At 71.3% G+C, this 57096-nt stretch carries 55 protein-coding genes and 3 pseudogenes (1 of these 58 only partly in view); 32 read left to right on the top strand and 26 right to left on the bottom strand.

Features of this window, described 5'->3' with window-relative positions:
* The 7 genes from RB614_RS37075 to RB614_RS44490 all read left to right on the top strand — a co-directional run.
* Positions 1 to 489 carry the 3' portion of a hydantoinase B/oxoprolinase family protein gene (locus tag RB614_RS37075; RefSeq protein WP_308717375.1) on the top strand. The gene continues 1218 nt to the left of window position 1, outside the view, so only the last 489 of its 1707 coding nucleotides appear in the window; the start codon falls outside the window, past its left edge; its stop codon occupies positions 487 to 489.
* A gap of 18 nt (positions 490 to 507) precedes the next feature.
* Positions 508 to 1473, top strand: coding sequence for an ABC transporter permease (locus RB614_RS37070; RefSeq protein ID WP_308717374.1), 966 nt, complete (start codon positions 508 to 510; stop codon positions 1471 to 1473).
* A gap of 13 nt (positions 1474 to 1486) precedes the next feature.
* Positions 1487 to 2440 carry an ABC transporter permease gene (locus RB614_RS37065; RefSeq protein WP_308717373.1) on the top strand — a complete coding sequence of 318 codons (954 nt, stop codon included), beginning with the start codon at positions 1487 to 1489 and terminating at the stop codon, positions 2438 to 2440.
* Positions 2441 to 2462: 22 nt separating this feature from the next.
* A complete protein-coding gene (locus RB614_RS37060; RefSeq protein WP_308717372.1) occupies positions 2463 to 3464 on the top strand; it encodes an ABC transporter ATP-binding protein in 1002 nt (333 codons plus the stop codon).
* Entirely contained in the window at positions 3461 to 4438 is a 978-nt protein-coding gene (locus RB614_RS37055) for an oligopeptide/dipeptide ABC transporter ATP-binding protein (protein ID WP_308717371.1), read from the top strand. Before RB614_RS37060 ends, RB614_RS37055 begins: the two co-directional genes overlap by 4 nt.
* Positions 4439 to 5259: 821 nt before the next feature.
* On the top strand, positions 5260 to 7476 hold the full coding sequence (locus RB614_RS37050; RefSeq protein WP_308717370.1) for a choice-of-anchor L domain-containing protein: 2217 nt from the start codon (positions 5260 to 5262) through the stop codon (positions 7474 to 7476).
* 61 nt (positions 7477 to 7537) lie between these two features.
* Positions 7538 to 7879, top strand: a complete 342-nt coding sequence (locus RB614_RS44490) for a hypothetical protein (RefSeq protein ID WP_428983186.1) — start codon at positions 7538 to 7540, stop codon at positions 7877 to 7879.
* 132 nt (positions 7880 to 8011) lie between these two features.
* On the opposite strand, the gene RB614_RS44485 is transcribed toward RB614_RS44490, so the two are convergent.
* The 9 genes and pseudogenes from RB614_RS44485 to RB614_RS37000 form a co-directional block, all read right to left on the bottom strand.
* Positions 8012 to 8458: a bile acid:sodium symporter gene (locus RB614_RS44485; RefSeq protein WP_428983184.1), complete on the bottom strand. Its 447-nt coding sequence runs from the start codon at positions 8456 to 8458 to the stop codon at positions 8012 to 8014.
* Positions 8380 to 8757 (bottom strand): annotated as a pseudogene (locus RB614_RS44480) (bile acid:sodium symporter); the annotation flags it as partial. The pseudogene RB614_RS44480 and the gene RB614_RS44485, both read right to left, overlap by 79 nt.
* A gap of 1 nt (position 8758) precedes the next feature.
* A complete protein-coding gene (locus tag RB614_RS37030) occupies positions 8759 to 9151 on the bottom strand; it encodes a RidA family protein (RefSeq protein WP_308717369.1) in 393 nt (130 codons plus the stop codon).
* A 15-nt stretch (positions 9152 to 9166) separates the two neighbouring features.
* Positions 9167 to 10285 (bottom strand): ABC transporter ATP-binding protein, encoded by a 1119-nt coding sequence (locus tag RB614_RS37025; protein ID WP_308717368.1) that lies wholly within the window; start codon positions 10283 to 10285, stop codon positions 9167 to 9169.
* Positions 10282 to 11292, bottom strand: a complete 1011-nt coding sequence (locus tag RB614_RS37020; protein ID WP_308717367.1) for an ABC transporter ATP-binding protein — start codon at positions 11290 to 11292, stop codon at positions 10282 to 10284. The genes RB614_RS37025 and RB614_RS37020 overlap by 4 nt, the downstream gene beginning before the upstream one ends.
* Positions 11289 to 12170 (bottom strand): ABC transporter permease, encoded by an 882-nt coding sequence (locus RB614_RS37015; RefSeq protein WP_308717366.1) that lies wholly within the window; start codon positions 12168 to 12170, stop codon positions 11289 to 11291. The genes RB614_RS37020 and RB614_RS37015 overlap by 4 nt, the downstream gene beginning before the upstream one ends.
* Positions 12171 to 12180: 10 nt before the next feature.
* Positions 12181 to 13188 carry an ABC transporter permease gene (locus RB614_RS37010; RefSeq protein WP_308717365.1) on the bottom strand — a complete coding sequence of 336 codons (1008 nt, stop codon included), beginning with the start codon at positions 13186 to 13188 and terminating at the stop codon, positions 12181 to 12183.
* Between the two features lie 19 nt (positions 13189 to 13207).
* Positions 13208 to 14614 carry an ABC transporter substrate-binding protein gene (locus tag RB614_RS37005; protein WP_308717364.1) on the bottom strand — a complete coding sequence of 469 codons (1407 nt, stop codon included), beginning with the start codon at positions 14612 to 14614 and terminating at the stop codon, positions 13208 to 13210.
* Positions 14615 to 14883: 269 nt separating this feature from the next.
* Positions 14884 to 15339: a GlcG/HbpS family heme-binding protein gene (locus tag RB614_RS37000; RefSeq protein ID WP_308717363.1), complete on the bottom strand. Its 456-nt coding sequence runs from the start codon at positions 15337 to 15339 to the stop codon at positions 14884 to 14886.
* A 277-nt stretch (positions 15340 to 15616) separates the two neighbouring features.
* On the opposite strand from RB614_RS37000, the gene RB614_RS36995 reads away from it, so the two are divergent.
* From RB614_RS36995 to RB614_RS36955, 9 genes are read left to right on the top strand one after another with little or no spacing between them, the layout of a single operon-like run.
* On the top strand, positions 15617 to 16870 hold the full coding sequence (locus RB614_RS36995) for an amidohydrolase family protein (protein ID WP_308717362.1): 1254 nt from the start codon (positions 15617 to 15619) through the stop codon (positions 16868 to 16870).
* The gene (locus RB614_RS36990) at positions 16867 to 18444 is read left to right on the top strand and encodes a gamma-glutamyltransferase family protein (protein WP_308717361.1); all 1578 of its coding nucleotides are present in this window, start codon (positions 16867 to 16869) and stop codon (positions 18442 to 18444) included. Before RB614_RS36995 ends, RB614_RS36990 begins: the two co-directional genes overlap by 4 nt.
* A 16-nt stretch (positions 18445 to 18460) precedes the next feature.
* Positions 18461 to 19687 carry a M24 family metallopeptidase gene (locus RB614_RS36985; RefSeq protein ID WP_308717360.1) on the top strand — a complete coding sequence of 409 codons (1227 nt, stop codon included), beginning with the start codon at positions 18461 to 18463 and terminating at the stop codon, positions 19685 to 19687.
* 23 nt (positions 19688 to 19710) lie between these two features.
* Positions 19711 to 21534, top strand: coding sequence for an FAD-binding protein (locus RB614_RS36980; protein ID WP_308717359.1), 1824 nt, complete (start codon positions 19711 to 19713; stop codon positions 21532 to 21534).
* The gene (locus RB614_RS36975; RefSeq protein WP_308717358.1) at positions 21521 to 23038 is read left to right on the top strand and encodes a UbiD family decarboxylase; all 1518 of its coding nucleotides are present in this window, start codon (positions 21521 to 21523) and stop codon (positions 23036 to 23038) included. Before RB614_RS36980 ends, RB614_RS36975 begins: the two co-directional genes overlap by 14 nt.
* Entirely contained in the window at positions 23035 to 23730 is a 696-nt protein-coding gene (locus RB614_RS36970) for a DUF2848 family protein (protein ID WP_308717357.1), read from the top strand. Before RB614_RS36975 ends, RB614_RS36970 begins: the two co-directional genes overlap by 4 nt.
* 2 nt (positions 23731 to 23732) lie before the next feature.
* Positions 23733 to 25181 (top strand): 4-hydroxyphenylacetate 3-hydroxylase family protein, encoded by a 1449-nt coding sequence (locus tag RB614_RS36965; RefSeq protein WP_308717356.1) that lies wholly within the window; start codon positions 23733 to 23735, stop codon positions 25179 to 25181.
* 20 nt (positions 25182 to 25201) lie between these two features.
* Positions 25202 to 25543, top strand: coding sequence for a cupin domain-containing protein (locus RB614_RS36960; protein WP_308717355.1), 342 nt, complete (start codon positions 25202 to 25204; stop codon positions 25541 to 25543).
* Entirely contained in the window at positions 25540 to 26055 is a 516-nt protein-coding gene (locus RB614_RS36955; protein WP_308717354.1) for a flavin reductase family protein, read from the top strand. The genes RB614_RS36960 and RB614_RS36955 overlap by 4 nt, the downstream gene beginning before the upstream one ends.
* Positions 26056 to 26066: 11 nt before the next feature.
* Here RB614_RS36955 and RB614_RS36950 read toward each other — a convergent pair whose 3' ends face one another.
* Positions 26067 to 26852: a FadR/GntR family transcriptional regulator gene (locus RB614_RS36950; protein WP_308717353.1), complete on the bottom strand. Its 786-nt coding sequence runs from the start codon at positions 26850 to 26852 to the stop codon at positions 26067 to 26069.
* Between the two features lie 422 nt (positions 26853 to 27274).
* Between RB614_RS36950 and RB614_RS36945 the strand changes: the two genes are divergently transcribed.
* The gene (locus RB614_RS36945; protein WP_308717352.1) at positions 27275 to 28774 is read left to right on the top strand and encodes a glycosyl hydrolase; all 1500 of its coding nucleotides are present in this window, start codon (positions 27275 to 27277) and stop codon (positions 28772 to 28774) included.
* An 8-nt stretch (positions 28775 to 28782) separates the two neighbouring features.
* On the opposite strand, the gene RB614_RS36940 is transcribed toward RB614_RS36945, so the two are convergent.
* The 8 genes from RB614_RS36940 to RB614_RS36905 all read right to left on the bottom strand — a co-directional run bounded on the left by RB614_RS36940 (position 28783) and on the right by RB614_RS36905 (position 37177).
* Positions 28783 to 29745, bottom strand: a complete 963-nt coding sequence (locus RB614_RS36940; RefSeq protein ID WP_308717350.1) for a mannonate dehydratase — start codon at positions 29743 to 29745, stop codon at positions 28783 to 28785.
* Positions 29745 to 30446, bottom strand: a complete 702-nt coding sequence (locus RB614_RS36935; protein ID WP_308717349.1) for an RraA family protein — start codon at positions 30444 to 30446, stop codon at positions 29745 to 29747. Before RB614_RS36935 ends, RB614_RS36940 begins: the two co-directional genes overlap by 1 nt.
* Positions 30439 to 31446: an ABC transporter ATP-binding protein gene (locus RB614_RS36930; RefSeq protein WP_308717348.1), complete on the bottom strand. Its 1008-nt coding sequence runs from the start codon at positions 31444 to 31446 to the stop codon at positions 30439 to 30441. The genes RB614_RS36935 and RB614_RS36930 overlap by 8 nt, the downstream gene beginning before the upstream one ends.
* Positions 31443 to 32453: an ABC transporter ATP-binding protein gene (locus RB614_RS36925; protein WP_308717347.1), complete on the bottom strand. Its 1011-nt coding sequence runs from the start codon at positions 32451 to 32453 to the stop codon at positions 31443 to 31445. The genes RB614_RS36930 and RB614_RS36925 overlap by 4 nt, the downstream gene beginning before the upstream one ends.
* Positions 32454 to 32530: 77 nt before the next feature.
* Positions 32531 to 34108: an ABC transporter substrate-binding protein gene (locus tag RB614_RS36920; RefSeq protein ID WP_308717346.1), complete on the bottom strand. Its 1578-nt coding sequence runs from the start codon at positions 34106 to 34108 to the stop codon at positions 32531 to 32533.
* 8 nt (positions 34109 to 34116) lie between these two features.
* A complete protein-coding gene (locus tag RB614_RS36915) occupies positions 34117 to 35082 on the bottom strand; it encodes an ABC transporter permease (RefSeq protein ID WP_428983183.1) in 966 nt (321 codons plus the stop codon).
* 121 nt (positions 35083 to 35203) lie between these two features.
* Complete coding sequence (locus RB614_RS36910) at positions 35204 to 36145, bottom strand: ABC transporter permease (RefSeq protein WP_308717345.1); 942 nt, start codon at positions 36143 to 36145, stop codon at positions 35204 to 35206.
* 246 nt (positions 36146 to 36391) lie between these two features.
* Positions 36392 to 37177, bottom strand: a complete 786-nt coding sequence (locus tag RB614_RS36905; protein WP_308717344.1) for an IclR family transcriptional regulator — start codon at positions 37175 to 37177, stop codon at positions 36392 to 36394.
* Between the two features lie 124 nt (positions 37178 to 37301).
* On the opposite strand from RB614_RS36905, the gene RB614_RS36900 reads away from it, so the two are divergent.
* Together RB614_RS36900 and RB614_RS36895 are read left to right on the top strand one after the other, a co-directional pair.
* Complete coding sequence (locus tag RB614_RS36900) at positions 37302 to 38024, top strand: SDR family NAD(P)-dependent oxidoreductase (protein ID WP_308717343.1); 723 nt, start codon at positions 37302 to 37304, stop codon at positions 38022 to 38024.
* A 200-nt stretch (positions 38025 to 38224) separates the two neighbouring features.
* Positions 38225 to 38485 carry a hypothetical protein gene (locus tag RB614_RS36895; protein WP_308717342.1) on the top strand — a complete coding sequence of 87 codons (261 nt, stop codon included), beginning with the start codon at positions 38225 to 38227 and terminating at the stop codon, positions 38483 to 38485.
* Between the two features lie 41 nt (positions 38486 to 38526).
* Here RB614_RS36895 and RB614_RS36890 read toward each other — a convergent pair whose 3' ends face one another.
* Positions 38527 to 38907, bottom strand: a complete 381-nt coding sequence (locus tag RB614_RS36890) for an aldo/keto reductase (RefSeq protein WP_308717341.1) — start codon at positions 38905 to 38907, stop codon at positions 38527 to 38529.
* A gap of 294 nt (positions 38908 to 39201) precedes the next feature.
* On the opposite strand from RB614_RS36890, the gene RB614_RS36885 reads away from it, so the two are divergent.
* Positions 39202 to 40428: an ABC transporter substrate-binding protein gene (locus RB614_RS36885; protein ID WP_308717340.1), complete on the top strand. Its 1227-nt coding sequence runs from the start codon at positions 39202 to 39204 to the stop codon at positions 40426 to 40428.
* Between the two features lie 270 nt (positions 40429 to 40698).
* Positions 40699 to 41529: pseudogene (acnA, locus tag RB614_RS36880) on the top strand (aconitate hydratase); the annotation flags it as partial.
* A 446-nt stretch (positions 41530 to 41975) separates the two neighbouring features.
* Here the strand turns inward: acnA and RB614_RS36875 are convergent.
* Positions 41976 to 42473 (bottom strand): cupin domain-containing protein, encoded by a 498-nt coding sequence (locus RB614_RS36875; RefSeq protein ID WP_308717339.1) that lies wholly within the window; start codon positions 42471 to 42473, stop codon positions 41976 to 41978.
* Positions 42473 to 43324 (bottom strand): LysR substrate-binding domain-containing protein, encoded by an 852-nt coding sequence (locus RB614_RS36870; protein ID WP_308717338.1) that lies wholly within the window; start codon positions 43322 to 43324, stop codon positions 42473 to 42475. Before RB614_RS36870 ends, RB614_RS36875 begins: the two co-directional genes overlap by 1 nt.
* A 254-nt stretch (positions 43325 to 43578) precedes the next feature.
* Between RB614_RS36870 and RB614_RS36865 the strand changes: the two genes are divergently transcribed.
* The 11 genes from RB614_RS36865 to RB614_RS44475 are packed head-to-tail and all read left to right on the top strand — an operon-like array spanning position 43579 to position 54297.
* Positions 43579 to 44925, top strand: a complete 1347-nt coding sequence (locus RB614_RS36865; protein WP_308717337.1) for an LLM class flavin-dependent oxidoreductase — start codon at positions 43579 to 43581, stop codon at positions 44923 to 44925.
* Positions 44922 to 46427, top strand: a complete 1506-nt coding sequence (locus RB614_RS36860) for an ABC transporter substrate-binding protein (protein WP_308717336.1) — start codon at positions 44922 to 44924, stop codon at positions 46425 to 46427. Before RB614_RS36865 ends, RB614_RS36860 begins: the two co-directional genes overlap by 4 nt.
* A complete protein-coding gene (locus tag RB614_RS36855) occupies positions 46424 to 47380 on the top strand; it encodes an ABC transporter permease (protein WP_308717335.1) in 957 nt (318 codons plus the stop codon). The genes RB614_RS36860 and RB614_RS36855 overlap by 4 nt, the downstream gene beginning before the upstream one ends.
* A 1-nt stretch (position 47381) precedes the next feature.
* On the top strand, positions 47382 to 48245 hold the full coding sequence (locus RB614_RS36850; RefSeq protein ID WP_308717334.1) for an ABC transporter permease: 864 nt from the start codon (positions 47382 to 47384) through the stop codon (positions 48243 to 48245).
* Positions 48223 to 49044: an ABC transporter ATP-binding protein gene (locus tag RB614_RS36845; protein WP_308717333.1), complete on the top strand. Its 822-nt coding sequence runs from the start codon at positions 48223 to 48225 to the stop codon at positions 49042 to 49044. The genes RB614_RS36850 and RB614_RS36845 overlap by 23 nt, the downstream gene beginning before the upstream one ends.
* Positions 49034 to 49852: an ABC transporter ATP-binding protein gene (locus RB614_RS36840; RefSeq protein WP_308717332.1), complete on the top strand. Its 819-nt coding sequence runs from the start codon at positions 49034 to 49036 to the stop codon at positions 49850 to 49852. The genes RB614_RS36845 and RB614_RS36840 overlap by 11 nt, the downstream gene beginning before the upstream one ends.
* A complete protein-coding gene (locus RB614_RS36835; RefSeq protein ID WP_308717331.1) occupies positions 49849 to 51183 on the top strand; it encodes an NtaA/DmoA family FMN-dependent monooxygenase in 1335 nt (444 codons plus the stop codon). The genes RB614_RS36840 and RB614_RS36835 overlap by 4 nt, the downstream gene beginning before the upstream one ends.
* The gene (locus RB614_RS36830) at positions 51180 to 52889 is read left to right on the top strand and encodes an FAD-dependent oxidoreductase (protein WP_308717330.1); all 1710 of its coding nucleotides are present in this window, start codon (positions 51180 to 51182) and stop codon (positions 52887 to 52889) included. Before RB614_RS36835 ends, RB614_RS36830 begins: the two co-directional genes overlap by 4 nt.
* Positions 52870 to 53607: an alpha/beta fold hydrolase gene (locus RB614_RS36825; RefSeq protein WP_308717329.1), complete on the top strand. Its 738-nt coding sequence runs from the start codon at positions 52870 to 52872 to the stop codon at positions 53605 to 53607. Before RB614_RS36830 ends, RB614_RS36825 begins: the two co-directional genes overlap by 20 nt.
* Complete coding sequence (locus RB614_RS36820; RefSeq protein ID WP_308717328.1) at positions 53604 to 54122, top strand: flavin reductase family protein; 519 nt, start codon at positions 53604 to 53606, stop codon at positions 54120 to 54122. The genes RB614_RS36825 and RB614_RS36820 overlap by 4 nt, the downstream gene beginning before the upstream one ends.
* A 31-nt stretch (positions 54123 to 54153) precedes the next feature.
* Complete coding sequence (locus tag RB614_RS44475; RefSeq protein WP_428983185.1) at positions 54154 to 54297, top strand: hypothetical protein; 144 nt, start codon at positions 54154 to 54156, stop codon at positions 54295 to 54297.
* On the opposite strand, the pseudogene RB614_RS44470 reads toward RB614_RS44475, so the two are convergent.
* From RB614_RS44470 to RB614_RS36795, 5 genes and pseudogenes are all read right to left on the bottom strand, one after another.
* Positions 54268 to 54396, bottom strand: a pseudogene (locus RB614_RS44470) (NADPH-dependent FMN reductase); the annotation flags it as partial. The gene RB614_RS44475 and the pseudogene RB614_RS44470 sit on opposite strands and share 30 nt — an antisense overlap.
* A gap of 99 nt (positions 54397 to 54495) precedes the next feature.
* Positions 54496 to 55320, bottom strand: a complete 825-nt coding sequence (locus tag RB614_RS36810; protein ID WP_308717327.1) for a hypothetical protein — start codon at positions 55318 to 55320, stop codon at positions 54496 to 54498.
* A complete protein-coding gene (locus RB614_RS36805; protein ID WP_308717326.1) occupies positions 55317 to 55616 on the bottom strand; it encodes a hypothetical protein in 300 nt (99 codons plus the stop codon). The genes RB614_RS36810 and RB614_RS36805 overlap by 4 nt, the downstream gene beginning before the upstream one ends.
* A 9-nt stretch (positions 55617 to 55625) precedes the next feature.
* Entirely contained in the window at positions 55626 to 56423 is a 798-nt protein-coding gene (locus RB614_RS36800; RefSeq protein WP_308717325.1) for a hypothetical protein, read from the bottom strand.
* A 26-nt stretch (positions 56424 to 56449) separates the two neighbouring features.
* Positions 56450 to 57096 (bottom strand): NACHT domain-containing protein (locus RB614_RS36795; RefSeq protein WP_308717324.1); only part of this gene is annotated, 647 nt, incomplete at its 5' end.

The following is a 57096-nucleotide window of genomic DNA, read 5'->3' as shown; positions in this document are numbered from 1 at the left end:
GGGCTGGTCAACGCGCCGCCGCCGCACGGCACGGCGAAGTACCCGTCCGTCGAGATGATGGAACGGCGGTTCCCCGTACGGTTCGAGCGGATCGAGCTGACCCCCGACTCGGCCGGCGACGGGCAGTTCCGCGGGGGCCTGGGTAACACCTACCAGATCACATCCCTCGACCCGTCCGTGTCGATCAGCCTGATCGGTGATCGGGCCCGGTTCGCGCCCTTCGGCGTGTACGGCGGCACCGCGGCCCGGACGTTGACGGTGCATCTGGACGTGGCCGGACGGCGGGAGCGGGTCGACGGTGGGAAGGTGCGACACGTGCGGCTCGGTCCGGGCGACGCGGTGACGCTGTGTTCGCCCGGCGGGGGCGGCTGGGGCGACCCCCGGCGGCGCCACCCGGCGGCCATCGCGGCCGACCTGGGCGACGGATACATCACCTCGGCCCGGACCCGGGCCGTGTACGACCGGCGCGATCCATCGGACGAGGGGTAGCCGTCGATGGCGGGATACGTGGTCCGACGGGTGATCGGCTCGTTCGTCGTGCTCCTGGCGGTGGCCACCCTGGTGTTCGTACTGGTGGACTTCGCTCCCGGCGATCCGGCCCGCATTTACGCTGGCGCGGACGCAACCGAGGAGGATGTCGCCGCCATCCGCACCCTGATGGGGCTGGACGGGTCGTTGCCGGAGCGGTACTTGACCTACCTGTCCAACGCCATCACCGGCGACCTCGGTCAGTCCATCTTCACCGGCCGCGACGTGCTGACCGAGGTGGTGGAGCGCGCCCCGGCGACCCTCGAACTGGCGATCGTGGCCCTGATCGTGGCGACACCGATCGGTATCGCGCTCGGCCGGCTGGCCGGCGCCCGGTACGGGTCGAAGCTGGACACGGCGGTCCGGGTCGGCACGCTGGTCAGCTTCTCCATCCCCGGCTTCTGGCTCGCCCTGCTGTTGTTGTTCCTGTTCGGGCTCTACCTGCCGGGGATCGTGCCGACCGGCGGCTGGGTGCCGCTGACCGAGGACCCGTGGGGCAACGTCCAGCACATGATCCTGCCGGTGCTCGTCCTCGCCCTGCCGTATGTGGCGATGATCGCGCGGACCCTGCGGGTGTCGATGTTGGACGCGCTCGGGCGCGACTACGTGATGTTCGCGCGGGCCATGTCGCTGTCGCCGCGGGAGGTCAATGGGCAGGTGGCGCTCCCGAACGCGATCATCCCGACGGCGACCGTCATCGGATTGGCGCTGGCCTACCTGATCGGCGGCACGGTGATCGTGGAGGTCGTGTTCACCATCCCCGGGATCGGCCAGCTGATGATCGACTCGTTCGAGAAGCAGGACTTCCCGCTGGCGATCGGCTGCACCCTGTTCATCGCGCTGTTCTGCGTCGTGCTGAACCTCGTCGTCGACCTGCTGTACGCGGTGATCAACCCGAGGGTTCGGGAGCTCTACCGCCAGCGGGTCTCGGTCCGGGATCTCTAGGAAGGACGCGGCCATGGCATCGACGTCGACGTCGCCCGCCCCGGCGATGGTCCCGCCGCCGGTCGAGACGACCGCGGCGGTACCCCGACCGCGGCTGGCCGGGCTGCGCTCTTTCGGCCAGGCGGTCGTCGCGACCTGGTCGTCGCGGATCGGCCTGCTCCTCATCGTCGTCTATCTGGCCGTGGTCGTCGTCGGCCTCTTCGTCGGCGGCGACCCGCTGGCTCAGGGCGACGATATTCTCGCGCCACCCGGCGCGGAGCACCTGTTCGGCACCGACCAGCTCGGCCGCGACATCTTCGCCCGGACGGCGGCCGGCGCCCGGCTGTCGCTGGCGGTCGCCCTGGCCAGTGTCGTGCTGGGCCTGGCGGTGGCCATGCCGCTCGGGATGGTGGCCGGCTACTTCGCCCGCACCTGGATCGACGAACTGATCATGCGGTGCCTCGACGTCATCATGGCGCTGCCGCTGTTCATCCTTGGCGTCGTCTTCCTCGGCCTCAGCCGGGGCAGTGGCGGCACCATCCTCGGCGTTCCGACACCGGTCGAGGTCCAGGTGGTCATCGTCATCGCGATCACGACGCTGCCGAAGTTCGCCCGGGTGGCCCGGGCGGCGACGATGGTCGAACGGGAGGAGGACTACGCCGACTCGCTGCGGGTCATCGGGGTATCCCGGTTCCGGATCATCTTCGGCGAGATCTCCATCAACGTGCTGCCGCCCGTGCTCGTGCAGGCGTTCCTCTGGATGGCGGTGGCGATCTTCGCGGAGGCGGCGCTGAGCTTCCTCGGTCTGGGAGTCCAGGCCCCCGACCCCACGCTCGGCAACCTCTTGCACGATGCCCGCAACTATGTGCTCCACGGGGCCTGGTGGTACTCGGTGCTGCCGGGAGCGGTGCTGATGATCGTGATCGTCGGCCTCAACCTCGTCGGCGACGCATTGACCGACCGGCTGTCCCCCCAGCTTCGCGACTGAGCCAGGAACGGAGAAAGCGCGCATGGAACCGTTGCTGGAGGTCGACTCCCTGCGGACGACCTACCGCCGGCAGGGCCGCACCCGCACCGCGGTGCGGGACGCGTCGTTCGTCGTCCACGCCGGTGAGGTGGTGGGCATCGTCGGCGAGTCGGGCAGCGGCAAGAGCACGGCGCTGATGTCGGTGCTCGGTCTGCTCCCGCCGAACGCCGAGGTGGTCTCGGGCCGACTGCTCTTCGACGGGGTCGACCTGCGGACGGCCGGCGAGGCGGTGCTGCGCTCCGTCCGCGGCCGCGAGATCGGTCTGGTGCCGCAGCGGCCGATGACCTCGCTCAGCCCGGTGACGCGGGTCCGCCGGCAGATCCGGCGGCTGTTGAGGCACCACCGGTCCGAGGATCCGGCGCGGTCCGACGCGACGATCGCCGACCTGCTGCACCGGGTCGGCCTCGGCGGCGTCACCGGTCGACTGGACAACTATCCGCACCAGTTCTCCGGCGGCCAGCTCCAGCGGCTGCTGATCGCGATCGCCGCCGTCGGCGCCCGCCCGCGGCTGCTGTTCGCCGACGAGCCGACGACCACGCTCGACCCGACCGTGGCCGCGCAGATCCTGCGGCTGCTGCGCGACCTGCGCGACGAGCTGGGACTGGCCATCGTGTTCGTCAGCCACGACCTGCGGTCGGTCGCGCAGCTCTGCGACCGGGTCTACGTGATGTACGCCGGCGACATCGTCGAGGAGGGCGACGTCCGATCCATCTTCGACGAGCCGCGGCACCCCTACACCCGCGCGCTCCTCGACTCGATCCCCGGCCGGCACACCCCGCTCGAGCCGATGCCGGTGCTGGCCGGGAGCGTGTCCAGCCTGCCGGAGGACCGCCGCGGCTGCTCGTTCGCCCCACGTTGCGCGATCGCCGTCGAGGTCTGCCACGAGAACACACCCGAGCTGCTGCCGGCCGCCGGCGGCCAGGTGGCCTGCCATCGCTATCCGGCCGGCGGCGGCACGCCCAGCGACCTCGGGGAGGACCGATGAGCCAGCGGCTGCGGGTCGAGGGCCTGTCCAAGACGTTCCACGGTCGCGGCTCCTGGCGGACCGGGCGGACGGCGGCCGTGCACGCGGTCGACGACGTCTCGCTGACCATCGAGCCGGGCCAGACCCTGGCCCTGGTGGGGGAGAGCGGCTGCGGCAAGTCGACGCTGGTGCGGACGATCGCGGGCATCTACCAGGCATCCGCCGGGCACATCTTCGTCGGCGACACCGACATCAGCCAGCGGCGCGCGCTGCGCCGGCACCGGCGGGCCGTCCAGCTCGTGCCGCAGAACCCGCTCTCCTCGCTGAACCGAAGCCGGTCCATCCGCCACGCGCTGACCCAACCCCTGCGAGTGCACCGCATCGGCGCCGACACGGCGGAGCAGGAACGGCGGGCCGCTACCCTGTTGGAGCGGGTCGGGCTGTCGGCCGACTACCTGCCGCGTCTTCCGGTCGGGATGAGCGTCGGCGAACTGCAGCGGGTGGTGGTCGCGCGGGCGCTCGCCATCGAGCCGTCCGTGCTGCTGCTCGACGAGCCGACGTCGAGCGTCGACCTCACGACCAAGGCGCGCATCATGAACCTGCTGCTCGACGTTCAGCGCTCGTTCGACCTCACCTGCATGATCATCACGCACGAGATCGACATCGCCCGGCACCTCAGCCACCGGATGGCGGTCATGTACCTCGGCCGCATCGTCGAGTATGGCCCGACGGAAGAGGTGTTCAACCGCCCCCGGCACCCCTACACCCGGATGCTCGTGGCCTCGGCCAGCGCGTCCGGACCACTGGTCAACGCCGACGCGGCTCCGGTTCCGGTCGGCGAGGTGCCCAGAGCCGCCAGCCAGGTCGACGGCTGCGCGTTCCGGCCGCGCTGCCCGCACACGGCCGACGTCTGTGGCAGCGTCCCGCTGCTACGACCGGCCGGAACCAGCCAGGCAGCCTGCCACCGCCTCGACGAGATTGGCGCGGACTCCTGACCACTAAAAAATCCGCTCTGCTCCCCGTAGGCGGCCCCAGGCACATGACCAGCTCAACCCAGCTCTACCTCCACGCCGACATGACCATCAAAGAACGAGCTCTCGCACGCACCACACCACCATCCATCAAACCGGGCCGCTACCGCCCCACCTACACTGCTCGCCTTCCTGGAAAGCCTGTGATTGTCCCGCCAACGGTGGCGCTTTGGATCCCCTGAACCAGGGCGCCACCATCAACTCCACAGACCACCCAGAACAGCATCGGGATAACCACAGGATCGGGATAAGTCGACCCCAAGCACGGTGACCTGCCCGACGTCCGGCTCGGGCAGCCGGCGCAGCAGTCCCAACAGGGTGTCCCGGCCGACCCGCATCCCCCAGGTGCGGCAGCAGAACAGCAAGACCGGCAAGATCGCACCGCGATCAGCTATCACAGTCCACAAAGGACAAGGCGCCGCCGCGACAGCCCATCACAAGATCATCGCCAAGAGCCAGTTCTCATGTCCGCTGGCAAAGGCCGTGTGTCGCGAAAGCGGCCAGCACGGTTCGGGAAGAGGCCGACGGAAAGGGGGCCTCACCAACGGCACCTCGCCGACAGGGGATCGAACACACGCCGTTTCGGTTCAGCATTCGCCTGTCCGACAACGGAATCCTCGCCTCGATGAGTCCACAGGGGACAGTACGACAGCGTGTTGGTGGAGAACTTCTGGTCCACGTTCAAGACCGAGCGGGTCTACCGGAGATCGTGGCGTACCCGCGACGAGGGCGAGAACGTTGCCTGCTGTCGTAACCACTGCGCGCGATGCATCGTTTGGCCGTGCATGGGCGTTCGTCTCGCAGCAGGCACGTGGGGGCGCCGCCGGGTGCGGGTGCTCGCCGCGGCCGGGGCGGCGGTGGGCATCGTGATCGCGACCGCGATGCCGGCAGCGGCTGCGGTGATTACCACGGCGGACCCGGTGGTGCTGACCGAGGCCATCGTGTCGCCGGGCGTGACACCGACCGGGGCCGCCTTCGTCACGGTCCCGCCGATCGGTATGCCGCACGCCATCGGTGATTCACCCCTGGCCGGGTTTCCGACCGACGGCGACACCTATGCCATCCTCACCACCGGTGACGCGAACCTGGCCGGACAGCCTCCGCAGGGCAACTTCGCCAGCGTGGACGATCAGGGCCCCAACGTGCGCGGTGATACGGACTTCGACGTCACCGTCCTGCGCATCGACTTCGTCGTGCCGACCGTGCTCAACTGCGTCCACTTCGACTTCAAGTTCCTCTCGGACGAGTTTCCGGAGTACGTCGGCTCGCCGTACAACGACGCCTTCATAGCTGAGTTGGACAGCTCGACCTGGACCACGTCCGGCAGCACCATCAGCGCGCCGAACAACTTCGCGTTCGACCCCACCGGGGCGCCGGTCACGATCAACACGACGGGCGCGACCACGATGCAGCCACAGTTCGCCGCGGACACCGCGTACGACGGGGCCACGCCACTGCTCACCGCCGGCACGCTGGTCAGTCCCGGCCCCCATTCGCTGTTCCTGTCAATCTTCGACCAGGGAGACACCGTCTACGACTCGGCCGCGTTCGTGGACAACCTCGCGCTGACCTTCGCTGCCACGCCCGAAGACTGTCCCGAAGGATCGGTAGTGCGGTCGTTCAACCTTGGGCTGACCCCGCCGTTCGCGGTTAACCCGCCCGGCGACGCGCACACGGTCACCGCGACGCTCGCCGACGCCGACACCGGTGCTCCCGTCGACGGCGGCAACGTCATCTTCACCGTGGCGGGCGCGAATCCCACGACCGGCACGGTGACCACCGGTGCCGGCGGCGAAGCGACCTTCACCTACACCGGCGGCAACGTCGGGCAGGACTCGATCACGGCCTGCTTCGATGTCAACGGAAATGGGGGCTGCGACCCGCCGGACGAACCCGTCTCGACGGTGCTCAAGACCTGGGAGACGGCGCCGCCCGAGCTCACCCTCACGCCGCCGGACGCGACCAACGTGGTGGGTCAGACGCACACCGTGATCGCGAGTGTTGTCGACGGCGCCGGGGACCCGATCGAGGACGGCTCGATCGTGTTCACCGTCGCGGGGGCGAACGCGGACATCCAACCCACGGCTGTCGACACCGACGCCGCGGGCGAGGCCGCCTTCACGTACACCGGCAACGGTGTCGGGGCCGACGAGATCATCGCCTGCTTCGACGCGAACGGCAACACCCTGTGCGACGCCGGCGAGGTGCGCGACACGGCGACCAAGACCTGGGTCATGGCCGGCCCCGGGCTGACCATCACCCCGCTCGACGACACCAACCCCGTCGGTGTCAACCATACGGAGATCGCCACCCTCACCGGAAACGGTGGGCCGACACGGGTCCAGAACGGCGAGATCGTGTTCGTCGTGACGGGTGCCAACCCGAGGGACGGTGAGGCACTCACCGCGGACAGCGGCGAGGCGGAGCTCGCCTACACGGGCACCGAGCCGGGCACCGACACGATCACCGCATGCTTCGACGCGACCGGAAACGGCCAGTGCGATCCGGGCGAGCAGACCGTCACCGCCACCAAAACCTGGGTGGCCACCACGCTGGAGCTGACCCCACCGACCGCGACGAACATGGTCGGGGACGACCACACCGTGACCGCGACGCTGACCACCGAGGCGGGCGATCCGGTGTCCCAGGCCAACGTCATCTTCGCCGCCGGCGGCGCCAACACGGCCGGCGGCGAGAGCACGGTCGCGGGCCGGGCGAGGACCGACGAGTCCGGGACGGCCACCTTCACCTACCGGGGCAGGAACGCCGGCACCGACACCATCACCGTCTGCCAGGACGAAAACGGGGACCGGCTGTGCGGACCCGGTGAGGCGACGGCCACCGCCACGAAGATCTGGACCGTCCTGCCAGTGTCCGGTGCGGTCCTGACACCAATGCTCGGCACGGCCGCCGGCCTCGTCGTGATCGGATCGGCCGCGGTGGTCACGATCGTCCTGATCAACCGGCGTCACCGCTACCGGTTCGTCGAACCGGACGAATGAGCCTCCCGCCCGGCAGTACCAGTAGTACGGGTCCAGGTCGTCGAGGCTGGAACGGGCCCGCATGGCGGCCACGACGGTCGCCAACCTCCGCCGCCGCGGAGCGTGGCGGTGCACGCTGTCCGTCACCACACCGTACCCGCGCGGTGGCCGCGAGGTCGGCGAGCGCGTCGTTACGATCCCGGTCGCCCGGGTCGCTGTGGTCGACCAACTCCACCGCGACGCTGTCGGCGCCGAACAGCGCGATCAGGCGGTCGAGTTCGGCGTGGTAGGCGGGCCGCCTCCTGCAGGTCGTAGACCGGCGGCCTTTCTCATCGCCGACCAGGTGGGCGCGGCCGAGCACGGCGGCGAGCCGCTGTTAGCCGTCGGCCTCATCGTCCACCATCCGCTTCGACGATCCGGTTGAGCGGGTCCAGGCGACGTAGCCATGTCGACGCTCGTTCCTGCCCGGTGCGTGCCACGAACTCGTCCTCTTTGGACGGCGGACGGGACGCACCATCGTGGCCGACGCTTTCTCGCCGGGTTCTCGAGCCGGCCGCTATGCGGGTGACGGCTGTGCTTCTGGTCTGGGGTCGTCACCGGGTCTTGCTTGGTGTTTGCTCGCCCAGTGGCGGGCGAGGATGGTGCCGGTGACGAGTTGGAGTTGGTGGAAGATGATGAGCGGCAGGACGAGGAGGCTGGCGATGGTGCCGGAGAACAGGACGGTGGCCATGGGCAGGCCGGCGGCCGCGCTCTTGGTCGAGCCGCTCGCCGAGCCTTGGCTGTAGCAGTTGGCCGGCGAGGAACGGCAGCAGGAGCCGTACCGCGATGTCGGCGAATGCCGTGGCGGTTGAGGCGGGCGTCGCCGACACCGTTCATCGTCGCGCTGACCAGCAGCGGGGTCAGCACGATGCCGGCGACGCTGGAGAACGAGGCGCTGAAGATGGCGGCCGGTACGTTGCCGCCGGCGATCGAGGTGAGCGCGATCGCGCTCTGCACGGTGGATGGCGCGGCGCAGAGGACCAGCAGGCCGTGCTGGAGCTGGGGATCGAGCACCGTCGAGGGCAGTAGCGCAAGCAGCAACCCGAACGCTGGAAAGAGCGCGATGGTGGTCAGCAGTACGGCGAGGTGCAGCCGCCAGTGCGAGGCGCCGGCCCGGGCTTCGCGTGGTGAGATCCGGGCGCCGTAGAGGTAGAACAGTAGGGCGACGGCGGCTGTGGTGGCCCATCCGCCGATGGTGGCGGCGGCGACCTGGGGGCCGGCCGATGGCGGTTGGCAAGCGAGATCCGCTGAGCGGCGGTCCATGTCAGGTCGTTACGGCGACCGCCTCGATCTCGACCAGCATCTCTGGTCCTTTCAGCCGGCTGACCTGGACCAGGCTGCGGGCGGGCAGGGGGTCGCTGAACCAGTGGCGGTAGACCTCGTTCAACGCCGCCGTGTCCTGGTCGTCGCGCAGGTAGATGGTGAGCTTGACGGCCTGCGTGAGGGTGGAACCGGCCGCCCGGAGGATGCCGTCGAGGTTGCGTAGCGCCCACTCGGTCTGTTCGGCGAGGTCGCCCATGGTGCCGGTGTCCCGGTCGCGGCCGGCCTGGCCGGCGGTGAAGATCAGTGGCCCGATCCGGATTGCCTGGTTGAAGGGTCCGGTGGGGGTGGGGGCGTCGGTGGTCTGGACCGCCTCGCGGCGGTATCGCTCGGTCATCGCGGCTTCCTCCGGTTACCTGGCCTGCACCTGCGGCGCGGCGGCCTGGACCCGCTCCCAGTGGTGGCAGGCGACCCGGTGGCCGCCGGCGTGGTCGCCCTCGATCCGGACGAGCGTCGGCTCGACCGCTTTGCAGGTGGTGTCGGCGAACGGGCAGCGGGTGTGGTAGCGGCAGCCGCTTGGCACGGCGGCCAGGCTCGGTACCTCTCCGGGGGCGAGCCGGCGTACCGCCTCCAACCGGGCTCGCGCGTCCGGTCTCGGGGGCAGCACGGAGGCGATCAGGGCCTTGGTGTACGGGTGGACCGGCCGTCTGAAGAGGTTGTGCGCGGGTGCCTGCTCGACGATCTTGCCGAGGTACATCACCGCCACCCGGTGGCTGAGATGCCGGACCACGGCCAGGTTGTGTGCGATGAACAGGTACGCGGTGCCGTACGTCCGCTGCATGTCCTGGAGCAGGTTGATCACCTGGGCCTGCACCGAGACGTCCAGCGCGGACACCGGTTCGTCGAGGACGACGAGGCGGGGCTGGGTGACCAGGGCCCGGGCCAGCGCCACCCGTTGCTGCTGGCCGCCGGAGAGCTGGGCCGGCCGGCGGTGGGCCAGTGCCGGGTCGATCCCCACCTCGGCGAGGCGTTGCAGGGCGATCCTCCGGCGTTCTCGTCGGTTGTTCAGGCCGTGCAGGCGCAGCGCCTCGGTGACGATGGCGCCGAGGCGCATCCGGGGGTCCAGCGAGCTGCGGGGGTCCTGGAAGACCACCTGGAGGTCCCGGCGGATGTCGCGCATCTGCGCGGGTGACCGGCCGACTAGTTCGGTGCCGTCGAAGCAGATGCTGCCGCCGGCTGTGGGGATCAGCCGCAGGACGGCGTTGGCCAGGCTCGACTTGCCGCATCCGCTCTCGCCGACCAGGCCGAGCGTCTCACCGGCGCGTACCTCCAGGTCGATGCCGTCGACGGCGGTCAACTCGGCGCCGGTGCTGGCGCTATGCCGGACCACGAGGTCGCGTACCCGTAGGACCGGATCGGGACGGTCCTGGCGCTTGCGGGTGGGAGCCGGGCGGCGGCCGGCGGGCCGGGCGGCGCGGTTGTCGAGGCCGGCCGGCTCCTGGTCGGTCGGTTGGTGCGTGGTCCGGGTCATTCTGCCGTCCTGTCCTCGGTGAACGCGGCCAGCTCCGCCGAGCTGCGCCAGCAGGCGTGGGTGTGTGCCGCGTCCGCCGACAGCGGCGGTACCTCCCGCTCGCAGCGGTCGTCGGCGAGTTCGCATCGGGGGGCGAACCGGCAGCCGGGCTGCGGCCGGATGACCGTGGGTGCCCGTCCGGGAATGGGGTGCAGCCGGTGGTGGTGGTTGAGCTCGAAGCGCGGGGCCAGCCGGAGCAGGCCGGCGGTGTACGGGTGTCCGGGATGTGCCAGCACGTCGGCGACGGGGCCGCGTTCGACGATGCGGCCGGCGTACATCACCTGAACCCGGTCGCAGGTCGCGGCGATCACCCCGAAATCATGGGTGATCATGATCATGGCCATGCTGAGCTCCCGGCAGAGCGACCGCAGCAGGGCCAGGATCTGGCTCTGCACGGTCGGGTCGAGTGCGGTGGTGGCTTCGTCGGCGATCAGCAGCTTGGGCCGGCAGGAGATGGCCAGGGCGACCAGGACCCGCTGCCGCATGCCGCCGCTGAACTGGTCCGGGTAGCTGTCCAGCGCGCCGGCGGAGTTGGGGATGCCGACGAGGTCGAGCAGCTCCGCCGCGCGCCGCCGGGCCGCCGATCGGTTCATGTCGGTGTGCACCAGCATCGTTTCCACCAGGTGGTGTCCGACGGTCAGCGACGGGTTCAGCGCGGTCAGCGGGTCCTGGAAGACGTACCCGATCTCGGCGCCGCGGACGGCCCGGAGTTCCTGCTCCGACATGGTGAGCAGGTCCCGCCCCTCCAGCTTGGCCGAGCCGGTGGTGCGGACCCGGGTCAGCGGTGGATGCACCCCGATCAGCGAGGTGGCGGTGACCGACTTGCCGCTGCCGCTCTCGCCGACCACGCCGAGCGTCTCGCCGTGGTCGAGGCTGAACGACACATCGTCGGTGCCGTACACCTCACCGCGGGACGTGGAGAAGCAGACGGTGAGGTTGTCCACCTCGAGTAGCCGTGGGGAGGTCACGTCTGGGATCTCCGTTCCATCTCGCGGGAGAGCATGCTCACCGACAGGACCGCCGCGGCGAGGGCCAGCCCGGGCATGACGGTCAACCACCACGCCACGGCCAGGTACGGCCGTCCCTCGGCGATCAGCACTCCCCAGGTGAGGTCCGGTTCCTGCACCCCGGCGCCGAGAAAGCTGAGGCCCGCCTCGGCAAGCACGATCTGCCCCACGTCGATGACGAACAGGACAGCCAGCCGGGGCGTCAGGTTGGGCAGCAGATGGTTGAACACGACCTGGCGCCTGTTGGCGCCGAGCGCGATGGCGCCGACCACGAAGGGCTCCGTGCGCAGGCGGAGGGTCTCCGCGCGGATCACCCGGGCGACCGTGGGCCAGATGAACGTGGGTAGCAGGGCGATCAGGTTCGCCACCGACGGGCCGGCGACCGCCATGAGCAGGATGGCGAACAGGAACATCGGCATGGCGGTCTGCGCCTCGGTGAGCCGCATCGCGACGCGGTCGATCCACCCGCCGAAGTAGCCCGCGCAGATCCCGACGACCGCTCCGACCGCGAGGCCGATGAGGGTGGCGCAGGTGCCGATGAGCAGGGTGAGCCGGGACGCGACGACGATCTGCGAGAACAGGTCGCGGCCCAGGGCGTCGGTGCCCAGCAGGTGCAGCCCGGCCTCGGTGCGGGCCAGCGGGGGGAGCAGCCGGACCGCGGGCAGTTGGGCGTAGGGGTCCATCGGGGCGAGAAGGTTGCCGGCAACCGCCCACAGCGCGATGACGCCGAGCACGGCCACCCAGAGGACCCAGAGGCGTCCCCGCAGCGGGTTGCGGCGGAGACGGGGCGTGCGGCGGGCCGGTACAGGATCCGCCGGTGGGGCAGGGGTCTGGTCCATGGTTACCGCCTCACTGCGGCCGAAGCCGACGGTCGAGCAGGTGGCTGGCGACGTCGACGACGAGGTTCACCAGGATCACCAGCGCTCCGGTGATCAGGACGGCGGCCTCCACGATCGCGAAGTCGTGCCGGTGTGCCGCGGTGGTCATCAGCGGCCCCAGTCCCGGCCAGGCGAAAACCACCTCGATGGGGTAGATCGAGCCGCCGAACATCCGGGCGAACTCCCACCCGGCGGTGGTCAGCACGGTGGCCGCGACGTTGCGCAGGATGTGCCTGGCGACCAGCCGGCGCCACGGCAGTCCCCGGCTGCGAGCCACCAGGACGTACGGCTTGGACATCTCGTCGAGCACCACCGAGCGGGTCACCTGGCAGATCCGGCCGCCGTGGATGAACCCGAGCGTGGCGACCGGCAGGATCAGCGAGCGCCACTCGTACAAGCCGGAGGTCGGCACGAGGTCCAGCCGGACCGCGAAGATGATGATCAGGAGCAGGCCGATCCAGAAGCTCGCCACCGACAGCGACACCACGGCGATCAGGTTGATGACCCGGTCGGTGAGGGAGCCGGGCCGGGTACCGGCCAGGACACCCCCGACGACGCCGAAGATCGCGGCGGCGATGGCGCCGAGCACGGCGAGCAGCACCGTGTTGCCGATCACCTCCCAGACCGCGTCCATGGCGGGCCGCTGCTGCCAGACGGAGGTGCCGACGTCGAGCTGGATGAGGTTTTCCAGGTACCGGGCGAACTGCACCCAGAACGGCTGGTCCAGCCCGAGCGAGTGGCGCAGCTGCGCCAGCTGTTCCTCGGTCGCGTCCGGTGGGGCGAAGGCGGTGACCGGGTCGCCGACGTAGAAGCCGATGACGAAGATCGTCACGACCACCAGGAACTGGACGATCACCGCGTCGCGCAGCCGGGACAGCACGAGCCGGCCGAGCGAGGAACGGGTGCGGGATCGCCGCGTGCGGGGGGCGGGCCCCGGCGCAGCCGCGGGTGCCGGGGCCGCTTGCTGGGTGCTCGTCACGTCGGACGCCCCTCGCCGCTCAGCTCGTCAGCTTCATGGTCGAGACGAAGTACGCGTCGTCTGGCCGGGGATCCCAGACCAGGCGCTTGCTGGTGCCGAAGATGTAGTGCTGCTGGAGCAGGTAGATCGAGTACGGGTCGTCATGCAGCGTGGCCCACATCTGCTCGTAGTCGCGCTGGCGATCGGCCTGGTCGAAGGTGTTGGCACCGGCGTCGACAAGCTGGTCCACGGACTTGTTGCAGAACTTGCTCGACGCGCCCTCGCAGGTGATGTGCGACTTGATCCGGGCCGCGTCGAACCACTCGTTGGAGTTCCAGCCGTACTTCAGGTCGAAGGCGTCCTGTTCGGTGCCCTTGACCCGGCCGAGGGTGCGGTAGTCGTTCCAGTCGTGCTTGACCACCTTGGTGTGGACACCCACAGCGTCGAGGGCCGCGGCGACGAAGTCGGCGCTCTCCTCGCCCTTGCTGTACCGGCCGATCGGAACGTGCAGTTCGAGGTCGAACCCGTCCGGGTAGCCGGCCTCCGCGAGCAGCCTCTTGGCCTGCTCCGGGTCGTACGGGAACGGGGCGAGGCCGGGGCTGAAGCCGAGCATCCCCTTGGCCAGGTGCTGTGCCTGGTTCGGCGAGGCGTGGCCCTGGTAGATCGTCTTGGCCAGGCTCTCCTTGTCGACGGCGAGGTTCATCGCCCGCCGTACCCGCGGGTCGGACAGCTCCTTCTTGTAGGTGTTGAACGCGACGTAGCTGAAGTCGCTGGCCTGGACCTCCTTGACCTGCGGGGCGAGTGCGGACTGCTCGGGGAAGAGGTCGAAGACGAGGTCGACCTCACCGGCCTGGAGCGCGGACAGGGCGGTCTGCGCGTCCGGCACCACCCGGACGGTGAAGGCGGGGATCGAGGGCTTCTCGGCCCAGTACCCGTCGTGGCGCTCAAGCTGGATCTCCCGGCCACGCTGCCAGCTCTTGAACGTGTACGGTCCGGTGCCGACGACCACCTCGTGACCGAAGGACTGCTGCTGCGCCGAAGCGGGGGACACCATCGGGATGCTGGTCATCTCGGCCGGCAGCACCGGGTTCTTGCCGTCGGTGAGGATGTCGACGGTCCGGTCGTCGACCTTCTTGGCGCCCGCGATGCCCTCGGTGTACGAGGTGCGCTGGGTGTCGAATTCCGGGTCGATGATGCGTTCGATGCTGAACACCACCGCGTCGGCGTCCAACGGGCTGCCGTCGTGGAACGTGACGCCCGGGTGCAGGACGAACCGCCAGGTGGTGTCGTCCACCCGCTCGTAGCTGTCGGCCAGCTTCGGCTGGATCTGCGCGGAACCGTCCCGGACCAGCAGGGTCTCGAAGACGTTGTCGGTCACGATCCGGGAACTGCGGTCGTTGACGAGCTGTGGGTCCAGGGTGGACGGCTCGGTGGCGACGGCGACCACCAGGTCTCCGGAGGTACGTCCCGCGGGTCCCTGGCCGCCGCCGCTGGCGGTGGATCCGCCGCAGGCCGCGGTAGCGAACAAAAGGGTGCCGGTGGCGAGCAGACAGCTCAGCCTGCCAGATCGGTGATGGTCCATGGTTGGCCTCGTTTCGCATCCGCTTGGGGGAGTGGGTGACGGGGGCCGCGGTCGGGGCAGCGTCGGTGACGCAGGATTCGGGTGACGCTGTATGTGCATGACCCGGTGGGGATCGGGGGGTCCCGTGGGTCCGGTCAGGGGATGGTGTCGGCCAGCTCGGCGACCGTGCGGCGCGCCACAAGCTCGTCCTGGTCGGGCGAGCCGCCGCCGACGCCTATGGCCCCCACGAACTCGCCGTGCTCGACGATCGGGTAGCCGCCCGGGTTGAGGGTCACTCCGCCGGGCAGCACCTCGGTGAGGCTGAGGGGGAACATCGGCCGGTCCCGCCAGTTTTCCAACAGGACCGAGGTGGGTTTACGGAAGGCGGCGGCGAGGCGGGCCTTGCCCATCGCCATGTAGGGGCCGTGCCACTTGTCGCCGCCGCGGGCGACGAGGACGGGGTGGCCGGCTGGGTCGTGCACCGCGACGGTCACCCGCAGACCCAGCTCGGCCCCGATCTTCCTGGCCCGGAGCACGTACTCAAGTGCGCGGTCGAAGTCGAGCACGGGTCCTCCCTCCACATCGGTGGGCGGCTCGGGACGTTCAGCCACAGGTGGACGGCGCATTGTCTGACAGACTGACTACCACACGTTGCGCCTTCTGGGAAGCGCCGTCAAGAGGCTGTCCGGATCGGAAATCTCAATGAAACATCTGGTGGCGCGCGGTGGGGAGGGTACGAGGGCGGCGCGGGCGACGCCTTGACGGGTCCGCGCGGCCCGGCCTAATGTCTGACGATGAGACCATCTGACATGGTGACAACGTGAGGCCCCGGGACTGCCGTGCGGACGGCGCGGGGCCCGCCCAGTGACCGACGAAGGAGCGAGTGAGATGAGAGACGGGTACCGGGTCGTCGACGTGGACACCCACGTGACGCCCTCGCTGGAGGTGCTGCTGCGCTACGCCGACCGTGGACTGCTCGACCGCAAGGACGAGCTGGCGCCGTACACCCGCACCATGACTCCGGTCCCTGGCCGCGGCCACCCCACCGAGCCGTACGAGGTGCTCCGGGTCGACCCCCGGCCGTACAAGCGGGTCGCCGGTATGAAGTCCGGCGAGGTGGAGCGGACCGGTGCCGGCAGCAAGGGCGCGCTGGAGGGTCGGGTGGAAAACCTCGCCAAAGGCAAGCCCCGCGACCGGATCCAGCACGACAACTCGCACGGCCGGCTGCTGGACATGGACATCGAGGGCGTCGACATCAACGTGCTCATCCCGGCCCCGTGGGCGCCCGGCAGCACCGCGCTCGACCCGGAACTGGCCCTCGGGCTGTACCGCTCGTACCACCGGTACCAGGCCGACTTCTGTTCGGCCGATCCGCGCCGGCTCAAGGGTCTGATCCTCGCGCCCGGCAACGACCCGCAGTGGGCCGCCAAGACGATCCGCGAGCTGGCCGGTGAGGACTGGGTCGCGGCGGTCTGGCCGCTGCTGCCCGAGGGCCTGCCGGTCGACGACCCGGACCTCGCGCCCATCTTCGAGGCGATGGACGAGGCGGACCTGCCGCTGCTGCACCACAGCTTCTTCTACGAGCCCCCGTACTTCCCCGGTTACCGGGACATCTGGGACAACCCGGTGGTCGCCCGGACCGCCGCGCACGTCTGGGGCGCCCAGCGGCTCATCTCGTACGTGCTGATCAGCGGGATGCTGGACCGCTACCCGAGCCTGCGGATCGCCACCGTCGAGACCGGCCACAGCTGGCTGGCCCATTGGATCGTCCGGCTCACCAGCCAGGTGTCGTACGTCAAGGGCGGCGTCCGGGACGACCTCAAGCACACCCCGCTGGAGTACGTGCAGATGGGCAAGGTCTTCTGCGCGATCGAGGCGCACGAGGGACCCCAGCTCACCAGGTCGACGATCGACGTGCTCGGCGAGGACGTGCTCATGTACTCCTCGGACTTCCCGCACCCGGAGTGCATGTTCCCGGACCACACCGACCACGTGATCGCCTGGCGCGACACCATCGGCGAGTCGGCGACCCGCAAGCTCATGGGCGAGAACGCGATCCGCTACCTGCGCCTGCTCAGTACCCCCTGGGACTCGCCGGCTCCGGAAGCCACCGTGGCGGCCGCTCAGGGCGCGGACAGTTGACCGGCGTACCGCGGGGGTCGATCGCCCACGGCTACCGCGGTGCTGTCGCCGCCGGCAGCGCGCCGGCGGCGACCGCCGCCGTCGAGGTCCTGGCGGCCGGTGGCACCGCGGTCGACGCCGCCATCGCCGCCTCGGCCGTCCAGTGCGTCGTGGAGTTCCCGTGGTGCGGGGTGGGCGGCGACATGTTCATGCTGCTGCACCACGAGGAGGCCGGCGTCGTCGCGCTCAACGGCAGCGGCGCCGCGCCCGCCCGTACCGGCCCGCAGCTGAACGGACTCGACCAGGTGCCGCGCTTCGGCCCGCTCTCCGTCGCGGTGCCCGGGCTGCCGATGGCGTGGCAGCTCGCGGCCGACCGGTTCGGCTCCCGGCCGCTGTCCGAGCTGCTCGGTCCGGCGATCAAGCTGGCCTACGACGGCTTCCAGATCGACGCGCGGCTCGCCCGGGCGCTGGCCGAGGTGCGTCCCGCCCTCGCCGACCACCCCCAGCTCGCCGCGCTGCTGGACCGCAACGGGGGTACGCCGGGGGCGATGTTCAGCCAGCCCGACCTCGGGCACACCCTGGAGGCGCTGGGCCGGTTCGGCGCCGAGTGGTTCTACCAGGGCGAATTCGCCGACCGGCTGAGCGCCCACCTGGGCGAGCGGGGCGGCCTGCTCGACCGGGCCGACCTCGCCCGGCACGAGGCGGCCTGGGTGGCACCGCTGTCGATCGACTACCGGGGCTACCAGGTCTACCAGACCCCGCCGGTGTCGCTCGGCGTGGCGATGCTCGCCGCGCTCCGGATCGTCGAGCGGTTCGACCTCGCCGCGCTGCGGCCGGGCACCCCCGAGCTGATCGACCTGATGGTGCGCTGCAAGCTGGCCGCCTTCGCGGATCTGCCGGGTGGACCGTCCGGCCTCACCGGACCCGATGAGCAGCTCGCCGACGCCCGCGCCGCGTACTGGCGGGACCGGCTGCCCGACCTGCCTCAGCGGCAGTCCGTACCGGTGGCCGGCGGCACCGACACCACCTGCCTGGCGGTGACCGACGCCGCCGGACTGACGGTGACGATGATCCACAGCCTGTTCAACGCGTTCGGCTCCCGGGAGCTCGTCGACGGTACCGGCGTGCTCCTCAACGACCGGCTCGCCACGCTGCGGCTCGGCGACCAGCCGGGCCCCCGCTTCGTGCCCGGCGCCCGGCCGCCGCACACCCTCAACGCCTACCTCGTCAAGCGGCACGACCGGGTGGTCATCGCCGGTGCGACCCCCGGCGGCCGGGGGCAGGTGCAGACCAACTTCCAGATCCTGACCAACCTCGTCGACCACGGGATGGGCCCGCTGGCCGCCGTCGAACACGCCCGCTGGCTGCACGGCACCCCCCGGCGCTACGCCGAGGACAGCACCCTCTACCTGGAGCCCGGGCTGCCGGGCCGGACCGCCGACCGGCTGCGCGACCTCGGGTACGACGTCCGGATCAGCGAGAACTGCGCCGACGACGACCTCTTCGGCAGCGCCACGGTCGTCGGACACACCCCCTGCACCGGCCTGTACGCCGTCGCCGACGGCCGGCGCGGTGCCGCCGCCACCGCCTGGTGAGAACACGAGGGACCGCATGTCGACCACCCACAAAATCATCCGGTACGAGCACGAGCTGCACCGGGAGGACTACCCCTGGCCGACCTTCTCGGCGGCCGAGTTCGCCCGCCGGCACGACCTGGTCCGCGGCTTTCTGGCCGACAACGACCTGGACTGCCTGCTGATCAGCGGCACCTGCGCGCTGTGGGAGCGGGGCTGGGCCAACGTCCGCTGGCTCTCCAACTTCATCGGCACCATGGAGCTCGACGCGTACGTGATCTTCCCGCGCGAGGGCGAGCCGACCCTGGCCATCCTCGGGTTGAACGCGCGGCTGCCAGACCGGATCGCCCGCTCGGTGATCCCCGACGTGCGCGGCGCGCTGAACACCTCGGTGATCGTGGTCGAGCGGCTGCGCGAGCTGGGGCTCGAGTCCGGGCGGATCGGTATCGTCCGGCCGGCGCCCTGGCTCTCGATCCCGGCCGACCACCACGCCGCCCTGGCGGAGGCGTTTCCGCGGGCCCGGTTCGCCGAGTTCTCCGACGAGTTCTGGAAGCTGCGGCTGGTCCTCTCCGACGAGGAGCTCGCCTGCCTGGAGGAGGCCGGCCGGATCGGCGACTGCGCGGTACAGGCCGTCATCGACAACCTGCGGCCGGGCATGGCCGAGCGGGACCTGTTCGCCATTATCTACGACACCTTCGCCCGCGAGGGCGGCGAGATCCCGACCATGGTCCTGGCCGCGTCCGAGTCGATGTACCACCCGGTCAGCGGCTTCCAGCGCCCTCGCCCGATCGACCGGACCGTCGCCACCGGCGACGTGCTGCTGCTGGAGCTCGGCGCCCGGGAGGCGCACGGGTACGAGGCGCAGACCGGCAAACCCATCATCTTCGGCCCGCCCAGCCCGGAGTGCGAGGACCTGTTGGACGTGATGTTCACCGCGTACCAGCAGGTCGTGGCGGCGCTCAAACCCGGCTGTACGGCGAAGGAGCTGCGCGCCGCCGGCCAGGTGATCGTGGACCGGGGGTACCAGATCGTCGCGCCGCTGGTGCACGGCGTGTTCAACCCGATCGACGCCGGTCCGTTCGTCGGCACCTCGCACCGTCCGGACAAAGACATCGTGCTCGAACCGAACATGGCCTGCTGCGTGGAGATCCACCCGTGTACGGCGGACGTGCGGCGGGGCGTGTTCATCGGGGACACCTTCGTCATCACCCCGGACGGCGCGCGCTCGGTCAACAAGCTGCCTCCCGTGCTGACCCAACTGTGAACCTCGAGCGAGGAGGACCCCGAGTGCGCATCGCCGTACTGATCAAGCAGGTGCCGCTCACCGACGGGCTGGCCCTCGGCCCCGACGGCCGGCTGCGCCGCGACGGCGTACCGAGCGAGATCAATCCGCATTGCCGCCGGGCGGTCGCCAAGGGGGTCGAGCTGGCCCGGGAGAGCGGCGGCACCTGCACCGTGTTCACGATGGGGCCGCCGTCCGCCGAGGCGGTCCTCGTCGAGTCGCTCGCCTGGGGCGCCGACGACGCGGTGCTGATCACCGATCCGGCCTTCGCCGGCTCGGACACCCTGGCCACCGCCCGCGCCCTGGTCGCCGCGCTGGACCGGACCGGACCGTACGACCTCGTGCTGACCGGACGGAACTCGGTCGACGCGGACACCGGCCAGGTGGGGCCGCAGGTCGCCGAGCTGGCCGGGCTGCCGTTCCTGGCCGCCGTGCGGGAGCTGCGGACCGACGGGAGCACCGTGTGGACCCAGTGCCAACTCGACGAGGGCAGCCGGGAGTCCACCGTCGCGCTGCCCGCCGTGCTGGCCTGCGCGGAACGGCTCTGCGCCCCGGCCAAGGTACCGGTGGTCGCCGACCCGGAAGCCTGGCGGGCGCGGGTCCGCCGGCTCGGCGCGGCCGACCTGGGCCCCGGGCCGTGGGGCGCGGCCGGCAGCCCCACGTGGGTCGGCGAGCTCGCCGACGGCGCGCTGCCCCGGCGCGCCGGGGTGGTCGTCACCGGCGACCTCGACGCGCAGGTGTCCCGGCTGCTCGCGGTGCTCGACGCGCCGTCCGTCCGGCCGCCGGCACCGGCCGTCCCGTCGCCGGCCGCCGCGCCGTACGGCCCACGGCTCGTGGTGGTCGGGCAACCCGAGCGCGGCCGGCTGACCCGGGAGCTGCTCGGCGAGGCGGCCCGGCTGGCCGGACCGTACGGCGGCCTGGTCACCGCCGTCCTGCTGGCCGGCGACCCGGCCGTGGAGCGGGTGGGCGCGTGGGGTGCCGACGACGCGGTGCTCGTCGACGGCGCCGTGACCGAGGCGCAGGCCGCCCACGCCCTGGCCGGCTGGTGCGCCACCGTCGTGCCCCGGGTGCTGCTGGCCCCGGGTACGAGCTGGGGGCGGGAGGTCGCCGCCCGGGTGGCGGCCAGGCTCGGTGCCGGGCTGACCGGTGACGCGGTCGCCCTGGACCTGACCGAGGGCGCCGCCCTGCGCAGCTGGAAGCCGGTGGCCAACGGCGCGGTCCGGGCCGCGGTGTGGGCGCGGACCCCGACCCAGCTCGCCACCGTCCGGCCCGGGGTGCTGCCGGTGCCGGTGCCCCGGCCCAGCGCCGCGGTACCGGTGACCCGGGTCGCCGCGCCGGTCGACGGCCGGGTCGGTCACGGACCCCTGCGCCGCGACGTGGGCGTGGACCGGCTGGCCGCCGCGCGGGTCGTGGTCGGGGTCGGCCGGGGCGTCGCGGTCACCGACTACCGCCTGCTGCACGCCTTCGCCGCCGCGGTCGGCGGCGAGCTCGCCGCCAGCCGGGCGGTGACCGACAACGGCTGGCTGCCGCACGCCCGCCAGGTCGGCATCACCGGCCGCAGCATCGCCCCCGACGTCTATCTCGCGCTGGGCCTGGCCGGCAAGTCGACCCACCTGAACGGGGTGGCCCGGGCCGGCCGGATCGTCGCGGTCAACACCGACCCGACGGCACCGATCTTCGGCTCGGTCGACCTCGGCATCGTCGCCGACTGGCGGCCGGTCGCCGAGGCGGTGCTCGCCGCCCGCGAGTCCGCGCGCCCTCTGCTGCCGAGCGGCTGGGTGGCGGCCGTGCACGCCGGCGCGGAGGCGGGCGACCGTGGCCACGACTGACGCCCCCGATCTGCGCTCGGCCCTGGGGATGCTCCGGGGCGCCGGGGAGCTCGCCGAGGTGACCGCCGAGGTCGACTGGAACCGGGAGCTCGGCACGGTCGCCCGGGAGACGCTGCGCCGCAAAGGCCCGGCGCTGCTGTTTCGCAACATCAAGGACTACAACGGCCCGGACGCCCGGTGCGGGCAGGTGGTCACCAGCATCCTGGCCAGCCACCGCCGGATCGCGTTGCTGCTCGGCCTCGACCCGTCGATCGACAACCGCTCGCTCGTCGACTACGTGACCCGTACGAACCGGGAACGGGTCACCCCGAAGCTCGTCGCCGACGGCCCGGTACACGAGAACGTGCTGCTCGGCGACGACGTCGACCTCACCGCGTTCCCCGTACCGCACTGGCACCACCTCGACGGCGGGCGCTACATCAACACGTTCGGGGCGGTGGTGACCAAGGACCCGGTCTCCGGCATCGGCAACGCGGGCGTGTACCGGGGGATGATCGCAGACCGCGACAAGATCTCCATGCTGCTGGTGCCGAGCCAGCACTGGGGCCGGCACTGGGCCGAGTACCTGCGCCGCGGCGAACCGATGCCGGTCGCCTCGGTGTACGGCTGGCACCCGGTGATGGACTTCCTGGCCGGCAGCCCGATCCCGCGCGACGTCTGCGAGTACGACGTGATGGGCGCCTACCTCGGCGAACCGGTGGAGCTGGTGCGCTGCCGGACGGTCGACCTGGAGGTACCGGCCTCGGCGGAACTCGTCGTGGAGGGCTACATCTCGCCCGACCCGGACCGCTACCGGCTGGAGGGCCCGTTCGGCGAGTTCACCGGATACGTCAGCGACCTGCCCACACCACGGCCGACGGTCGAGGTCACCGCGATCACCCACCGCAGCTCCCCGATCTTCCGGGGCACCCTCGAAGGCTCGCTGCCCGGCGCCTCGGGCGAGAACAGCTACATGTCCTCGGTGCAGCGGGCGGCGATAGCCTGGCACGCGCTCACCACCGCGGGGGTACCCGGGATCACCGACGTGTACGTGCACCCGGTCACCAACGGCACCACCATCGTGGTCCAGATCGACAAGGTCAACGAAGGGCACGCCAAGTGGGTGGCGGCGGCGCTGTGGAGCACCGGGGCCGCGCTGTACCGGTACAAGTACGTCATCGTCGTCGACGAGGACATCGATCCCAGTGACTACTCGGCGATCGACTGGGCGATCGCGTACCGGGTCCGGCCGGGCAGCGACGACATCGTCGTCTTCCCCGGCACCTTCGGCTCACCGATCGACCCGAGCACTCCGCTGGAGGACCGGTCCATCGCCGACCTCGGCTCGGGACTGTGGAACCGGATGCTCGTCGACGCCACCCGGACCTGGCGATACCCCCCACAACCGCAGTGGGGCGGCGCCCGCTTCCCGCCGACCGTGGCGCCCGCCCCCGAGGACCTCGACCTGGTCCGCGGCCGCTGGGCAGAGTACGGCTTCACCGGCTGGGACGGAGGCCCACGATGACCGGCGCGACGGCGCTCACCCTGCGCGTCGCCGGCGCGGACGCACCGGTCCGGCTGACCCCTCGCCGGCTGATCGTGGCCGGCTACACCGGGCGGGACGAAGCGGTGGTCCGGGCCCACATCGAGGAGCTGGCGGCGGCCGGGATCCCGCCGCCACCGACCGTACCCACGTTCTACCCGCTGGACCCGGCGCTGGTGACCACGGCCTACGAGGTCGCGGTCACCGGGACCAACACCTCCGGCGAGGTGGAACCGGTCCTGATCCGCGCCGCCGGCCGGTGGTACCTCGGGGTCGGCTCCGACCACACCGACCGCGACCTGGAACGGGTCGACATCGCCGGGGCCAAGGCGACGTGCCCGAAACCGGTCGGCGGCGAGGTCGTGGCCCTGCCCGACGGCCCGGACAGTCTCGACTGGGACGGCATCGCCGCGGCCAGCGAAGTCGACGCCGTGCCGTACCAGGCCGGGCGGCTCAGCGCCCTGCGGACCCCCGGCGACCTGTGGCGGCGCGCCGTGGCCGCGACCGGTGACCCCGGCGGTGACCTGGTCCTCTTCGGCGGCACGCTGCCGCTGCTCGACGGCCACTTCGTGCCCGGCCGGACCTGGTGGCTGCGGCTCGACCTGCCGGACGGGCGCCGGCTCACCCACACGTACACCACGAGCGACCGGCACACCACGAGCGACAGGAGCTGACCATGCGCGCCGGATCCGACTATCTCGCCGCGCTGACCGACGGCCGGGCCGTGTATCTGGACGGTGCCCGGGTCGACGATGTGCGTACCCATCCCGCGTTCGCCCCGGTCGCCCACCGGGTGGCCGAGCTGTTCGACCTGGCGGCCGCGCCCGGCTCGGGGATGACCTGCCAGGACCCCGCCACCGGTGAGGTCACCAACCGGGTCTTCGTGGCCCCGCGCAGCCGCGCCGACCTGGCGGCGCTGCGCGAGGCGATCCTGACGTGGGCACATCACAACCACGGCTGGGTGGGACGCGGACCGGACCACGTGGGGGCGTTCGTGTCCGCGTTCGCCGCCCACCCGGAGGCGTTCGACACCGACGAGCACAGCTTCGGCGCCAACGTCGTCGCGTACCACCGCCGTCTGCAGCGCGAACACCGCTACGTGGCGTACGCGATCATCCCGCCGCAGTTCTCCCGCGCGGTCACCGCGCACGCCTGGGACGACGAGCCGGTACAGGCCGCGGTCGTGGCGCAGCGGCCGGACGGCATCGTGGTCCGCGGCGCGCAGATGCTCGCCACCGGCGGCGCGGTCGCCGACGAGCTGTTCGTCTCGTGCATCAAGCCGCTCTCCCCGGAGGACCGCGACTTCGCGCTCGCCTTCGCCCTTCCGCTGGCCACCCCGGGCCTGCGGCTGCACTGCCGCCGGCCGTACGCGCCGGCGGCCAGCAGCGGGTACGACTATCCACTGAGCACCCGGTACGACGAGACGGACGCGCTGGTGGTCTTCGACGACGTGCTGGTGCCCTGGGAGCGGGTCTTCGTCTGCCGGGACGTGGCAGGGCTGCAGCGGCAGTTCTTCGCCACCGGCGCGCACCAGCTGGGCAACTGGCAGGCGCAGCTGCGGCTCACCGTCAAGCTCCAGTTCATCGCCGGGCTGGCCCGCAAGGTCGCCCAGGTCAACGAGATCGACAGGTTTCCCGGGGTGATCGAGAAGCTCGGTGAGCTGGCCAGCATCGCGTCCCTCGTGGAGTCCGCGGTGATCGCCGCCGAGCAGACCGCCGAGCCGGACGCCGCCGGCCTGTGGCGCCCGGGGCCACGGGCCCTGTACGGCGCGATGGGCCTCCAGGCCGAGCTGTACCCCCGGGCCATCGGCATCCTGCGGGAGCTGGCCGGCGGCGGGGTGCTCCAGGTGCCGGCGAGTGTGGCCGACCTGCGCGACCCGGCCGTACGCGCCGACCTGGACCGGTACGTGCGCTCCCCGAAGGTCGACGCGGAGCAGCGGGTGAAGCTGTTCAAGCTGGTGTGGGACGTGGTCGGCAGCGAGTTCGGCGGCCGCCACCAGCAGTACGAGATGTTCTACGCGGGCGCGCCGTTCGTGGCCCGCAACTACGCCTTTCGCAACTACGGCTTCGACGCGCCGCTGGCCACCGTCGACGCGTTTCTGGACAGCTACGACACCGCCAACTGAGCCGCTGAGGAGATGCCGCGATGGCCAAGCCGGAGCACGAGTTCTTCCCGGTCGACGAGGTGCCGTTCCGGTCCTGCGCAGGGGCGGTACCCGAGCTTGTGGAACGGATCCTGGCCGCCGATCCCGAGCGCGGGGTGGCCACCCGGATCCTGCGCTTCCCGCCGGGCACCGACACCACGGCCAACGGGGTGCAGGAGCACGACTTCTGGGAGGAGGTCTACATCCTCGACGGCGCCATCACCGACCTGCGGCTCGGCGAGACGTTCACCACCGGGATGTACGCCTGCCGGCCGCCGGGGATGCCACACGGCCCGTGGCGGTCCGATTCGGGCTGCCTGACGTTCGAGGTCCGGTACCGGTGACCGCCCGACAGGCGCCCGCCGTCGACCCACTGCTGCTGCGGCGGGCGATGGGCCACTTCACCACCGGGGTCGCCATCGTCACCGCGTACGCCGACGGCGCGGCGCACGGCATGACGGTCAACTCGCTCACCTCGGTGGCGCTGGATCCGCCGCTGATCCTCGTGTGCCTGACCACCGGAGCCCGGACCACCACCGCGGTCGAGGCGAGCGGCAGGTTCGCGATCAGCATCCTCTCCGCCCGGCAGGAGCGGCTCGCGGTCCGCTTCGCCCGGCGCGGCGAGCAGCACTTCGACGGGTTGCCGCTGACGTTCGGCGCGCTCGGCACCCCGGTGGTGCCGGACGCCCTGGCGCAGCTGGAATGCGTGGTGGAGAACCGGGTGCCCGCCGGCGACCACCTGGTGCTCATCGGCCATGTGCTGGCGGCCCGGTTCCGCCCAGGGGAGCCGCTGGCGTTCTTCGGCGGCCGGTTCCACGCGCTGACCGGCGGCGACGGTACCGGCTGGTTTCGGTGATGGGCCGGCGCTCAGCGGATGGCGGCCGCCTGCTGGTCGGTGCGGCCGACCCGCTGGACGAGGGCCCGCTCGACCCGGGTGAGGTGCTCGGCGACGACCCGCGCCGCCCCCTCGGCGTCCTTGGCGTCGATCGCCTGGTAGATATCCTCGTGGCTCTGCCGGCCGCCGACCACCGGCGGGGGCGCACCGTCGGCGAGGGAGAGCTGGCCGAAGACCCGCCAGAACGCGGGGCCCTTGAAGAACATCTGCCGCGAGGTGCGGTAGACCTGCGCCAGGATGGAGTTTCCGCTGGCCGCCATGACCAGGGTGTGGAACTCCTCGTCCAGCGCGTGGTAGTCCTCGGGGTCGGCGGGATTCATCCGGTCCAGCACGCGCCGCAGCGCGGCCAGGTCCTCCGGGGTGCGGTTTCTGGCCGCCAGCCGGGCGCCCTCCACCTCCAGCAGGCGGCGGGTGTCGAAGACCTCCTGGATCGAGGCGCGGACCGCGATCGCGCCGTGGTCGGCCTCCCGCGGCGGCACCGACCGGGGGTCCCGGACGATGAGCTTCTTGCCCTGCCGCTCCACGAAGCCAGCGGCCAGCAGGCTCCGCAACGCCTCACGCACCGTGGTGCGGCCGACACCGAACGCGAGGCCGATGTTCCGTTCCGTCGGTAGCGGCATGCCAGCCCCCAACCGGCCGGAGAGGATCTGCTCCCGCAGCTTGGTGGTCAACGTCTCGGCCAAGGTCGAGCGCTGGATCTCCCCGGCCTCCAATCCCATCGGCTCGGGCGGAGTTGCGGGCGTCGCTGATGATGACATCGAAGATCTTTCGACGGCTGGAGGAATGCTGTCCGTCAGACTATCATATGGTCAGACAATGAGCCAAGGTAAGCAGTCGGAGCGTGATCATGCGGGTATGACCTCGCCGCGACACCGCCGCTCTCGGCGTACACCCGCACGGTCGAGCCCTTGGCCAGCACGGGTTGGCTCTCGCCTGCACCATCATGGTCCCGATCTGCTTCGCGCCACCGCGACGGCGGCGTGACCGTCGAGGGCTCCAGCCGCCCCTGCCATGCAAACCCACATCTGGCCAATTGTTTCAATGTCCGCAACAGAAGATCGGCCAATGCTATCTCTTGAAACAAACTGTTGACATTGACGCCATGACGCGCTCTGATTTCTTCCCAGTACAACGCGGTTGCGTTCTCTGAACCGCTCCCCGGGAAGTGGAAAGGATGAGCATGGCCTCCGTCCCCCGAGCGCTCCGGCGCGTGTTCCTGGTCCTCACCGCCCTCGCGGTCACGCTGCTCAGCTCCGCCGTCGCCGCCCGCCCGGCCCTGGCCGACCAGGCACCGTCCAACCCGAACACCGCCCCGTACGCCGCCGACTTGCTGGACTGGCTTTCCGAGCTGCCCCGGCGGATGCACACGAAGGTCGTCTCCGGCCAGTTCGTCAGCCCGAACTACGGCCGCCCCGAGTACGGCATGCCCACCGTCCAGGACGCGTGGGACTACCACGTCGAGGAGCTGCACGACCTCACCGGCGAGTACGTCGGGCTGGTCGGCTTCGACCCGTCCAACCGCACCTACCAGGGCGGCACCGCGGCGGAGAACATGCCCGACTTCACCAACTTCCGCCAGCTCGCCAAGGACTACAGCGACCAGGGCGGGATCGTCCACCTGACCTGGCACGCCGCCAACCCGTTCAGCGGCGCGCACGCCTGGTCGACAATCCCCTCCGGCCACACCCTCGCCGAGATCGCCACCACCGGCACCGCCGCCAACACCCAGTGGATGACCTGGCTGGACGCGATCGCCGACGGCCTGCAGTGGTTCGAGGACAACCAGGTGCCGGTCATCTGGCGGCCGTTCCACGAGCTCAACGGCGGCTGGTTCTGGTGGGGCGGCGGCAGCAACCCCGACTTCGTCACCGTCTGGCGGCACATGTACGACTACCTGACCGCCACCCGCGGCCTCGACAACCTGCTCTGGGCGTGGTCGCCCGACGTCGGCCAGGCGTTCGGCACCAAGGTGACCGCCCGCTACCCCGGCAACGGGTACGTCGACATCGTCGCGTTCGACCGGTACGGGGCCAGCTACACCAACCGCACGTACTACGACCACTTCCGCAGCGCCACGTACGGCAAGGTGCTCGGCTTCAGCGAGGTCGGGCTCGCCACCGGCACCGGCGGCAACAGCACCGTCGTGCTCAACGAGATCAAGACACACTTCCCGGACATGGCGTTCTTCATGTTCTGGATGCGGATGAGCACGAACTTCAGCATCCGGGGCAACCCGGGGGCCGCCGACCTGATGAACGACCCGTGGACGCTCAACCTCGATGAGATCGGGGTGAGCGTGCCGCTACCGACCATTGTGGACGATGCCAGCGCCGCGTTCACGTACGGCGGCACCTGGACGCACTCCGCCGACCCGCTCTACCACGCCGGCACCAAGTCGGTGTCGAACACGGCCGGCGCCTGGGCCGAGGCGACGTTCACCGGCACCTCGTTGCGGGTGCACGCGCGCAAGCTCCCCTCCGGCGGGAAGTTCGACGTGTACGTGGACGGCGCGTTCGTCGCCTCGGCCGACACGTACGCGGTGGCGGACTACTCCCAGGCCGGGGTCTTCCAGCGCGGCGGGCTGGCCGCCGGCTCACACACCGTGCGGCTCGTGCTCAACGGCAGCAACCCCGCGTCGTCGGGCGCCTGGGTCGGCCTGGACTACCTGGCGTACCAGTAGGGACGGAGCTACGAGGCGGCGCCGGCGCGCGCCGCCTCGTACAGGCCCTTGAGGTAACCGATCGCGAAGAGGCGGCCGAGGGTGGCGTACCCCGGGTGGTCGTTGCTCTCGCCGTACATGGTCGGGGCGTGGTCGGTGCGGACCGGGCCGGAGAAGCCGATCTCCACGTAGGCGCGCATGGCGGCGTACATGTCGGTCTTCCCCTCGTCGTGGAACGTCTCCACGAAGTCCGCCGCCTCGCCGCGGATGTCGCGGAAGTGCACGAACGCGATCCGGTCGGCGAAGCGGCGGATGGTGGCCGGGATGTCGGCGCCCATGGTGGCGAACGTGCCCTGGCAGAAGGTGAGCTGGTGGGCCGGGCTGTCGGACATGGCCAGGGCGCGGGCGATGTTGTCCGGGCTGCGCATGATCCGGGCCACGCCGCGCAGGGACGGCACCGGAGGGTCGTCCGGGTGCAGCGCGAGGGTCACGCCGGCGCGCTCGGCGGCGGGCAGGACCGCGTCGAGGAAGTACCGGTAGTGCGCCCACATGTCGTCGTCGCTGATGTGGTGCGCCGCCGGGGCGGCCCGCTCGAACGCGTCGAGGTTGAACCCGCTCACCGTCGCCCCGCCCCGCCCGGGCAGGTCGACGTGGGAGCGGGTCCAGCCGAAGACGGCCATGAAGTTGTAGCAGAGCACCGGGATGCCCAGCCGTCCCATCGCCTCGATCAGCGCGGTCAGGCGGGCCAGCTCGCGGTCGCGGCCGGGCAACCCCTGCTTGACCGCCTCCATCGGCGGCACCGGCTCGACCACCGACAGGGTCAGCCCGTCCGCCGCGAGCTCGGCCCGCGCGCGTTCCAGGCCGGCGAGGTCGAGCACGGCGGCGTTGGTGTCGGCCTCGGGCAGCCGGTACACGGCATCGGTGACGCCGGCCTGGACGAAGAGGCGGCGCTCGGTCACCTGGCCCGGGCGCAGGTACTCGGCGAACCGCATCAGAGCCGACCGTACCGCTGGTAGACGGCGACCGGGTCCTCGCCGGAGGAGAACTCGCGGCGGGCGTCGTTCTCCTGCCGGATCAGGTCCTCGGTCTTCTCCAGGACGGTGACGACCAGCTCGCGGGGGACGATCACCACGCCGTCCAGGTCGCCGAAGACGAAGTCGCCCGGGCTGACCGGCACGATCGACGACAGTGCGCCGCGCAGCCCGACCGGGCCGCCCCACTCCAGGTAGCTCCACCGGCGAAACGCCTCGACCGGCGTCTGGTAACGGCAGAAGACCGGGAAGCCGGTGCGGATGAGGTACCCGGTGTCCCGGCAGCCGCCGTCGACCACCGCGCCGACGACCCCGCTGGCCCGGCCGACGACGGCGTTCATCTCGCCGTAGTGGGCGACCTGGGTGTCGAAGCTACAGTCCCGCACGTCGACCAGGGGTACGCCGGTGGCCCGCATGTCGTTGAACATGTGGATGCGCCGGGACCGCAGCTCCTCCTTGCCGACGTTGTCCGGCACCCCTTTGAGCGGGAACGCGGGGGCGGCGATCACCATGTCCTGGGCGACCGGCTTGAGGTCGGTCGCCAGGGCCTGGTGGGGCAGGCCGAACCCGTCGAGCACGTCGTAGACGGCGCCCGAGTACAGCTGGCGGTACCGCTCGATCAGCTCCTCGACGGGCAGCGGGTAGCGGTAGGGGTTAGCCATCGTGCGGTTCCTCCGTGTGCTTGTGCGTGACGGGTTCCAGGGGGAAATGGCAGGCGGTCGTCCCGCTGGGCGGGAGCGGCAGCAGGTCCGGCGGTTCGGTCTCGCAGCGCGGCTGGACCCGGGGGCACCGGGTGTGGAAGCGGCAGCCCGCCGGCGGCCTCGCCGGCGAGGGGATCTGGCCGGCGAGGATGATCCGCTCCCGGCTCCGCTCGACGTCGGGGTCGGCCACCGGTACGGCCGACAGCAGCGCCTCGGTGTACGGGTGGCGCGGGCTCGTGTACAGCTCCTCGACCCCGTTGTGCTCGACGAGCCGGCCGAGGTACATGACCGCCACCGTGTCGGCGACCTGCCGGACGATCCCGAGGTCGTGGGAGACGAACAGGTACGCCAGCCCCGACTCCGCCTGCACCTCGCGGAGCAGGGCGACGATCTGCGCCTGTACCGAGACGTCGAGAGCGCTGACCGCCTCGTCGCAGACGACGAGGCGAGGGTTCGGGGCGAGCGCGCGGGCGATCGCGATCCGCTGGCGCTGGCCGCCGGAGAACTCGTGCGGGTACCGGCGGGCGTCGCTCGCCCGCAGCCCGACGCGCTCCAGCACCTCGCCGACCCGGCGCCCGCGGGCCGTGGCGTCGCCGAGCCGGAACGCGCGCAGCGGCTCCTCGATGCTGCGCCCGACCGACATGCGCGGGTCCAGGCTCGCGTACGGGTCCTGGAAGACCACCTGCACGCTGCGGCGGAACTCGGCGATCCCGACGCCGGTGCCGACCGGGCGGCCGTCGAGCAGGACCGTGCCGCGGGTGTGGCGTTCCAGCTGGAGCAGGGCGCGGGCGAGGCTGGACTTGCCGCAGCCGGACTCGCCGACCAGGGCGGTGGTACGGCCGGCGTCGAGACGCAGCGAGACCCCGTCGACCGCGCGGACCACCGAGCGCCCGCGCCGCCCCAGGCCGGCCCGGATGGGGTAGTGCACGGTCAGGTCCTCGCAGCGCAGCAGCTCGCTCATCGGGCCGCCGCCTGGCGGTGGACGAGCCGGCGGGCCCGTACGTCGTCGACGTCGAGCAGACAGGCGCGCAGGTGCCCGCCGTCCGCGGCGGTCAGTGCCGGCGGCTCGGTACGGCAGCGGGCTTCGGCGAGCCGGCAGCGCGGCGCGAAGCGGCAGCCGGCGCCCCAGTCGCCGAGGCGCGGCGGCGCACCGGGGATCGGGGTCAGGCCGCCCCCGTCGGCGACGCCGCGCGGCCGGGAGTTGAGCAGCCCGTCGGTGTACGGCATCAGCGGGTCGTAGAACAGGTCGCGGCTGGCGGCGGCCTCGACGATCCGGCCGGCGTACATCACCAGCACCCGGTCGGCCATCTGCGCCACCACCCCCAGGTCGTGGGTGACCAGCAGGAGCGCCAGCTCGTACTTGGCGCCCAGCTCGCGCAGCAGCTGCAGGATGCGGGCCTGGGTGGTGACGTCGAGGGCCGTGGTGGGTTCGTCGGCGATGAGCAGGCGGGGCCGGCAGGCCAGCGCCATCGCGATGAGCACCCGCTGACGCATACCGCCGGAGAGCTGGTGCGGGTACTGGTCGAGCCGCCGCCCCGGCTCGGCGATCGCCACGTCGGTCAGCACCTCCAGCGCGCGCCGGCGGGCGTCGGCGCGGCTCATATCCTGGTGCGCGCGGATCGCCTCGACGATCTGGTCGCCGATGCGGTGGGCGGGGTTCAGGCTCGTCGTCGGGTCCTGGAAGACCATCGCTACCGTGCCGCCCCGGGTCGCGCGCAGTTGCCGCGCCGGCATCCGCAGCGTGTCCACGCCGGCCACCCGGATGGCGCCGCGTGGATAGGCGAACGCCGGTTCCGGGTTGAGCCGCAGCACGGACATCGCGGTGACGCTCTTGCCGCTGCCCGACTCACCGACCAGGCACACCGTCTCCCCGGCGTCCACCCGGAGGCTGACGCCGTCGATCACGGAGGCCGGGCCGTCCTCAGTGGTGACGGTGACGTGCAGGTCGTCGACTTCCAGCAGGGCCATCCGGACAAACTCCTCGGTTCGTTCAAGGGGCCGGGGCGCCGGCCGGAAGGAGGACCGGCCGGCGCCCGCGTACCAGGTCAGCTCGTGAGCCAGGCGCGGGTGAGGTTCCAGGCACCCGACTGGTCGCCGGTAACCCCGTGCAGCCGGGCGCTCGCCCCGGCCGGGTCGGTGTTCCAGTAGAAGAAGACGTAGTACGCCTTCTCCAGCAGGATCTGCTGGGCGCGGGCGAAGTCGGCCCGCCGCTCGGTCGGGTCGGCGCCGGCGTTGGCCGCACCCACCGCGGCGAACAGGTCGGGGTCGTTCACCCCTGCCCAGTTCTGCGCCGACTCCGCCAGGAAGCTGCCGTTGAACGCCAGCGACGGGTCGAGCCGCGGTACGCCGATCTGAAGCGTGGCGAGGTCGAAGTCGTGGGCGAGCACCGAGTTGATCCACTTCTCGCGCTCGTAGGTCTGGATGTTCACCGTCACGCCGACCTCCTTGAGCTGGGCCTGTACCAGCTGGGCGATCGTGTTGTCCGGCTCCCGGTTGATCACGCTGACGGTGACGGTGAGGCTGCTCCGGCCGGCCTCGGCCAGCAGCGAGCGGGCCTTCGCCGCGTCGGTCGCGGTCGGCTTGACCGCGTCGTCGTAGCAGATCTCGGTCTTGGTGCAGAGCGTCGCCGGGACGCTGCCCTGCCCGTTGGTGATCGCCGAGGAGATCGCGTTCCGGTCGATCGCGTACGCGACGGCCTGGCGTACGCGCACGTCGTCGAAGGGCGCCCGGGTGGTGTTGAACGCCATCCACTTCTCCACGCCGCGCCCCTCAATGAGCTGGTACCCGTCGTCCGACGCGAGCGCCGCCGCCTGGCGGATCGGTACGGTGTCGATCAGCTGTACCCCGCCGGTCTTGAGGTCGGTCATCTTGACGTTCGCGTCCGGGATGACCCGGAACGTGATCGCGTCGAAGTACGGCAGCTGGCCGCCGTCGTCGGTCTTCTCCCAGTACGCCGGGTTGCGCTTGGCCTTGATGTCCGCGCCGTTGAGGAATCCGTCGAAGACGAACGGACCGGTGCCGACCGGGTCGCGCTGCAGCGCGTCGGCGCCCTTGGCGGCCGCGGTCGGGGAGACCATCATGCCCGCCTCGCCGGCGAGCCCGGCCAGGAAGGCGGCGGTGGGCTGCTTCAGCGTGACGGTGACCGTCTGGGGGTCGGTAGCGGTGACGGTGTCGATCGCCACGAGGTCGACCGCGCGGGGCGAGTTGTTCGCCGGGTCGGTGACCCGCTTCAGGTTGAACACGACCGCGTCCGCGTCGAACGGCGTGCCGTCGCCGAACGTCACCCCCTGCCGAAGCGTGAACGTGTACGTGCGGCCGTCGGCGGAGACGGTGTGCCGGCTGGCCAGCACGTCGGCGACCTTGCCGCCTGGCTCGATCCGCACCAGCGTCTGGTAGAAGGCGTTGAAAACATTGCGGTCGAGGTCGGGCGCGTTTCCGAAGAGCGGGTCGAGGCTCTTCGGCGCGACCTGCAGCCCGACGGTGAGCGTGCCGCCGCGCACCGGCGCGCCGCCGCCGGCGTGCCCGCCGCTGTCCGATGTGGACGAGCAGGCGCCGGCAAGCATGACGAAGGCCGTCAGGCCGAGCGCGAGCGCGCGCCGGCCGCGGCGAAACGGACGGTTCATATCGTCTCCTATGGACGGACGGATGGAGCGGAGGACTCCGCGACAGGCGCGGCGCCGGGGCGTGCGGGCGGGGAAAACAGCCGGCCCCACCTGCGCCGCCGCCGGACGACGGCACCGATGCGTACGTTGAGAGCGTCGTTGAGCCCGTCCCCCACGGCGTTGAGGCTGAACACCGCCAGGAAGATGGCCAGGCCGGGGAAGAAGCTGGGCCACCAGGCCTCGGTGATGTACTGCGAGCCGGTGGCGACCATCCCGCCCCAGGTCGGGGTCGGCGGCTGGGCGCCCAGGCCCAGGTACGACAGGGCGGACTCGGTGATGATGCCGACCGAGGCGCGCAGCGAGCCGTACACCAGCATGGTGCCGGCGATGCTGCGGGACACGTGGTTGACCAGGATGCTGAACGTCGAGCTGCCCGCCGCCCGGGCCGCCTCGATGAACTCCCGGTGCCGCAGCGCCAGCACCTCGCCGCGGGCCAGGCGGGCGAAGCCGGGGATGTTGACCACGGCGATGGCGATCGCCGCGTTGCGGATGTTCGGCCCTAGGGCGGCCACGATGGCCAGCGCCAGCACCAAAATCGGGAACGCCAGCAGCGCGTCGGCGATCCGCATGACGAGCGCGTCGAACCAGCCGCCGAGGTATCCACTGAGGACACCGACAGCCGCGCCGACCAACAGGGCGACGGTCAGGGCGGCACCGACGACGAGCAGCGAGACGCGGGCGCCGTACAGGGAGCGGCTGAGGATGTCGCGGCCGAGCTCGTCGGTGCCGAACAGGTGCGCACCGCTCGGCGGCTTGAGCACCTGGCCGACGTCGACCGCGTCCGGGCTGTACGGCGCGATCAGCGGAGCGAAGACGGCGACCACGACCAGCAGCGCGAGCACCACGGCCCCGGCGACCGCGAGCGGTGCGCTGCCGAACCGGCGCCCGATCAGCCGCAGATAGCTGTCCGCCCCGGTGGACCCGCGGCCGCTCACAGTGCCTCCTGGTTCGCTTGCTCGTGCGGCGCTGAAGGCGACGTCTTCCTCCGCCGGCCCGAAATCCCGACTTCGTCGGCGGGCCGGCTCCGTCCAGACGCCGCCGCGCCAACTCGCGCGCTCACAGCTGCACCCGCGGATCGAGGGCGGCGTAGAGCACGTCGGTCACCACGTTCACCGCCAGGACGGCGAGCACGATGACCAGGACGGCGCCCTGGATCACCGGGTAGTCCCGGGAAAAGATGCCGTTGACCAGCATGCGGCCCAGCCCGGGCAGGCCGAACACGGTCTCGGTGATGACGGCGCCGCCGAGCAGCGCGCCCGCCTGTAGGCCCACGACGGTGACGACCGGCATCAGGGCGTTGCGCAGCCCATGGCGCACCACCACCCGGCCGCGGCTCAGCCCTTTGGCTGTCGCGGTACGCATGTAGTCCTCCGACATCACGTTGAGCAGCGCGGCTCGGGTCTGCCGCAGTACCAGGGCGAGCAGGCCGACCGCGACAGTGAGCGTGGGCAGCACCATGTGGGTCAGGTTGTCGACCGGGTCGGTCGTGAACGCCGTGTAGCCGCTGGCTGGGAACCAGGGCAGCCCCAGTGACAGGCCGAGAACCAGCAGCAAGCCGAGCCAGAACCAGGGCATCGAGACGCCGACCAGGGCGAGCCCGCTGACCGCGGTGTCGATCCAGCCGGCACGGCGGGTCGCGGTCAGCGCACCGGCCGGGAGCCCGATCAGCAGGGCGACGAGGATGGCGAGCAGGGCCAGCTCCGCGGTCACCGGCACCGCGATGGCCAGCATCTCCCGCACGCTCTGCCCGCTGGTCAGCGACGTGCCCAGGTCGCCGCGGAGAAGCCGGCCGCACCAGCTGACGTACCGGACGAAGACGTTGTCGTCGAGGCCGAGCTGCTCGCGGATCCGGTCAACCTGCTCCTGCGAGGCGCCCTCCCCCGCCACTGAACGGGCGGCGTCGCCGGGGAGCAGGCTCGTCACGGCGAACACGACGAAGCTCATGATCACGACGACCGGCACGGTCTGGAGGAGGCGGCGACCCACGAACCTCAGCACGGTGGCCACCCCGTGCCCTGCTGCCGATCCATCGTGTCCCCTCCCACGAAGCGTGTTGTTGTGTTTAACGCAACGCTGTTGTGCAGGTTACAGCGAACATCGCAGGTGATCGGGCTGTCAAGCCCCTGTTGCGATCTTGTAACGCGGGGACGCCGAACACGGCTCCGCCGCCCCCGCGGGCGAGCGCCGGGCATGGCTCCGCCGCCCCTACGAGCGGGTGCCGCAGGGTCGTGTGTGACGCGCGGGTCAGGCCGCGCCAAGCTCCGCCGAGATCGCCGCCGCCGCCTCGCGCACGAGATCGCCCGCCCAGCTCAGGTCGCCGTTCATCCGGTACGCCGGGCCGGAGACGCTCACCGCGCCGACCGGGCGGCCGCCGGCTTCGGTGATGGCCGCGCCGACGCGGCTCACCTCGTCTTGCCGGCTGACCGTGGCCCAGCCGCGCGCGACAGCGAACTCGACCGCCTCGGCGAGCCGGTCCAGGTCGTACACCAGGTGGTCGTGGCTGGCGTCGAGGCGGCTCTCGGCCAGGACCTGAGCGTGCGACGACTCGGGGAACGCCGCGAGGATGGCCCGCCCCATGGCGGTGACGTGCAGCGGCAGCACGTTGCCGACGGCCGAGCGCACCCGGACGGCCCGGTCGGGCTCCAGGTGGTCGATGTAGACCACGGTCGCACCGTCGAGCACCGCCAGGTGGACGGTCTCCCGGCTCCGCTCGCGGAGCCGCTCCAGGTGCGGACGCGCCGCGGAGCGCAGGTCGAGCCGACCGATGAAGCCCTGCGAGAGGTTGAGCAGCTTGCCCGTGAGGACGTACCGTCGGTCGCCGGTGCGCTGCCGCACGTAGCCCCGGTCGCGGAGCGCGGCGACCAGCCGCCAGGCGGTGCCCTTGTCAAGGCCGCTGCCGCTGGCCAGCTCGGTGATGCTGACGCCGTCCGGCTCGCCGGCGATCAGCTCAAGCAGCGTCAGTCCGCGCGCAAGGGTCCGCACCGGGCTCGCGCCGGTCTCGGGCTCGACCTCGCTGTCGCGTACCGCCATGAATGACCGCCAATCCTCAGAGTGGATGTGTAAGTTGCACCCTACACAACCACCGCTTGTCCTGTGATACGCGATGGACTTATGCTGCGGCGGTCGGCTCCAGGATCGACGAAAGGCGCACCAGATGCCATACCCGTTCGCGGGCTCGCTGGCCGGCAAGGTCGTTGTCGTTACCGGCGCGGCGAGCGGCATCGGCGCCGCGGTCGCCGCCGCCGGTGCCGAAAGCGGCGCCCGGGTAATCGGCGTGGACACTCGCGCCCACCCGCTCGTGAGCGTCGTCGGCGACATCACCGATCGCGCCACCGTCGACCAGCTGACCAGCCACGTCGCGGGCGGTCCCGGCCGGGTCGACTACTTCGTCAGCAACGCGGGCATCGACCCGCGGGCCGCCCTCGGCGACCTCGACCACGCACTGTGGAGCCGGGTCATGGACGTCAACGTCTGGGCCGGCGTCGAGATCCTACGGGCGCTGCTGCCGTACCTCGGCCCCGGAGCGTCCGTCGTCACCGTCTCCTCGATCCGGGCCCGGCTGGGCTTCACCGGCGACGCCGCGTACCACGCGTCCAAGGGGGCGATCGAGTCGCTCACCCGAGCCCTCGCCGTCGAACTCGCCCCACTCGAGATACGGGTCAACGCCGTCGCGCCCGGCGCCATCCGCACCAGCATGAACGCGGCCAGCCTCGACATGCCCGAGGTCGCCGGCCGACTCGCCGACCGCATCCCGCAGCGCCGCGTGGGGCAGCCAGAGGAGGTGGCCGCCGCGATCCTCTTCCTGGCAAGCGACGCTGCCAGCTACATCACCGGCACCGTCCTCCCCGTCGACGGTGGGTACCTCATCCAGGGGTGACCGGTCATCTCACGTGTTCGGGCCTGCGTCATGCCAGCCCTGAGGGGTGGGTGCCGCAAGGCGGTCTTCCTGGATATGCAAAACCACTCGACGTCCAGCCGCAGGCGCACCTGCGGCAGTACCGACTCACACACGACGATGGCCGCAGGTTCCGCGTCCACGGCGCGACCACGGTCCCCGAAGCAGGCTAGCGCGGGGCCATGCGTACCGCGCCGTCCAAGCGGACGACGCCGCCGTTGCTTGTCCACGCCCGGCGCGCTCGTGAGGGCGGTGATCTGGTCGACGTAGGTGTTCAGGACGCGGTCCAGGGCAGGGTCGCGGACGGCGTCGTCGAGCACACCCTGGCCGTACTCGGCGCGTATCTCGTCGATGGTCTGCATCGGGCGGCCGTCCGCCCGGGTGAGCCCCGCCTTGCCCCGCCGGATCCTGCGGGCGGCCAACAGCAGAGCGAGCCGGCCTAGTCGGCCCTGCCGGGCTCCGATGTGGTTGTCCCAGTGCACCGCTACGAACCCCACCATCCCAGCGACACCCAACAGTCGCCGGTGTCGATCAGCGTGACGCCGGCCGCCAGCGCGGCATGCACAGCGCCGATGCTCTCCGCGCGGTCGGCCGCGCCGTAGACACCGGACATGCCCATCGCGCCCAGGCCCAACCCGGAAACGGCTAGGCCGGTCTTGCCCAGGGTTCGCGTCTGCATCGAGTTCTCCCTCGTGGTCGGTCTGTGACCCACCTTGCGCTCGCGCAGTCCCGAGAACACGATCCCGCGCCAATACACCGAATCCCACCCGATCAGGTGCAGGGCCGGTCGGCGCAGTCCGGACAGCAGCGCCCCGACCGCATAGACCAAGGCGAGCGCGCTGGTGAACCCGGCGATGAGGCGCAACCCCTGACCAGACCGTGACGTCTCGCGTGAGCGGCATCAGCGCGAGAGAAGCAGCCACGCCGACTCCGTTGCTGGCGGCCAGCGCTGCGGCTCCCTGGAGCGCTATGACCCAAGGGGGGGCGGGTCCAAGGAGTCGGCGTTCGGCCGAAGCGCGTTCGAGGGGTGAGAGTCACGAAAGGGTCCTTTCTGAAAGTCGCTGGCACGGTGCGGCCAGATCGGGCGGCGGCATCTTCGGCGCTCGGTATCGCCACGGAGACCTTTCGCGGTCCATGGGTGGCCTCAGCAGGGTGGAAGTTGGACATCGGTGGATCGCCCGAGGAGAGCCAAGGTGGCGAGGTCGTCATCACCTGTTCGGTGTGCCAGCCCTACTCCGACGCCGACGCGATCGGCACGTACCGGGCCGACCTCGTGAAGCGGTTCAACGAGGCCAACGCCGGACGCTACCAGGTGAAGGCCATACCCAACATCGACGAGAACACCCCCGAGGGGGTACAGCAGCTCTCCCGCCTGGCCCTCGTCGACGACCTGCCCGACCTGTTCTTCCTCGGCGAACTCCATCTGGTCCCGCTGGACGAGTCGGCCGGGCTCATGGACTTCCGTCCACGGTTCGAGGCCGACACGACGTTCCGGGACACGTTCTTCCCCGAGATGCTGCGGTCTCCGCGCGGGCTCGACCGGTTGCTGGCGGTCCCCGACGGCCGCAACGTGCTGGGCGTCTTCTGGAACGAACAGATCCTGGCCGAGGCCGGAGTCGCGCGGCCACCGACCTCGTACCCGGAGCTGTTGCAGGCGGCCGCGGCCATCCGCGCCGCCGGCAAGATCCCGCTGGCCATGGACGGCCTGTTCGTGACGCTCAACTGGCTCGCGCACCTGATCGGCACGCAGCCCGGCGGAGCCGACTACCTCGGCTCCGGCGACCTGCTCGCAGGCGGGCTGGAGAACAACCCGCTCTGGGTCACGGCCGTCGAGCGGCTCAAGGAGCTGCACACCAGTGGCTTCGTCAACGAGGACGCGTTCACCGGCCAGTTCGACCGGGCCTCCCAGCCGTTCCTGTCCGGCGACGCCGCCGCGATGGCGAACGGACCCTGGTACGCGCCGGTCATCTCGTCCGAGACCGCGGAGCCAGGCCTCGCCGAGGCGGTGACGTACGGGCCCGCCCCGGGCAACGGCGTCGCCATCTCCGGCCGGGGGAGCGGCTGGGCGAGCGGCGCCCGGGAGGCGGCGAAGCAGGACGCGGTCTGGGCGTTCGTCAAGTTCGCGTACGCCTGGCCGGAGCAGGTGATCCGGTCGACCGCGACGGCCGCGTTCCCGCCCGTGCGCGGCGAGTTCGACACGGCCGACCGGGAGAAGCTCAACCCGCTCGCGCTCGAGCTCCACGAGGCGTCAGAGGCGGTCGCCAACGTCTACCCGCTGCTCGACAGCATGCCGCAGAGCATGTGGGACGAGTGGGACAACTACTGGCCGGCGTACGTGCAGGGGTCGATGGACACCAGGACGTTCCTCGCCCACTTCAACAAGTGAGCCCGCGCCAACCAATGAACCCGCTTCCACAGACGAGGCCGCGCCGGCGAATCCCGCGCCGACCGATGAGGACGGGCAACCGGCTCGCGGTCGCGCTCTCGGTGGCGCCCGGCGTGGCCCTGTTCGCCACGTTCTACGTGGTCGCCATCGGCCTGCTCGTCGGGACCGCCTTTACCGACTGGTCGGTGCGCGACACGCGGTTCGTCGGCCTGGACAACTTCGCGCAGATCGCACAGGACCCTCGGTTCTGGATCGCCGTCCGCAACACCCTACGCCGACGTCTTCACCGGCGACCCGCGCTGGCAGCAGCTGGCCACACCAGACGGCGCCACCTTCGCCTGGGACGACTCGTCCACGTACCTGCGCCGACCGCCCTACATCGAAGCGCTGGCCGCCGAACCGCCACCGCTGGCCGACATCAGCGGCGCGCGGGTCCTGGTCAAGCTCGGCGACTCGGTCACCACCGACCACATCTCGCCCGCCGGCGCCATCCCGCCGCACACGCCCGCCGGACGGCATCTGCTCGGCCTGGGCGTGCCCCGCGCGGATCTGAACACGTACGCCTCCCGCCGCGGCAACCACGAGGTCATGATGCGCGGCACCTTCGCGAACGTGCGACTGCGCAACCAGCTCGCCCCGGACACCGAAGGCGGATTCACCATCCACGATGGACGGGTCACACCGGTCTACGACGCGGCGATGGCGTGCCGGGCCGCAGGCGTACCACTGCTCGTGCTGGCCGGCAAGGACTACGGCGCGGGCTCCTCGCGTGACTGGGCGGCCAAGGGCCCGGCCCTGCTCGGCGTCCGCGCCGTCCTCGCCGAGTCGTTCGAACGCATCCACCGCTCGAACCTCGTCGGCATGGGCATCCTGCCCCTGCAGTTCCTGCCCGGCGACAGCGCCGAGTCGCTCGGCCTCAGCGGACACGAGACCTTCACGGTCACCGGGCTGACCGGCGCCGTCCCCGGCATGGTCACCGTCCACGCCGGACACGCGACGTTCCGGGCCACGGCACGCCTCGACACGCCACGCGAGGCCGACTACTACCGGCACGGCGGAATCATGCCGTACGTCGTACGCAACACCCTCCACACCCGCTAGGTAGTCCACACGTGGTACCGACCACCATCCGGCCGCCTGAATCAGTGACTGGCAGACCTGGATGACGACGACGTCGATCCGGGTGACCGTCTTGTCGTCGCCGAGGATAAGGCAGAACTCCAGCTTGCCGTTGTCGGCCTGGATGGTCTCGGCGTCGACGATCGTGTTGCCGGCCTAAGCGCCTGGCCAGAGGTTTTGTCTCTAACCCGCCAAAGTCAAGGTGGGTCCACATAGGAAAGACCTCGTCGGGGTTTGATCGAGTTACCACACAAGATCCCCGACGAGGTCACCGCCAGTATGCGCCCCGCGCACGTGTACGCCAACCCAACCGACGACCGGCCCCGCCCCTGGCCGGCCCCGGCTGGGGCAGCCCACGCATCGGCCAGCGCATCCGGACCCGGGTACGGCGCTTTCCGGAGGGCAAGCCTCTGCCTGGCGCGCTGGAGTCAGCCGAGGGTGACCTCGGTCCAGTCGAGGCCGTCGAGGTTGACCACTATCGCCTCCTGGGTGGTGCGGGCGATCACGACGACGGCCTCGGTGTCGGGGTCGGGGTTCTCCTCGCGATGCGGTACGTACGGTGGCACGAACACGTAGTCGCCCGGCCCGGTCTGGATGCGGGTCTCCACCGGCTCGTCGCCCTCCACGTCAAGGAAGACGAAGGCGGGCGTGCCCGATACCACGAAGATGGCGGTCTCGGAGGCGCCGTGATGGTGGTTGCCGGAGCTGGTGGCGCCCGGCACGTGGGTCTGGCCCATCCAGAGGTGGCGGGCACCGACGGTCTTGCCGCTGATCGCCTCCCGCCGCTTCATCCCCGAGGTCTGCGAGGTCTGGTCGACGAGCCCGGACGGCGCGACCCGGTGCAGCCGCCGGTGAAACGGGTCGATGTCCGCCGGCAGGACGACCCCGCTGGGGGTACGGAATGCGGGAACGTGCAGTGGAGGCATCAGGCGGCTCCTAGCAGGCGGGTCAACGAGGCGGCGGCGCCGGACGCGAGATCGGCGGGGAGGCCCCGGCGCGGGGTCACGGACAGCGGCAGCGGCTTGGCGGAGGGGAGGTCGTCGCGGGCGATCAGGCCCTCGGGGCTCTTGCCGAGCGTGGCCATCAGGGCGATGCCGAGGCCGGCGCGCACGGCCGCCTGCACGCCCGCGAGGTGCGCGGCCTCGCAACCCACCTCGGCCGGCACGCCGTGCTCGGCGAGGGTCTCCAGGGCCAGGGTGCGTAGCGCGCAGGGCGCGTCGAACGCCACGAGCGGGAGGGGCTCGCCGTGCTCGGGCGGCGTCCAGTGGGGCGCCGAGTACCAGGTCAGCTCCAGCTCGCCGACGGTGCGCGCGTCGGGCTCCTCGGGCGGGCCGAGCAGCAGCGCGAGGTCGATGCGGCCGTCGGCCAGCCGGGCACGCAGCTGAGCGCCACGGTCGATCCGGAACCGGACCCGGCAGTGCGCGAACGTGTCGCTGAGCGAGGCGGCCAGCTCGGGCAGCAGCTGGGCGGCGGCGTGCTCGGTCGACCCGATGACCAGCGTGCGGCCCGGCTCGACGCCGAACTCGCGCAGGGTCTCGTCGTGCAGGCCGAGGATCCGCCGTGCGTGGCCCAGGAGTGCCTCGCCGTCGGCGGTGAACCGGGAGCCGCGCCCCTGCCGCTCGACGAGCGTGCGGCCCAGCGCCTCCTCCAGCCGGCGCACATGCTGGCTCACCGCCCCCTGGGTCAGGTGCAGGGAGGTGGCCGCGCGCTGGAAACCGCCGCAGTCCGCGACGGCCACGAAGCTCCGGAGCGGAACGATGCCGAGATTCCTGGTCATGCCTATCAGTTTACTAGGAAATCCATCACCTGTGGTAATGGATGCTCATCACGATCTTTCGTTGGACGCCGCGCGGGACGGCCACACATACTCGGGTACATGAGCCAGCGCCCCGCAGCGACGCTAACCAGCCGCCGCTGGCTCGACCAAGGCCGCATCGCCGCGACCCTCTGTCGCTGACGGCTTCCGCCTCGTTCCCCGCCTGAGCGCGGGACTCTTGCGTACCCTCGTCGATCACGAAGGGCGGCGTTGCCGTGACCAACCGTAGACAACTCAAGCTGGGCGCCGTCCTCCTCGGGGTGGGCGGGCCCGGCCAGCACAACACCTGGCTCGACCCGGAGATACCCGGCGACGCGAGCGTGGACATCCGCTGGTACATCGCCCGCGCCCAGGAGGCCGAGGCCGCGAAGTTCGACCACGTCTTCATCGTGGACAGCCAGTTCATTACGCCGAACTCGCCGAATCACTACCTCAACCGGCTCGAGCCGCTGACGCTGCTCTCCGCCGTCGCCGTGCACACCACGCACATCGGGCTGGTCGGCACGCTCACCACGTCGTACAACGACCCGTTCAACGTGGCCCGTCGCCTGGCCTCGCTGGACCTGATCAGCGGCGGCCGCGCCGGCTGGAACGTCGTGGCCACCGGCGACGGCGGGACGGCGGGCAACTACGGCCGGGCCGAGCATTACGACTACGCCACCCGGTACGGCCGCGCGCTGGAGCACGTGCTGGTCGTGCAGGGGCTGTGGGACTCCTACGAGGACGACGCCTTCCCGCGCGACAAGGAGCGCGGTGTCTTCTTCGATCCCTCCAAGCAGCACCCGCTCAACCACGTCGGCGAGCACTTCTCCGTCGTCGGGCCGCTCAACATCCAGCGCTCACCGCAGGGGCGGCCGGTCATCTTCCAGGCCGGCGACTCCGACGAGGGGCGCGACCTTGGCGCGAGCATCGCCGAGGCGATCTTCACGCACGCGCAGACGATCGAGCAGGGCCAGGCGTTCGCGAACGACATCCGGGCCCGCGCGGCGGCCAAGGGGCGCGACCCGGAGAACGTGCTCATCGTTCCCGGGATCAGCCTGGTCATCGCGGACACCGACGCGAAGGCGCGGGACAAGGAGCGCGCGCTGCGCGGCAGCAAGGACTTCGACCGAGCGCTGCGAGAGCTCGGCCGCCCGTTCGGGTGGCACGACTTCACCCGGTACGACCTCGACGCGCCGTTCCCGGACGTCGGCGACGCCGGCGACCGCAGCTTCCGCACCCAGGCCGAGCGGATAAAGAAGCTGGCCCGCGACAACGGGTACACGCTGCGCCAGGTGGTCCAGCACACGCTCGACTCGTGGCGGTCGCCGTTCGTCGGCTCGCCGCTCACGGTGGCGAACGAGATCCAGCGGTGGTTCGAGGCCGGCGCGTTCGACGGCGTCAACGTCACCGTCAACGCGCCCAGCGAGTTCGCCCGCTTCACCGACGGCGTGCTGCCGATCCTGCGCGAGCGCGGGGTGGTGCGCCGCGAGTACGAGGCATCCACCCTCCGCGGCAACCTCGGCCTGCCCGTCCCGGAGAACGCGCACACCGCCAAGCGCCTGATCGGAGCGTCCCGATGAGACAGAAAGCGTTGGCCGTCCTCGCCGCCGCCGTTCTCGGACTTTCCGCCTGCGCGGGTGACGGTGGTGCCGGTGCCGCCGGCGAGTCCACCCTGCGGTGGGCGGTCACGCTGCCCGCGCACTGGGACCCGGTGGTCAGCGGCAGCGGCGCGCAGTTCCGCATCCTCTCGCTCGCGTACGCGTCGCTCACCGAGATCGACGAGCACGGCAAGGCGGTGCCGAACCTCGCGCAGAGCTGGGACTACAACGACAAGGGCGACCAGGTGACGTTCCACCTGCGGCCGGGCCTGAGGTTTTCGGACGGCGAACCGCTGAACGCCGCCGCCGTCAAGGCCTACCTGGAACGGGCCAAGACGCAGGAGAACTCCGCCCTCGACGGCGACCTCACTTCGATCGAGTCGGTGACCGCGCAGGGCGACCTCGATGTGGTCATCCAGCTGACCCAGGTGGACCACCAGATCCCGCTGCTGCTCGGCGAGCGGGTCGCGCAGATCACCAGCCCGAAGGCGGCCCAGGACCCGGCCAAGCTGGACCAGTCGCCGGTCGGCGCCGGCCCGTTCGTCGTCACCGAGCTCGTGCCCGGCTCGCACGTCTACCTCAGGAAGAACCCGGACTACTGGGACGCCGCGAACATCCACATCGACCGGGTCGAGCTCCAGACCGCGCCGGACGCGGCCACCGTCGTCTCCGGCCTCAAGACCGGCGTGTACGACTTCGCGAACCTCACCGCCAGCCAGGTCAAGGCGGCCGAGGCGGCCGGGCTCGACGTGGTGTTCCAGCCCGGCTTCAACGCCTCGAACATCAGCATCAACGTCAACAAGGCGCCGTTCACCAACCCCAAGGTGGTCGACGCCGTGCGCTACGCGACGAACCGCCAGGAGTTCGTCGACAAGGTCACCTTCGGGTACGGGAAGGCGACCGACCAGCCGTTCCCGCCCGAGTACCTCGCCTACGACCAGCGGTCCGCCAACAGGTACCCGTACGACCCGGAGAAGGCCAGGTCGCTGCTCGCCGAGGCCGGGTACGCGCCCGGTCAGCTCAAGCTCGACCTGGTCATCGCCGGGCAGACGTACGCGACCGCCTCGGAGATCGTCCAGTCGCAGCTGAACGCGGTCGGCTTCGACATCACCATCAAGGTGGACCCGAACTGGGAGAAGCCGTTCTTCGCCAAGGACCTGGCGCTGTCGCTGTACGGTACGACCGGGCGCGAGTCGCCCGTGCAGACGCTGACCGCCCATTTCGGACCGAACGGCCCGCTCAACCTCAGCACGCCGTACCAGCCGGAGGGTTTCGAGAAGGCGGTCTCGCTGGCCCGCGGCACGCCGCTGGACTCGCCGGACTATGCGAAGAACCTGCAGGCCGCCACCCGCGCCGGGCTGGAGAGCCGGGCGCTGGTGTTCACGTACTCGCAGCCGAACATCTTCGTGAAGAGCAGGAAAGTCTCCGCGATAACTCCGATCCCAGGCCAGATCCACTGGACCGGCCTGAAGGTCGAGCCGTGAGAAAGGCGCTCTCCATCCTCGCCCGCTCGGTCGCGATCTTCGTACCGGTCTTCCTGGTCGCCACGTTCGTGACGTTCGCGCTACGGGCGCTGAGCGGGCTGAGCCCGGCGAGCCTGCAGCTGGGCGAGTCGGCCACGCCGGAGGCGATCGCGCAGATCGAGCACCAGTGGGGGCTGGACCGACCGTTCCTGACCCAGTACTTCGACTGGTTCGGCGACATGCTCTCCGGCGACCTGGGCAAGAGCTGGTACAACGGTGCGGACATCTCCCGGCTGCTGGTAGAGGGTGCGGCCATTAGCCTCTCGGTGGCCGGGCTGGCGCTGGTGATCGGCGTGGTGTTCGGGTTCGGCTTCGGTGTCCTCGCGGCGCTGCGCCGGACCACCTGGGTGGACCGCGCCATCACGGGGTTCACGACGTTCATCTCGGTCATGCCGTCGTTCGTCGTCGGCATCGTGCTCGTCGGCGTCTTCGCGGTCGGGCTCGGGTGGTTCCCCTCCGCCGGGTACGCACCGGCGGACCGGGGGGTCGGCGTGTGGCTCGCGCACATCACGCTGCCGGCGATCGCGCTCAGCTTCGACACCGTCTCCGACGTGGCCCGGCAGCTACGGGCCGGGCTCGTCGCCGCGTACCGGGAGAACTACGTGACCGGCGCGGTCGTGCGCGGCCTCAGCCCGCGCCGGGTCTTCTTCCGGCACGTGCTGCGCAACGGCGTCGGGCCGGCGCTGGCCGTCCTCGGCCTCAAGTTTCCCAACCTGCTCGGTGGCGCCGTCGTCACCGAGGCGATATTCGGGATGCCGGGCTTCGGGCAGTTCGCGGCGAACTCGGCACAGCGCGGCGACGTACCCGCCGTGCAGGGCGTGCTGGTCGTCTCGATCGTGCTGGTCGTGGTATTCAACCTGCTGGTCAACCTCGTCCTCGCCCGGGTGGCGCCAGCGTCCGCGAGAGGAGTGTGACGTGATCCGCCGCGTACTGAGGCTCACCAGCGGCCGCATCGCCATCGGCATCCTCGGCTTCATCGCGTTCCTGGCGGTCTTCGGCCCGATCCTGGCGCCGCAGGACCCGCTCGAAGGCACCACCGACATCCTCGCCAACCCGTCGAGCGCGCACCTGCTCGGCACCGACTACCTCGGCCGCGACGTGCTCAGCCGGCTGCTCGACGGCTCCCGGGTGAGCGTACTGGGCGCCGTGCAGGTGGCGCTCATCGCGCTCGTCGTCGGCGTGGTGCCGGGCATCCTGTCCGTCTACTTCGGACGTGCCTTCGAGTGGGTGACACTGCGGCTGGCGGACACGCTCGTCGCGCTGCCGTTCCTCGTCTTCGCCGTCGCGGTCACCGCTCTGCTCGGCAACGGCATCCCGCAGGCGATGTTCGTGGTCGGCATCATGGTCTCCCCGCTGTTCTACCGGGTGGCCCGGGCCGCCACGCTGTCGGTGGCCCGCTCCCAGTACGTCGAGGCGGCGATCGTCGCCGGCGCCTCAGTCGGCTGGGTGGTGCGCAAGCACGTGTGGGTCAAGGTGCTCCCACCCATCGCGGTGGCGCTGGCCAACACCACCGGCGTCGGCTTCGTCATCGTGTCCAGCCTGACCTTCCTCGGCATCGGCGTGCAGCCACCGGCGCCCACCTGGGGCGGCGTGCTCGCCTCCGAGCTGGGCTACCTGAGCTTCCAGCCGTGGGCGCCGCTGGCGCCGACCGCGCTCATCATGGCCACGGTCTGGGCCTGCAACCTGCTCGCCGACGCCATCCGCGACGTCACCGGCCAGGCCGGGCGGGCACTGCTCAACACGAGGAAGGTGGCCGATGGCTCTGCTGTCACTGCGTGACGTACGGATCCACGACGGCGTCGGCCGGCGGGATCTCGTGCACGGCGTCTCGTTCGCGCTGACGCCCGGAAAGGCGGTCGGCATCGTGGGGGAGTCCGGCAGCGGCAAGACCCTCACCTGCCAGGCGGTGCTGGGCATCCTGCCGGAGCACTTCGCGGTCTCCGGCGGCCAGATCGAGATCGAGGGCCGCGACGTCTCCACGCTCACCCAGAAGGAGTGGACCGCGGTGCGTGGCACCACGATCGGCGCTGTGTTCCAGGACCCGGCCTCGTACCTCAACCCGTCGCTCAAGGTCGGCACGCAGGTCGCCGAGGTCGTGCGAGTCAAGAAGGGACTCGGCCGGCGGGACGCCAGACAGCGGGCGATCGAGCTGCTCGGCGCGGTGCGGCTGCGTGACCCGGAGCGGGTCTACCGGCAGTATCCGCACGAGCTGTCCGGCGGCATGCTCCAGCGGGTCCTCATCGCCGCCGCGATCGCCGCCGACCCGAAGGTGCTCATCGCCGACGAGGCCACGACCGCCCTGGACGTGACCGTGCAGGCGGAGATCCTCGACCTGCTCGCCGACCTGCGCGAGCGGACCGGCCTGGCGCTCGTCGTGGTCTCGCACGACCTCGCCGTCGTCGCCCAGCTCTGCGACGAGGTCCTGGTGCTGCGGGCCGGCGAGACCGTCGAGCAGGGACCGGTGGAGCGGATCCTCTACGAGCCGCGGCACGAGTACACGAAGCTGCTCATCGCCGAGCACGAGCAGTACGGCCTGGACCGGTTCACGGAGGAGAAGGAGCTGGACCATGTCGCTTGAAGTGTCCAACCTGGACGTCCACTACGGACGCACCCACGCCCTGCGCGGCGCCTCACTCTCGGTCGCGGCCGGCGAGACCGTCGGCCTCATCGGCGAGACCGGGTCGGGCAAGTCCACACTGGCCCGAGCCGTCGTCGGCCTGGTCCGCCCCTCCGCCGGCCGGGTCACCGTCGCAGGCGAGGACGTGACCGGCTACCGCGGCCGGCGGTGGCGGGCCCTGCGCCGCCGCGGCCTCGTGCAGTACGTCTTCCAGGACCCGCTGCGCAGCCTCGACCCCGACCTCACCGTCGAGGAGTCCATCGTGGAGCCGCTGCTGATCCAGGGCCGGCCCCGGCGCGCGGCGGCCGAACGGGCCCGCGAGCTCGCCGCCCGGGTGCACCTCGACGAGGCGCTGCTGTCCCGGCTGCCCGGCGAGCTCTCCGGCGGCCAGCGCCAGCGCGTTACGGTCGCCCGCGCACTGATCACCGAGCCCCGGGTGGTCATCCTCGACGAGCCGGTGAGCGCGCTCGACGCGGCGACCCGGGTCCGCGCGCTGGAGTTCTTCAAACAGCTGCGCGCCTCCGGGACCGCGCTGCTGTTCATCTCGCACGACCTCGGCTCGGTCGCCGGGATCGCCGACCGCATCGCCGTGCTCTACCAGGGCGAAATCGTCGAGACCGGACCCGCCCGCACGATCGTCAACGCCGCGGAGCACCCGTACACCCGGCTGCTCGTCGGCTCCGCGCCGACCCTTCGCTCGGCCGCCGCCGACCGCGCCGAGCGCGAAGAGCTTCGCGCGTTGCTGCAGACCATCGGAGGACCAGCATGACCCGCCAGATCCGGCTCGCGCTGCGGGCGTACGGCGTCGGGGGACCCGGCCAGCACAGCCTGTGGAAGGACCCGCGCGTCCCGAAGAACGCCAGCATCGACATCGACTGGTACATCGCGCAGTCGAAAGCGGCCGAGCACGCGAAGTTCGACGCGCTGTTCATCGTGGACAGCCAGTTCATCGACGCCACCTACCCGCCGCACTACCTCAACCGGCTCGAACCGCTGACACTGCTGTCGGCCGTGGCGGTCCACACTCGACACATCGGGCTGGTCGGCACGCTCAGCTCGACGTACAACTCGCCGTTCAACGTGGCACGCCGCTTCGCCTCGCTCGACCACATCAGCCGCGGCCGCGCCGGCTGGAACGTGGTCACCAGCCTCGACTCCGGCACCTCCGGCAACTACGGCCTCGACGAGCACCTCGACTACGCCACCCGGTACGGCCGGGCACTGGAGCACGTGACCGTCGTACGTGGACTGTGGGACTCCTATGAGGACGACGCGTTTCCTGCCGACGTGGAGCGGGACGTCTTCCTCGACCCGGCCAAGCTGCACCCGCTCAACCACGTGGGCGAGCACTTCCGGGTCGCCGGGCCGCTCAACATCTCCCGCTCGCCGCAGGGCCAGCCGGTGATCTTCCAGGCCGGCGTCTCCGAGGAGGGGCGCAACCTGGCGGCACACGTCGCCGAGGGCATCTACGCGCCGGGCGGGTCGCTGCGATCGGCGCGCGACTACTACGCCGACATCAAACGCCGCACCGCCGCGATCGGCCGCGACCCCGAGCACGTCCTCATCTTCCTCGGCGCCCAGCCGGTGGTCGCCGGCACCGACGCCGAGGCGCACCGCCTGTCCCGCGAGATCTTCGACGCGGACAACGACTTCCCGCGCAAGCTCGCCCAGTTCGGCCGCTCCTTCGGCGCCTACGACTTCTCCCAGCACGACCTCGACGCGCCGTTCCCGGACGTGGCCGCGCTCGCCGAACGCAGCGGCCGCACCCGCGGCACCGAGATCGTCCGGCGGGCCCGCGAGGAGGGCTGGACGCTGCGCGAGACGGTCCTCGCGTTCACCGACTACCAGCCGTCCCCGTTCACCGGCGACCCACGCACGGTGGCGGACACCATCGCGAGCTGGTTCGCCGCCGGCGCGTTCGACGGCCTCAACCTGGGCTTCCGCACCCACGAGGACCTGGACCGGTTCGTCGCGGACGTGGTGCCGCTGCTCCAGGCGCGCGGGCTGTTCCGCACCGAGTACGAGGCGGACACGCTGCGCGGCAACCTCGGCCTGCCCGTACCGCGAAACCGCTGGACAATGGCGGAGGCACGGCGATGAGCCCCCACGACGTGGAGTTTCCGGTGGCCGCGCCGCCCGAGGAAGTCGCGGTGCTGGTCGTCGGCGGCGGACCGGTCGGCCTGTCCGCGGCGGTCGAGCTGGCCGGGCGGGGCGTGGACGTCGCCGTGGTCGACGCGGCGGTGCGGGCGACGCTGGTGCGGGCCGGCGCGATGGGCCACTCGCCCCGCGTCGTCGAGCACTTCCGCCGCTGGGGCGTGCTGCAGCGGGTGCGGGAGGCGTGGACGTTTCCACCGGAGTGGAACCATGGCATCCGCCTCGCCACCTCCCTGGTCGGGCACGACCTCGGTCCTCGGCCGCGGCGCGGCTTCGACGAGCTCGGCCCGCTCCGGCACTCGCTCCACCCGCCCATCCGCCGCCCGCAGACCGCGCTGCAGCAGGTCTTCCTGGACCACCTCGGCGAGCGCGGCGTTACCGTGGCCGGCGGGTGGCGGGTCGAGTCGTTGCGGGACACCGGCGACCGGGTCTTCACGACGGTGGTCTCGGGTGGCCAGACCCGGGTCATCCGCTCGGCCTACGTCATCGGCGCCGATGGCGGCGGCAGCACCGTTCGCCGGCTTACCGGCATCCCGCGCGAGGGCGGGTACGCGGAGGAGAAGATGTTCCGCCTCGTCGTGCGCACCGGCGACGTCTTCGAACGGACCGGTGCCGCGCCCAGCGGCACGAACATCGTCTTCAACCAGCGCGCGTCCGGCTTCCTCGCCGCGATCAGCCCGCGGGAGTGGCGGGTGTACGCCGGCCCGTACCCGCTGGACGCCGACCCGCGCGAAGACGAGTTCCTCGCCACCGCACGGGCCGCGTTCGGTTTCGACCTCGACCTCAAGCTTGCCTCCTCGACCACCTTCTACCAGGCGACGAGGATCGCGGCGACGTTTCGTAAAGGGCGCGTGCTGCTCGCCGGCGACGCCGCCCACGTGCGCACGCCGGGCGGCAACCTGGGCGAGGGCTTCGGCGATGTCGTCAACCTCGGCTGGAAGCTAGCCGCCGTCCTCAGCGGACACGGTGCGGACGCGCTGCTCGACTCGTACGACCAGGAACGGCGGCCGCACAACTGGCGGGTCGCCGACCACGCCCTCGACCGGGCCCGCCGGGCCCGGGAGCGGCTCGCCGAGATCCGCCGCGTCGGGGTGCCCGACGACGCCGACACCAGCGCCGAGGCGGAGGCCCGCCGCGAGGAGATCCGCCGGCTGCTGGCGGGGGAGCGGGGCGAGGCGCCGGGCGTGCTCTTCGACGAGCGCTACGACGCCTCGGACGCCATCTGGTACGAGGACGACCAGCTCACCAGCGAGCCGCCGTGGGATGCGGACCGGTACGAGGACGACCCGCGCCCAGGCCACCGTGCCCCCGACGGCTACGTCGACCCGTGGGGCGACACCCTCTACGACCGGGCCGGCAACGACCTCGCGCTCCTGGTACTCACCGGCGACCGCACGGTGGAACGCGCCTTCGCCTCCATCGCCGGCGAGCGAGGACTGCCGTTCACCGTCGTGCACCTGACCGACGAGGCGGCCCGCCGGGTGTACGGCGCCGGCAACGTTCTCGTCCGACCCGACCAGCACGTGGCCTGGCGCGGCACGGAGCTGCCGCCCGGCGGCGCCGCCGCGGCGGTGCTCGACCGCGTGCTCGGCCGCTCCGCGCCCACCCCCACCTCGACGGAAGGTGCCACCCATGACCTCGCACTACGGTGACTTTGCCGCGCCGGAAGGGCTCCGCGTCCGCGGCACCGTGCTGGTGGTCGCCGGCCGCGGCGAGACGCCGGCCAGCTACGGCCGGTTCGGCGCCCGCCTCGCCGCGGACGCCTACCGAGTACGCGTACTGCCCTTCGCGCCGTCCCACCTGGCCGAAAACCTCGCCGACGCGGTCGCCGGGATTCCCGACCTGGTACGCCCGCTGGCGCTGGCCGGTGCCGACGCCGCGGCCGCCGCGGTGGGCGCCCTCGTCGCCAAGCCCTGTCCCGGCGCCGCCTGGTGGCCCGACGCGGTGGTGCTGGCCGGCCTGCCGGGCTACGACGCACACCACACCGGCGGATGGGACGACGAGCTCGACGTCCGCACCCACTGCCCGGTGCACCGCGGCGTACTGACCGGCGACGTGTTCCTCCAACGTGGAGCTTTCGCCGAGACCGTGCCAGCGGCCCTGCTCGACGCCGCGTACGGCAGCACCGCCGAACAGCCGCATCTGCTGCTGGTCGGCGACGAGGACCCGCTGGTCAGCCGCGCCGACCTCGCCCGCCTGGTCAAGTCGCTGCCCGCGGTGCGACTCTCGGTCGTCCGTGGCGCGCACCACGACGTCCTCAACGACCTGCAGCACCGCTCGGTGGCCGCGGAAGTGGTGGCGTTCCTGGAAGCGCTGCGCGGCGGTACACCGATCACGCCGGTCGTCCACGTCGAGTCGAGCAGCTGGTGAGGGCCGTGAACGGGCTCGACGCGGACGCGTTCCGCACCCTGCTGCGCCGCCAGGCCGCCACCGTCACCGTGGTCACGGCGCCCGGCTCGCCGCCGGTCGGCTTCACCGCCACGTCGTTCACGTCGGTGTCGCTGCGTCCGCCGCTGGTCTCGTTCTGCCTGGACCGTGGCTCGTCCAGCTGGCCAACGCTGGAACGCGCCGGGCACGTGGGCGTACACCTGCTCGGCGAGGACCAGTACGAGGTGGCGAGGACGTTCGCGACGAGCGGCATCGACCGCTTCGCCGCGCACACCGGCTGGCGAGACGGCCCGCACGGCGTACCGCTGCTGGACTCAGCGGTCGCCTGGCTGCTGTGCCGCGTCACCGAACACGTGACGGCCGGCGACCACGCGATCGTGCTGGCCGAGCCGCTGCACGGCCAGCACACGCACAGCGCCGCCCCGCTGATCTACCACATGGGCCGGTACACGTCGTTGGCACCGCCCTCCGCAACGGTCGAGCGGCAGGCCGCGTGACCCGTGCAGCCTGGACGACGCCCGCTCGACGGTGCTGGCGCCGCTGTCGAATCCGGACCTGCGGATCGAGGTCGAGGCAATCGCCTACCTGGGTGCGTACCGTGGCCAGCTGCAGCTCGGCCGCGACGAGCCGCAGATGTTCGACCGCGCACGCCGCCGGCGACGCCGTAGCTGACGAATCCGGCCGCACGGTCGTTCCCTCGCGGTAGAGGTAGTCGATGGCGTTCTTCAGTACACCGGAGGTGGAGCGGTTGTACTCCGGGGTGACGAACACGTAGCCGTCGAACCGGTCGATCGTCCGCGACCAGCGGCGGTGTGGTCGCCCGTGTACCGTCCTGCGGAGGCCGGAATCGGCTCGTCCAGGTGCGGCAGTTTACGAGTTTGGCAAGGTATTGCGTTTCTGCCGAGTGCGGCGGGAGATCAGCATGAGTGCGGTGCCCGGCGCCGTGAGGAGGACGCCGGTCATGATCGTGTCGAGCAAGGGTTTGCCGGTGACGGGCAGCGCCCCGGGCGGACCGGGTGCGGGGGCGATCCGTGCGTTGGTGAATGTGCAGGTGATGTTGCCGTTCAGCGGGTCGGGCACGGTGAGTACACCGGTGGCGGCGTCCAGACGGCCTTGGTTGCAGGACATGGTGGTGGTGTATGCGCCGGTGTTGCCGGCGGTCTTGGCCTCGACCAGCTGGACCGTCTCGCCCGCGATCACCGCGATGACCACGGTCTCGGCCGAGGTGCCGGTACCGGTGTCGGGCACCTGAGCCACCGTGGAGCCGCTGCCACCCGGCACCGTACTGCTGCCGGTGGCGGTCAGGGTGGCGCTGTCACCGGCTGCCCCGTCTTGCCACGCCTTCGCCAGGGTCAGCTGTGCTGTGGCCTGTTGGGTGTTGGTGATGGTGCAGGTGATCGAGGCGCCGGCGATCGGGGTGATCGTGATGGAGCCGGTGAAGGTGGCGTTGACGGGCAGGTTGGGCTGCAGTGTCTCGAGGGTGGTTACCGCTCGTTCGCCGGGGGCGCGGACTGTGGCGTGTTGCCGTGTTGCCGGCTGACCCGGGACTTCGCGTCGTTCTGTCGGACCGGGTATCCGCGGGTGCGCGCCGAGCTGCGCGGAGGCTACCCCGTCACGCCCGGCCGGAGGGCCCAGCCGCGCACCCTGATCGGGTTTGAGTACGTCGTCGAGGAAGTCCAGGGACGCCTCGATCAAGCGGCCGCGTCCGGCGCACCCTGGAAGACGTGGCCGGCGCCCGGCACTGGGTAGAGATCGCAGCGTACGCCGTACGCGTGCAGCGCCGCGGCCAGGTGCTCGCTCTGGGAGTACGGGACACCCTGGTCGCCGCCCAGCGCCTGGGCGCCCGGGTCGTCCACCTTGCCGTGGAGCCCGTCGTTGCGGTGGGTCACGGTCTGGGCGACCGGCGCGTCGTGTGTGCGGAACGGGTCAGCGGCGGCGGGCTTTGAGTAGCAGGGCGATGCGGCGCGGACCCCGGTAGCCTCGGCGGTCACCGAGGATGGTCAGCGCTTCGCGGGCGAGACGGTGACGGCCGGCGCTGCTCGCGGGGTCATTGGCGATGGCGGCGAGTTGGTCGGCGGCCGAGCCGTTGGTGCTGATTTTGGCGAGCTGGTTGGCGGCCCAGCCGCTGACCAGGGGTTCGGAGGGGCGGGTGGCAGCCAGGCGAGCTGGATCGCGGCGTCGATCCGGTCGTAGGTGTTGGCGGTCTCGTCGGTGGCCATGGTGAGTAGGAGGTCAGCGCCCCGCGGGTTGTCCAGGCTGTGCAGCTCGCGAGCGGCGTACCGGCGGGTGACGGATGCGATGCGCGGATCGGCGACGGTTTCGGCGAGCCGGTCGCCGCCGCGCGGGTCACCCATGCGGCCGACCGCCGTCGCCGTCGTGTACTGCGGGCTCCACCAGCCGGGGCTGCGTGAGGTCTTGAGAGGCGTCTGGGCGGCCGTGTCGATCAGGCGGCGGTCGGTGACCACGCCGTCGGTCGTCAGCGTGGCGATGAACTTGCCACCGTCCGCGCCGCTGCGGCGGGCCACCTTGAGTAGCGCGCCGGTGAGGTCGGGCCGCCCCTGCCAGGCGGCGACGAGGAACGAGGCGAAGGACTCGTCGCGGGGTATGCGCCACCGGCTCGCCCGCCCTCCCCACGAGCTCGCCCACTCCCTCGCGCGCGCGTCCGGGTGCAGCCGCCAGTGGAACATGGCGCGGAACAGCTTGTCGCTGCGGCGGGGATCGGCGGCGAGGTGGGCCGCGGCGAGGAACTCGCCGACAGTCTGGTGGAAGAACGCGAAGTCGTCGCCGTGCTGCACCATCAGCCCGCCGCGCCGTAGCAGGTCCGCTATGGACGATCGCCAAATCCCATCGGGTACGTGCGCCGGGCGCAGCTGGCCGGTCCAGCGCGCCAGCAGGTCGATCGCCGGTGTGGTGTCGTCGGCGTGCCGGGCCGCCGCCAGGCGCCCGAGCAGCCCGTCGAACCAATCGGCGAGATGGGCGGCGGCGTCGACGGCGGAGTGGCCGTACCGTTCGAATCCCTTCTCCAGCTGGGGTGGATGCCGCCGTCGGCGGCGAACCGGCGCTCCCGAAGGAGGTCTACAAAGGACTGGTACACGCCGGCGCGCCCCTGGGGCAGGTCCCGCTCGGGGCGCAGGACGAACAGCTGGCACAGCATCGTGGCGATCAGCGGCGTGCGGGCCAACTCGGCGAGGGACGTATAGCGTACCGCCCGGGTGAAGCCGGCCGCGGACGCGGCCGGATCGGGCAGGCCAAGGGCGGCGAACCACCGCTCGGCGAAGCCGGTCAGCCCCGCCGCCAGCGGCAGCAGCTCGAACCGGGGCCACCCCGCCTTCGGCAGCTCACCGTCGGCCAGCGGCCGGGTGGCGACGACGAACCGATAGCGGTCGCCCGGGACCGCGGTGAGCTTGCGGACCACCGTGCGGCGCCGGTCGGCGTCGAGGACCTCGTCCAGGCCGTCGACGAGGACGAGCC

This window comes from Phytohabitans maris (assembly GCF_031085175.1).
In the GTDB taxonomy this organism is placed as follows: domain Bacteria; phylum Actinomycetota; class Actinomycetes; order Mycobacteriales; family Micromonosporaceae; genus Phytohabitans; species Phytohabitans maris.
This window is presented reverse-complemented; position numbering and strand designations above follow the sequence as displayed.

Bases quoted from the DNA above. Each gene is read 5' to 3' on its own strand.
- RB614_RS37065 (WP_308717373.1), top strand. From the start codon at position 1,487: ATGGCATCGACGTCGACGTCGCCCGCCCCGGCGATGGTCCCGCCGCCG.
- RB614_RS37060 (WP_308717372.1), top strand. From the start codon at position 2,463: ATGGAACCGTTGCTGGAGGTCGACTCCCTGCGGACGACCTACCGCCGG.
- RB614_RS37055 (WP_308717371.1), top strand. From the start codon at position 3,461: ATGAGCCAGCGGCTGCGGGTCGAGGGCCTGTCCAAGACGTTCCACGGT.
- RB614_RS37050 (WP_308717370.1), top strand. From the start codon at position 5,260: ATGGGCGTTCGTCTCGCAGCAGGCACGTGGGGGCGCCGCCGGGTGCGG.
- RB614_RS44490 (WP_428983186.1), top strand. From the start codon at position 7,538: ATGGCGGCCACGACGGTCGCCAACCTCCGCCGCCGCGGAGCGTGGCGG.
- RB614_RS37030 (WP_308717369.1), bottom strand. From the start codon at position 9,151: ATGACCGAGCGATACCGCCGCGAGGCGGTCCAGACCACCGACGCCCCC.
- RB614_RS37025 (WP_308717368.1), bottom strand. From the start codon at position 10,285: ATGACCCGGACCACGCACCAACCGACCGACCAGGAGCCGGCCGGCCTC.
- RB614_RS37015 (WP_308717366.1), bottom strand. From the start codon at position 12,170: ATGGACCAGACCCCTGCCCCACCGGCGGATCCTGTACCGGCCCGCCGC.
- RB614_RS36995 (WP_308717362.1), top strand. From the start codon at position 15,617: ATGAGAGACGGGTACCGGGTCGTCGACGTGGACACCCACGTGACGCCC.
- RB614_RS36985 (WP_308717360.1), top strand. From the start codon at position 18,461: ATGTCGACCACCCACAAAATCATCCGGTACGAGCACGAGCTGCACCGG.
- RB614_RS36970 (WP_308717357.1), top strand. From the start codon at position 23,035: ATGACCGGCGCGACGGCGCTCACCCTGCGCGTCGCCGGCGCGGACGCA.
- RB614_RS36965 (WP_308717356.1), top strand. From the start codon at position 23,733: ATGCGCGCCGGATCCGACTATCTCGCCGCGCTGACCGACGGCCGGGCC.
- RB614_RS36960 (WP_308717355.1), top strand. From the start codon at position 25,202: ATGGCCAAGCCGGAGCACGAGTTCTTCCCGGTCGACGAGGTGCCGTTC.
- RB614_RS36950 (WP_308717353.1), bottom strand. From the start codon at position 26,852: ATGTCATCATCAGCGACGCCCGCAACTCCGCCCGAGCCGATGGGATTG.
- RB614_RS36945 (WP_308717352.1), top strand. From the start codon at position 27,275: ATGGCCTCCGTCCCCCGAGCGCTCCGGCGCGTGTTCCTGGTCCTCACC.
- RB614_RS36940 (WP_308717350.1), bottom strand. From the start codon at position 29,745: ATGCGGTTCGCCGAGTACCTGCGCCCGGGCCAGGTGACCGAGCGCCGC.
- RB614_RS36935 (WP_308717349.1), bottom strand. From the start codon at position 30,446: ATGGCTAACCCCTACCGCTACCCGCTGCCCGTCGAGGAGCTGATCGAG.
- RB614_RS36930 (WP_308717348.1), bottom strand. From the start codon at position 31,446: ATGAGCGAGCTGCTGCGCTGCGAGGACCTGACCGTGCACTACCCCATC.
- RB614_RS36925 (WP_308717347.1), bottom strand. From the start codon at position 32,453: ATGGCCCTGCTGGAAGTCGACGACCTGCACGTCACCGTCACCACTGAG.
- RB614_RS36920 (WP_308717346.1), bottom strand. From the start codon at position 34,108: ATGAACCGTCCGTTTCGCCGCGGCCGGCGCGCGCTCGCGCTCGGCCTG.
- RB614_RS36905 (WP_308717344.1), bottom strand. From the start codon at position 37,177: ATGGCGGTACGCGACAGCGAGGTCGAGCCCGAGACCGGCGCGAGCCCG.
- RB614_RS36900 (WP_308717343.1), top strand. From the start codon at position 37,302: ATGCCATACCCGTTCGCGGGCTCGCTGGCCGGCAAGGTCGTTGTCGTT.
- RB614_RS36895 (WP_308717342.1), top strand. From the start codon at position 38,225: ATGCGTACCGCGCCGTCCAAGCGGACGACGCCGCCGTTGCTTGTCCAC.
- RB614_RS36875 (WP_308717339.1), bottom strand. From the start codon at position 42,473: ATGCCTCCACTGCACGTTCCCGCATTCCGTACCCCCAGCGGGGTCGTC.
- RB614_RS36870 (WP_308717338.1), bottom strand. From the start codon at position 43,324: ATGACCAGGAATCTCGGCATCGTTCCGCTCCGGAGCTTCGTGGCCGTC.
- RB614_RS36860 (WP_308717336.1), top strand. From the start codon at position 44,922: ATGAGACAGAAAGCGTTGGCCGTCCTCGCCGCCGCCGTTCTCGGACTT.
- RB614_RS36845 (WP_308717333.1), top strand. From the start codon at position 48,223: ATGGCTCTGCTGTCACTGCGTGACGTACGGATCCACGACGGCGTCGGC.
- RB614_RS36840 (WP_308717332.1), top strand. From the start codon at position 49,034: ATGTCGCTTGAAGTGTCCAACCTGGACGTCCACTACGGACGCACCCAC.
- RB614_RS36835 (WP_308717331.1), top strand. From the start codon at position 49,849: ATGACCCGCCAGATCCGGCTCGCGCTGCGGGCGTACGGCGTCGGGGGA.
- RB614_RS36830 (WP_308717330.1), top strand. From the start codon at position 51,180: ATGAGCCCCCACGACGTGGAGTTTCCGGTGGCCGCGCCGCCCGAGGAA.
- RB614_RS36825 (WP_308717329.1), top strand. From the start codon at position 52,870: ATGACCTCGCACTACGGTGACTTTGCCGCGCCGGAAGGGCTCCGCGTC.
- RB614_RS36800 (WP_308717325.1), bottom strand. From the start codon at position 56,423: ATGGTGCAGCACGGCGACGACTTCGCGTTCTTCCACCAGACTGTCGGC.